The following is a 57671-nucleotide window of genomic DNA, read 5'->3' on the forward strand; positions in this document are numbered from 1 at the left end:
TCAAAGACAAATGATCCCGCAAAAAACCAGACAATAACGTCCGACCCTCAACTTCACCGCTCACAGACATGCCATTCACAGTCAGCGATATTTTCATCACATTTTCCTCCCTTAAATCTGTAGCTCAACCGCCTAAAACGCGCTTGAGCCAGCCTTTCTTTTCGGTTGCCTCTTCCGCTTGTTGTTCGGGTTCAGCTGCCGCTTCGTCGGCGGGGGCCTCAGGCTCGACCTCGACCGCACTTTGGAAATTCTGAAAGAACTGATCCGCCATTTTTTTGGCGAAACCGTCCACGACACGCCCGCCCAGTTGGGCCAGCTTGCCGCCCACGCGTGCATCAACATTGTAGGTCAGCAAGGTGCCTTCGGGGACATCGGACAGCGTGACATCTGCTGCGCCCTTGGCAAAACCGGCAGCGCCGCCCTTGCCTTCGCCCGACAATTTCAGGCTTTCGCCGGAAATCATGTCGGACAGGGTCACTTTCCCTTTGAACGTGGCTTTGACGGGGCCGACTTTCTGCACCACGGTGGCATCGAACCCGTCCTCGGCTGTGCCGGTCATCTCCTGGCAGCCAGGGACGCATTCGCGCAAAACATCTGCCGACAGCAGGGCATTCCAAACCTCGGACCGGGACGCGGCTATTGTGCGGCTGTCATGTAACTCCATGTCACTCCTCCAGAGTTTTTTCCAACCTAGGGCGTCGGGGCCACAAAGCATATGCGACCTTGGGCGTAGTCAGCGCAGTTCCGGAGGGGTATGCGTCAGCCCGTAATCCGCGAAGATTTTGGCGATGCGGCCATCCTGAAGCGCCGCATAGATCGCGTCATCGACCGCATAGCTGAGGCCGCGATAGGCAAAATGCACGGCCACGCCGCTGGTCCAGGTGCTGACGGCAAAGCCGGGCAGCGGAGGGGTGTGGATATCCAGTTCGGGGGTCAGGCCAGCCTCAAGCTGGGCGCGGGGGCCCATCGCGGCCATCGTTTCACCTGCGGCCAAAGCCTCCATTGCCTGACCTGCGGTTGGGAACCGGCTGACATTCTGCGACAATTGCCCGCCGGGAAAAGACGACAGGTAGAAATCGGCAATCGAATCGTTTTCGACCGCGACGGTGTCAAAACGGAAATAGGCCGGAACCGGAGGGTCTTCGGAATAGGCATCGCGGCGAAAGGCGATGGCGATTTCCTCGTCATGATACTGGCCGGTGAACACCACCTGTTCGACCCGGCAGGCAAACTCGCTGTCATAGGGAATGTGCAGCATGACATTGGCCACGCGCCCATTGATCAGCGGACCTTTCCAGACCCAGTTGCGCAGATCGGCCTCTAGGTTTTCACCGGCTGCGACCAGATTGAACCGGGGCTCGACCCCCAGATCCTGTGCGATCAGCTTGCCGATTTCGATGTCCACGCCCTGTATTTTGCCGTCCTTCTCAAAGGACCAGGGCGCGAAGTCTTCATAGGCCGCGAATTCGATATAGCCGCGTTCGACAATGGTATCGAGGTCCGCGCCGACGATATCGCGACTGGCATTCTGGGGTTTGGGTTGGGGCACATGGTCTTCACACCTGGCCAGAGCCGACCCGGCGTATAGGGCGGCGACCAACAGGGAGAAAATGAAATGGCGTCCGATCATGTGCCCCAGTCTGCCGTTCTATTGCGCGGCAGACAATCCGATAGTCAGCTGCTCCGCCGCTTGTGCGAAATCCGGGGCCTCGCCCGAGATCAGCACCGCAGCACGCAGGGCCACCGAGTCGGCCACAGGCGCGCCCGAGCCGGTTTCGATTGTGCCCGCGATCTCGGTCAGTTCGGTTTGCAAGGCGGCTGTGTCCCCTTCCGCACCTTCTGCCATAGCAGCCAGCTCGTCGCGGATTTCCTTCAACCGGTCCGAATGATCGTCCAACGCGCCGTCATCGGGGCGGGTTTCGATATAGGTGCGGATGGCCCAGGCGGCTTTTTGGCCCAACAGATCACCAAAGGCGGGCATCTTGGTGATACCGTTCTGGGTATAGCCCTCGCGGAAGCGTTCGATATACCATTCGTCGCCGTATTCTTCGGCCTCGAGGTAGCGCAGGTCGGGGGCCAGGCCCCCAGATACAACGCCCAGACCGTGGCAGCGTGCGCAGTTCTGGTTGTAGCCGGAATCGCCGATTTCGATTGCAGCCTGCCAGACCTCTTCGCCCTGATCGCGATAGGGGTTCTCGATCAGCCATTCCTCGCTCACGTCGGGAAGGGCATCCGTATTTACCGGCTGGGGCGCGACATCACCATGTGCCAGCGCCATCCCCGCTGTCACCGTTGCCGCAAGCGCCGCGCTGTAAAAACCAAGACGCATCTCATCCTCCTATTGAAGCTTTCCCCGGTCATAGCGCAGGCAAATACATCGCGACATTCGACCTTGGTTGCAGATGAGCAAAATCTGCGACTAAGGTCGAATGGCTTTCCCATTTTCGACCGGCTTTTACTTTTAGGCCCGGGGAGGAGGCGCAGAATGTTCAGATTTTCTTTTGTTCTTGCAGCCTTGGCGCTTGCATCTGGCGCTGCGCAGGCCGAGGTCGCGATTTCAGTGACCTACCTGCAGCAAGAGGTTGAGCGCCCTCCCGTGCTGTCCAACCTAGATCCAATTCCCGAAGATCTGGGCATGGCGGGGGCCGAACTGGGTCTGGCAGACAATCTGACAACGGCTAAGTTTCTGGGGCACAAATATGATTTGACGGTGACCATGGTGCCCGAAGGTGGTGACTGGGCGCAAGCCGCGCGGCAGGCCTTGGCCAATAGTCCCTTCGTCATTCTGGATGCGCCTGCGCAAGCGCAGCTTGAGGTCGCCGATCTGCCCGAGGCGGCGAGTGCGGTGCTGATTAACGCCTCGGCCCCCGATCTATCGCTGCGCGAGGCCGAGTGCCGCGTCAACCTGTTGCACACCTTGCCATCGGACGTGATGCGCACAGACGCTCTGGCGCAGTTCCTCGTCAAACGCCGGTGGGATGAGATCGTCCTGATCGCGGGTGAGCATCCGGGGGATCATGCCTTCGTCGAGGCGCTGAAATACTCGCTGCAAAAGTTCCGGCTGAAGCTACAAGCGGAAAAGACATGGGTTTTCGATGCCGATCTTCGGCGCAACGCAGCGCAAGAGGTGCCACTGTTTACGCAGGACTTCGGCGATTATGACGTGCTGCTAGTCGCTGATGAGCTGGACGATTTCGGCCGCTACATCCCCTTCAACACATGGGAGCCGCGCCCCGTTGCTGGGTCAGAGGGCTTGCAGCCCGTCACTTGGTCGCGCGTGGTCGAACAATGGGGCGCCGTGCAGATGCAGAACCGGTTTGCAGATCAGGCAGGGCGGGCGATGCGCCCCAAGGATTACGCCGCATGGGCGGCCTACCGGGCGTTGGGCGAGGCGGTGACGCGTACTCAATCAGATGATCCAGTGGTTCTGCGCGACTATATCCTGTCGGATGATTTCGAACTGGCGGGCTTCAAAGGCCGCGCGATGAATTTCCGTGCCTGGAACGGCCAGTTGCGGCAACCCATCCCTCTGGTCACGGATCGCGCCGTGGTGGCGATGGCTCCGCTCGAGGGGTTTTTGCATCAACGCACCGAACTGGACACGCTGGGCATTGATGAAGCCGAAAGCCAGTGTCAGGCATTTAAGGAGTAACAGCGATGAGACTAGCAGCACTTCTGGCAGCGACCGCGCTCTGCGCTCCGGCCATTGCGGATGAAATCTGGATCAGCAATGAAAAGGACGACACGCTCAGCGTGATCGACATCGAAACGCTTGAGGTGATCCGCACCATTGAGACCGGCGAGCGCCCACGCGGGATCACGTTTTCCAAGGACTACTCAGTTCTGTATATCTGCGCGTCCGACAGTGACTCGGTTCAGGTAATGGACCCCGAAACGGGCGAGATTCTCCATGACCTGCCCTCGGGCGAGGACCCCGAACAGTTTGTGCTGCACCCAAATGACAAGCATCTCTACATCGCCAACGAGGATGACGCGATCACCACGGTGGTGGATACGGAATCGCGCACGGTGATTGCGCAGATCGACGTGGGGATCGAACCCGAAGGGATGGCCGTGTCGCCCGATGGCAAGATTGCCATCACCACGTCCGAAACCACCAATATGGCCCATTGGATCGACACCGAGACACAAGAGCTGTTCGCCAATACTCTGGTCGATTCCCGCCCGCGCCATGCCGAGTTCCTGAAGGACGGGACCGAGCTGTGGGTCAGCTCAGAAATCGGCGGCACCATCACCGTGTTCGACGTGGAAACCCAGACCGAAAAGGCCAAGATCGAGTTCGAGGTCGAAGGCGTCCACCCCGACCGGGTGCAACCCGTGGGTTTTGAGCTGTCCAACGGCGATGAGACAGCCTTTGTCGCGCTGGGACCGTCGAACCATGTGGCGGCGGTGAATGCCGAAACCTATGAGGTTGAGGATTACATCCTCGTGGGTCGCCGCGTCTGGCACATGGATTTCAACGCCGACAAGTCGCTGCTGTTTACCACCAATGGCGTGTCTGGCGATGTGACCGTGATTGATGTGGCCAAGCGCGAACCGATCAAGACGATCAAGGTTGGGCGTTTCCCCTGGGGCGCGGCCTTCCGTCCGACCAACTGACACGATTGAGGAGACTTAAGAGATGAAGCGACTGATATGCGCGGCCGCGATGTTGGCTATGGCTTTGCCCGCTGCGGCTTTGGCCGACGATGATGATGACGACGGCTTTGGTCTGGCCGGTATCCTGTCGGCCAAGAACAAGGAAGACCTGCCTCCGATCATTCTCTCCGCCGGTGTCCCCTTGGCCGAGGCCCCGTGGGAGCTGAAATCCGGCACCTATTATGAGTTCGAAATTCAGGGCGACGGCAGTCAGGAACTGGCTCTGGTCGGGCCTGAGTTCTTCCGCGCGATCTGGGTGGATGAGATCGTTGTCGAAGGGTTGGAAATCAGACCTCTGGGTGTCGATTCCGTTGAGTTTGACGAGGCGGGCGAGATGGAAATAGGCTTTGTCGCGATCAAGCCGGGCAGCTACTATCTGAAAGTACCGGGCAGCACCGGCGAAACGCAGCGGCTGGAGATTACCATTAAGTGACAGGGCTTTCGGTCCGCAATGTCAGCTACGCCTATGGCGACAAACGCGCCCTTGATGACGTGAGCTTTCACGTCCCGCAGGGCGCGTTTTGCGCGTTGCTGGGGCCTAATGGCGCGGGGAAATCGACGCTGTTTTCCTTGTTGACCCGCCTGTTCACCACCGCGCAGGGGGTGATTGAGGTGGCGGGGTTCGATATCTCGAAACAGCCCCGTCAGGCCTTGGCGCAGATCGGGGTCGTGTTTCAGCAGCCGACGCTGGATCTGGACCTCACTGTTCATCGCAACCTCAGCTACTTCGCCGCTTTGCATGGCCTGTCAGGTCGCACAGCCGAGAGCCGCATCGCCGCCGCTTTGGAACGTCTGGATATGGCCGAGCGCGCAAGCGAACGCACCCGCGATCTGAATGGTGGCCATCGCAGACGGCTGGAGATCGCGCGTTGCCTGATCCATTCGCCCTCGGTCCTGTTGCTGGACGAACCGACAGTGGGGCTGGATGCCGCCGCCCGCAGTGCCATCACCAAACATGTGCATGATCTGTCGTCGCAAGATGGGCTGACCGTGTTATGGGCCACCCATCTGACCGATGAGATCACCCCGGACGATCAGCTTGCCATTCTGCATCGAGGCAAGATGCTGAAACAAGGCACCTGCCGCGACATCACGGGTGACCAACCCCTGCAACAGGTGTTTCTGTCGATGACCGGAGCCTCCGCATGACCGGTGCGCTGATCGCCCTGCGCGCGATCCTGATCCGCGAGGCGCTGCGATTTGTCCTACAGCGCAGCCGGTTCATCGCCGCTTTGGTGCGCCCACTGGTCTGGCTGATCGTCTTCGCCGCCGGGTTCCGCGCGGCCTTGGGCCTGTCAATCACGCCGCCCTATCAGACCTATATCACCTATGAGATATACATCTTGCCGGGCCTGTGCGGCATGATCATGCTGTTCAATGGAATGCAAAGCTCCCTCAGCCTTGTTTATGACCGTGAGATGGGATCGATGCGGTTGCTGCTGACCAGCCCTCTGCCGCGATGGTGGCTGTTGTTCTGCCGCCTGCTGGCCAGCACCACGATCTCGATTCTGCAGGTCTATACCTTTTTGGCGGTGGCCGCGATCTACGGCATTGATATGCCCTGGTACGGATATCTGTGTGTCCTTCCCGCACTGATCATTGCCGGGCTGATGCTGGGGGCGCTAGGTCTGGCTTTGTCCTCGGCCATCAAGCAGCTTGAGAATTTTGCGGGGGTGATGAACTTTGTCATCTTCCCGATGTTCTTCCTGTCCTCGGCGCTCTATCCGCTGTGGAAGATGGCCGAAAGCTCGGCCCTGTTGCGTGATATCTGCGCGCTCAACCCCTTTACCCACGCGGTCGAACTGATCCGCTTTGCGCTCTATGGTCAGTTCAACGGCCCGGCTCTTGGTTGGACCTTCCTTGCCGGTCTGGCCTTTCTGGGCCTCGCGCTGTGGGGCTATGACCCGGCCCGTGGGATCAAACGCCACGGTCGCTAAACCGTCTACGACCATGGCAGAGGTGAAATGCGCCGCCCGATGCGCTAGTATGCCTTTCAAACGGAGGGTTCTTTCATGATCCGTATCGCGATTGCATTGTTGTTTCTAAGCACAGCCGCTTCGGCCCAGACGGTCGAGGATGAGTACGGCACGCTCAACCCGCAGGACACGGGCTTTGGCCGCGTCATGAGCAATATTGACAATGGCGTCACCGATATGACGACCTGCGCGACCGGCTACTACATCACCAAGTCCGGCCGTCACGAGATGGCGCGCAAGCTGTTCGAAAGCTGCGCCAATGCCGGGTATACCGGCGCGATGACATGGATGGGGCAGCTGGACAATAACGGGCTGGGCGGAGACTATGACCCCGATGCCGCCGCCGCCTGGGACAAACGCGCCGCTGATCTGGGCGATCCGGTGGGCAAGTTCAACTACGGCCTCAACCTGCTGCGCGGCCACGGGGTGGCGCAAGACCCCGAGCTAGGCCGCGCCTATGTCGATGAAGCCGCCCGAGACGGCCTGAAAATCGCCAAACGTCTGCAAGATTCTGGCTATGATCCGAATGAGGTCACGCCGGACGCAGATGAGTGGAAATACGCGCCTTTGTTTTGAGCTGAGTGCGCTGACGTAGCCAGGCACTGGTAAAAGGCGCGGGTGCCAGATGGTGCGGCGTTTCGCAAGTCGAGGCCAAACCTCTGATCAGTCGATCACAACCTGCGGTAACCAGTGGCTGTCGGGATCGGCCTCGTGGATGTCTGCCTCGGATACGGGCCTCAGATCTCCGTCTTCGGGTGGGGCCGATAGGATGCCCATATCCATTTCGTGCAACTGTCCGATCAGGCGGTCGCCATCGCGCTGCAGGCGGTAGTAGACCCCGTTCCACATATCAATGCCGTATTCGGTGGCGCCCTTGTGGATAAACAACAAGTCGTATTCCAGATCGGTCAGATCGTCGTCGGAGACCTCGCGCCGCAGAGGATAAGGGTAGGGGACATGGCACCAGTGTTTGTCCGCCCCCTCAAGACAGCGAAACGGGCGCATGGACAGGAAATGGTCCGCGAAGGGGCCTGCTCTCAGGTTGATCTGATAGGCTGCGGTGTCTTCGCGTGGTTCGAAAGACACGTTTCCGATCAACAGCTTGTTGCCGTCTCCGTCGATCAGAGAAATGGCCTTCTGCCCCGACAGAGGATCGGCCAGCGCAGGCTGCGTGCAGATCAAAGCCGTAGGTATTAACCAAGTGAAAAGCCGCCGCATCATCGCCTCGCGCGTCAAAAAAGATGGCCCAACCTAGTTGAAATCGACCGTTTGCGCCCTACGACCAATGTGCAATTCCAACACCGGTGCCCGCCTGCGAATAATACTCTCGCCAACAATCCCGACGCGTCGGAGATTCGGCGTGGAGGAAAGACATAAGTCTAGGGAGGATACCGATGAACCGGTTTATCATGGCCGCCGCTGCGAGCATTGTCGCAACCGGCGCAGCCTATGCAGAAGTTACCGAAGACGATCTGGCCAACGACCAAACGATCACCACTCAGGTTGTGACCAATGGTATGGGACGGCATTTGCAGCGCTACAGCCCGCTGGACATGCTGAACAAGGACAACGTCAAGAACCTGCTTCCGGCCTGGGCCTTCAGTCTTGGCGGAGAGAAGCAGCGCGGGCAGGAAACCCAGCCGCTGATCTATGACGGGATGATGTATATCACCGGGTCGTATTCACGCCTTTACGCGATTGATCTGGAGACCGGCAAAGAGGTCTGGCAATACGATGCTCGCCTTCCCGAAGGCATTCTGCCCTGCTGTGACGTGGTCAACCGGGGTGCTGCCATCTATGGCGACAAGGTAATTTTCGGCACGCTGGACGCGCGGATCGTGGCGCTGAACAAGGACACGGGCGATGTGGTCTGGCGCGACAAGATTGCTGACTACAAGGCAGGATATTCCTATACGGCTGCCCCGCTGATCGTTGATGGCCTTGTCATTACCGGCAACTCGGGCGGTGAGTTCGGCATCGTTGGCGCGGTTCAGGCCCGGGACGTCAATACCGGCGATCTGGTTTGGGAACGCCCCGTGATCGAAGGCCACATGGGCACGCTGAATGGCGAAGAAAGTACCATGACAGGTGAGCTGAACGCAACCTGGCCCGGTGACATGTGGAAAACCGGCGGCGGCGCGACCTGGCTGGGCGGCTCTTACGATGCTGACACCGATACGCTGGTCTTCGGCGCAGGCAATCCGGCCCCGTGGAACAGCTGGCTGCGCAATGCGGGCACCCCCACCGAAGGCAACAAGGGCGACAACCTCTATGCCGCCAGCCGCATCGGGATCGACCCCAAGACCGGCGAGATCAAGTGGCATTTCCAGACCACCCCGCGTGAAGGCTGGGACTATGACGGTGTGAACGAAGTGGTCGCTTATACCGACCGCGAGGGCAACCAGCGCTACGCCACTGCCGACCGGAACGGGTACTTCTACGTTCTGAACCGTGAGGATGGTGGGTTCGTCTCGGCGACACCTTTCGTCAAGGACATCACATGGGCCGACGGAATTGATGAGACCGGACGTCCGATCTTTGTCGAAAACAATCGCCCCGGTGATCCGGCCGCTGCGGCTGATGGCAACAAGGGTGAGGTCATCTTTGCCTCGCCGTCCTTCCTGGGCGGCAAGAACTGGATGCCAATGTCGTTCTCGCAGAACACCGGCAATTTCTATGTGCCATCGAACGAATGGGGCATGGATATCTGGAACGAGCCGATCACCTACAAGAAAGGTGCCGCCTATCTTGGCGCTGGCTTTACCATCAAGCCGAACTACGAAGATCACATCGGCTCGCTCAAGGCCATCGACCCCGATACCGGCGAGTGGAAGTGGGAATATAAGAACGACGCTCCGCTGTGGTCGGGCGTGATGACCACAGCTGGTGGCCTGGTGTTCTTCGGTACCCCCGAAGGCGAGTTTATCGCGCTGGATGACGAAACCGGTGAGAAACTGTGGTCGTTCCAGACCGGTTCCGGCATCGTCGGTCAACCTGTGACCTGGGAACAGGATGGCGAGCAATATGTCTCGATTATCTCCGGCTGGGGCGGCGCGGTTCCGCTGTGGGGCGGTGAAGTGGCCAAGAAGGTCAACTATCTGAACCAGGGCGGTACCTTGTGGACATTCCGCCTACCGAAAGAGCTGGCCTCGGCGAACTGAGGCGGGTTCTGACCCCAAAGATCGCGCGCTCGGAATCCGGGCGCGCGTTTTCTTTGGTCTACGACCTTCCGCCAGTAGGCGTATGCTGACGGTGTTGCTAGACTCAGAGCAAAGAGAGTTTCAATGCAAAGGCGACCTTGATGCTTGCAGAACCCGCCAGACAGACCGACTTTGAGAATGTTCTGATTGTCGACGATCATCCGTTGTTCTGCGACGCCTTGTCGATGACCCTGCGCAGCGTGGCCGAGATCGGCGAAATTCACACCGCAGACCGTTTGGAAAACGCTATGGAACTGGTGGCCAAAGGGCTGAAACCGGATGCGGTGATGCTGGACCTGAACCTGCCGGATGTGGATGGCCTGGATGGTCTGGTGCGCTTGAAATCCGCGGCGGATGCGCCGGTGATTGTTGTGTCCTCGCTGACCGACAACCGTGTGATCAGCCAGGTGATCAAGGCAGGAGCATCGGGATATGTGCCCAAGCACAGCCAGCGCGATGTGTTCCGCACCGCGTTCGAGACGGTGCATGCGGGGGGAATCTTTGTCCCCGATGGCTGCGTTCTGATCGAAGATGAGGAAGAGGATGAACATAGCGATGCGGTCAATCGGCTTGCCGCGTTGACCAATCAACAGGGCCGCATCCTGCAACTGATCTGCGAGGGCAAGTTGAACAAGCAGATCGCTTATGACCTGTCGATTGCCGAAACCACGGTTAAGGCGCATGTCACTGCAATCATGCGGAAACTTGGCGTTCAAAGCCGCACTCAGGCGGTTCTGATTGCCAAGAAAGCATCCTTTGCCAGCGTATTGCAAGAATAGGGTCAGATACTCTAACCTCTCAGCAATCGTCGGGCTTTAGGGAGGAGTCGCGATGAACCAAGCATTCGGATGGGCCAGCGCCCAGTCCGTCAAGCCAGGCATCGTAAAGACGGCATTTGCGGAATGCAGCGCCGACAACGCAGTCAGGGAACTGTCCAAGTCGCTGGGGGATGACCCCATGGCGCTTGTTATTCTGTTTGTCAGCCCCAATGCCGATCCTAAGGCGGTGATCGCCGAGGCTGAACAGGAATTTGCGCCCACGATGGTGGTCGGATGCACCACCGCCGGAGAGCTTGCCGAAGGTGGCTATAACGAGGATCAAATCGTCGCGCTTGCCTTGCCGCGCTCACATTTTGAAACGCGCACCATTCTGGTACCGGATCTGGATGTTTTTAGCGCGCAAGACATCATTGCCGAAATGATCCACAACCGAACGGCAATGACGCGCAGCTTTCCCGCTTGGGAAAACGAATTCACATTCCTGATGATCGACGGGCTGTCCACGAAAGAAGACGAACTGACATCCGAGTTGGCGATGGGGTTGGGGCCGGTGCCTTTGTTCGGTGGGTCAGCCGGCGACGGGACCGAGTTCGGCCACACCTATGTTCTGCATGGATCACAGGCGTTGGAGAACGCGGCCATTTTGGTGCAAGTGCGAACCTCTTGCCCGATCAAGGTGTTCAAGACCGATCACCTTGTTCCGGCCGCGCATCGCATGGTCGTGACCAAAGCCGACCCGGTCAACCGCATCGTTCAGGAAATCAACGCGGAACCCGCAGCGCGGGAATATGCGCGCATCCTTGGCAAAGACCCCGAACAGCTGACCCCCTTTACCTTCGCGGCCCATCCGGTCGTCGTCCAGATCGGAGGTCAGCACCATGTGCGGGCCATTCAGCAGGTCGCGGGCAATGGCGATCTGGTGTTCTTTTCAGCCATTGATGAGGGGCTGGTTCTGACCCTGGCCGAACCGCGAGACATGGCGGTGCATCTGCGGGAAGAGATCGCAGCGCTGAACGAGAAGCAAAAACCCGATACGATCCTGGCCTGCGACTGTATCCTGCGGCGGCTCGAGGCGCAGGAGAAACAGAAGACGCACGAAATCTCGCGCATTCTGTCGGACAATCATGTGGTCGGGTTCTCGACCTATGGTGAGCAGTTCAACTCGATCCACGTCAATCAGACGATGACCGGGGTGGCGATCTATCCGCCCAAGGACGACTAGCGGATGATCGAGCATCTGACCGACCCGCTGGATCCGATCGAGCGCCAGAATGAAAAACTGCTGAGGATCGTCGAGGCGCTGATGCGCCGGGTCGAGGAATCTACCGATGCCTCGGGTGCTGCTTATGCGCAATTCCAGCGCGCCGCTGTGTTGGAACAAGAGATCCGCACCCGCACTGATGATCTGGAGCGCGCTCTGGACCTGCTGAACGCGTCCAACGCGCAATTGGCCAAGGCCAATGAGGAGACCGAAGCTGCTCGGGCCAATTTGGCGAACGCGATCGAGGCGGTGAAGGATGGCTTTGCCCTGTTTGGGCGCGATGAAAAACTGGTGCTGTGCAACAGTCGCTTCGGGTTGCACATGCCCGATATCCAGGGCCGGCTGAAACCAGGTCTGCGTTTTACCGAATATGTCGAGCTTGTCAGCCGATCGAGCTCTCTGTTGCTGCCGGAAGGGGTTACGCCTGTGGACTGGGCCGAACTTCGGCTGACGCGTCATGCGGATGACCATGTGGTGTTCAATGTGGGCCTGAGCGGTAATCGCTGGATGCAGGTCTCGGAGCATCGCACGAAAGATGCAGGCACTGTTATCCTGCAGACGGATGTGACCGATATCATGCGGGTCGAGCGGCTGGAGCGCGACCGCATCTTGGATGACAAATCGCGCCTGATCCGCGCCACGCTGGAACATATCGACCAGGGCGTTTGTATCTTCGACAACAAGCACCGATTGATTGGCTGGAACAACCGGGCCAGCGAGCTTCTGGCGATTCCGGTCGGGCAATTCCAGATGGGCACGCAGTTTGAAACGCTCTATGACCGGCTCGGTTCGAATATGAGTTTCCAACCGGGGATGAGCTGGGGTGATTTGTCCGACTGGACTAAGCGGCACACCTCCCGGCGTCCCTTGCGGTTTCTGTTGCATCGGGGGCGGTCGAAAATCCTGTCTGTCTTTGCGCAGGAAATGCCCGACAAGGGCTATGTGATTTCATTTACCGATGTGACGGCAGAACGAAAATCGGCGCAGGCGCTTCAGGACGCCAAGGAATTGCTGGAAAAGCGGGTTGAAGCGCGCACCGTTGAACTGGCCGACGCGCTGGGCGAGGCGGAACGGGCAAATGCGTCAAAATCCCGATTTGTTGCCGCCGCCAGTCATGATCTGCTGCAACCTCTGTCCGCCGCCAAGCTTTATGTGGCTTCGCTGAAAAACGGGTTGGATCAGGCGGAAACGCATGATGTGGCCACAAAGGCGGAAAGTGCGCTCAACAGCGTGGAGCATATCCTTGAGGCTCTACTGGATATTTCGAAATTGGATTCCGGCAGCGCGACAGTCCACCTCTCGACCGTATCGGTGGGTGACATGTTCAAACAGATGGAAGACGCTTTCCGCCCGGTTGCACAGGCCAAAGGATTGGAATTGCGGGTGGTGCCGACCAGCGCGCTTGTGGCCAGTGATGCCAGCTACTTGCGGCGCATCCTCCAGAACCTCCTGTCCAACGCAATCCGCTATACTGATACCGGCAGGGTTTTGGTCGGGGTGAAGCGTCGCAAAACCCGCGTGTCGATCGAGGTACTGGATACTGGAATAGGCATCGCCGCCGATCAGCGCGACATGGTTTTTCAGGAATTCAAGCGGGTGCAATCCGACGCAAGCGCCGCCGAAGGTATGGGTCTTGGTCTCGCCATCGTCGAGCGCGCCTGCGGGTTGCTCAACCACCCGATTCATCTGCGCTCCGAGTTGGGAAAAGGCACGGTGTTTTCCGTCGAAATCCCTGTGGTGCAGGACCAAGGGCAGTTCAGTGAAGGCCGTCCCGCTGCTGCCGACAGGAAAACGGGTCAACTGGCGGATATGATCGTTTTGCTGATTGAAAATGACGCAAATCTCAGAAATGCACTGATGCTAACGCTCGAGTCCTGGGGCGTTCATGTGCTGGAATGTAGCAGTGAGGATCAGGCCGTGGACCTGCTGCGCGAGATCGGTATCACACCCGATGCGATCGTCGCGGACTACCAGCTGGATAGCGGAAAAACCGGGACTGAGGCGGTGCGTCGGATCAGAGCGGAATTCAGCGATGTGCCCGCCTGCATCATCTCGGCCAACCGCTCTCCTGAAACAGCGGAAGAGTGCAAGGCGAACGGGTTGGAGTTAATACACAAACCCATCGACGCCAAAGAGCTTAGATACCAGTTGGTCAGCTTGATTTCGCTTTGATCCCTGCACGGGTCTGCTCGCGGACCGTGATAGCTGAATCTTGACGTTGATGGTGCTGAAGATCGACCCGCGCTGAATGAAGGACAGTTGGGTCGCCGAATGCGGTGCCGGTTCGATCATGGGGAGTGATGCATTGCGTGGTGTGAATTGGTGTTTGCCGAAATGGAGTATTCTGGCGCGATTCTCTTTTGGTAATTTTTGGTGAATAAAATCGCATTTAAGTTAAGAACCATTGAGTGTTTATGAGTATCTCACTAGGGTGCGCGCCATGACCCAGACAACGAAAACAATCGGTACGACCTGCTATCGCCATCTTGGCAATGAAGGGCTGGAAACCGCCAAGTTCGATGATGAAACTTTCCTGCGGGTGTCGTCCGAGGCTATCAGCAATTTGACCTCAACCGCCTTTGCGGATGTCTCGCATCTGTTGCGCCCCAGCCATCTTGCCCAGCTACGCGAGATTCTCGATGACACGGATGCTTCGGCCAACGATCACTACGTGGCGCTGGAACTGCTAAAGAACGCGGTGATCTCTGCCGAGCGAGAATTCCCGAGCTGTCAGGACACTGGAACGGCCGTTATTCACGGTAAGAAAGGCCAGAACGTTCTGGTCCAGGGCGATCTGCATGCGGCGGTCGAGCAGGGGGTCATGGACACCTGGGAAACGCGTAACCTGCGTTTTTCGCAAATGGCCCCGCTCAGCATGTACCGCGAACATAACACCGGTACCAACCTGCCCGCGCAGATCGACATCGAGGCCCTCAGCGGGGATGCTCTGGAGTTCCTGTTCATGGCCAAAGGAGGTGGCTCGGCCAACAAGACGTTTCTGTATCAGGAAACAAGGCGACTGCTGGAACCCGAGCGGATACTGGCATTCTTCGACGAAAAGATACGGACTTTGGGTACGACGGCTTGCCCGCCATACCATCTGGCGATTGTCATTGGGGGGCTTTCGGCTGAACACTGTCTGAAAACGGTCAAGAAGGCCTCGGCCAAGGAATTGGATGATCTACCCACGACCGGTAGCCCCGATGGGCGCGCCTTTCGCGATCAGGAGCTTGAGGCGCAGATATTGGAGCTGACCCGCAACATGTCGCTGGGTGCCCAGTTTGGCGGAAAATATTTCTGCCATGACGTGCGCGTCATTCGCCTGCCGCGCCACGGAGGAAGCCTGCCGGTTGGTATGGGTGTCAGCTGTTCGGCGGATCGCCAGATCAAGGGGCGAATCGACCGGGATGGGATCTGGGTTGAGCAGTTGGAACATGATCCGGCTCGGTTCCTGCCCGCGCAGGATGTCGCGGCGCAATCCGCAACCCGGATCAACCTGGACCAGCCGATGGATGGTATCTGTGCCGAATTGTCCAAGCTGTCCGTTTCAAGCCCGGTTCTGCTGTCGGGCACCATGATTGTCGCGCGCGATCTGGTGCATGCCGAACTGGCCCGGATGATCCGAGAGGGTCAGGAGTTGCCGGACTACATCCGCGATCACCCAGTCTACTACGCGGGCCCGGCCAAGACGCCCGAAGGGTATGCCTCAGGCTCGTTCGGGCCAACCACAGCCGCGCGGATGGACCCTTATGTGCCGGAACTGCAAGCGCTGGGCGCGTCCCGTGTGATGATCGCCAAGGGCAATCGTGCGCCCTCGGTCGTACAAAGCTGCAAGGAGCATGGCGGGTTCTTTCTGGGCTCGGTCGGCGGGGCGGCGGCAGTTCTGGGCAAGGACGTCATCAAAAACATCGAAACGCTGGATTTCCCCGACTTCGGGATGGAGGCCGTCTTTCGCATAAAAGTCGTGGATTTCCCGGCATTTGTGATTATTGACGACAAAGGAGGAGACTTCTTTACCCGCAAACCAGCCTTCTAGCGCACAGGAGCCGCAATGCCGCCAACTTCCGACAAGATCACCCTGCGCCAGTTGCAGATATTTCTGGTAGCGATCGAGACGCGCAGCTTTGTGCGTGCGGCTGAGCGCCTGTCACTGACCCCGCCTGCGGTGTCGATGCAGATGAGCCGGTTGAGCGAGGAATTCGGCGCGCCGCTGTTCGAGAAATCCGGCCGCTCAGTAATCCCGACCGAGGTTGCAACGGCCTTGGTGCCCTATGCCGAACGCATGACCGAAACGCTGGCCGAGGCGGTCGATGTTGTGCAGATCATGCAGGGCAAGCTGGACCACCGGGTTCGGGTGGCCATGGTGACCACTGCGCGCAATTTCGGCCCACATCTGCTGGCGCAGTTTCAGCAGGAACACCCGGAATGCGATCTACAGTTCAAAATCGCCAACCGGCGCAGCGTGATTGAGATGCTGGATACCGATCAGATCGACCTTGCGCTCATGGGTCGCCCGCCGCGCCGGATAGAGACAACGGCGCATCAATTCGCGAAACATCCCTATGTTTTGATCGGCCACCCGGATCATCCGCTGGTGCGCTCCAGACGAATCCGACGCTCGGACTTGCCGCACCATCAGTTCATCGTCCGCGAACGGGGGTCGGGCACGCGCATGGTGCATGAGTTCTTTTTCTCGGACTCGGGCCTGCCGCAGCCCAAGGCGCAGGAAATGGACAGTAATGCCAATATCAAACAGGCGGTCATGGCGAATATGGGGCTGGCCTTCATCTCGGCTCACACGATCGCGCTGGAGGCGATGGCCGGAAAGCTCAAGATCCTGAATGTCGAAGGCATGCCGGAATATCGCGACTGGTTCGTTCTGCATATGCGCAACAAACCCCTGCGTCCGGCGGCGCGGTCCTTTCGGGATTTCGTCGATCAGAAAGGCCCGGCCTTTATGGAGGATTTCTTCAAAGACGCCGGGATTGCAACATAGATTGCGCCCGCGCCACGATGGGCGGGTCGATCATTTTGCCATCTAGCATGACAGCGCCCAGCCCCTGCTGCGTGGCCTGATCAAACGCCTCGACCACGCGGGTTGCCTGTTCGATCTCGGACGCGCTGGGGTTGAAGACCGCGTTAACGATTTCGACCTGACGCGGATGGATGCACAGGACGGCGTCGAAGCCAATCGCGCGGCCAAGATCGACGCAGGCGCGGAAACTGTCCATATCGTGGATCTCGGCAATGCTGCCCGGTAGGCCGATGGCCTTTAGGCTACCCGCCTTGGCTGCATGGATCAAGGACTGCGCCGGGCCTTTCAGCGCCTCGATTGAAGGCGCATGGCCGCAATCGGTCGAGAAATCCTCAGTCCCGAATGCAAGCGCGGTCAGCCGAGGGGTTGCTTTTGCGATGCTCGCGGCGTTCATCAGCCCTTGGGCTGTTTCGATCAAGGCAATCAGTTTGATCTGACCCTCGGGCAGTTTGGCCTGTCGCTCCAGCATCGACAGATAGTCCGCCACCAGATGCAGATGGTCGGCCCCGATGACCTTGGGCAGCATGATCGCGTCGACGCCGGGCAGGATGGCAGCCTCAAGATCGCGGACGCATTCGCCCAGATCGGTATTGACCCGTATCATAACCGACACATCACGGGCGGTCAGCACAGAGACCGCCTCTGCCAACCCGTCCCGTGCGGCCTGTTTGCGGTCGCGCGGGACGCTGTCCTCAAGGTCCAGCAGGATCGCATCCGCGCCCCGTTCATGCGCGCGGGCGACTAGCTCAGGCCGGTGCGCCGGAGTGAACAGGTAGGACCGGATCATGCGGCTGCGGTCTCGGCGAATTCGGACCGAATGGTATCGGTATGTTCGCCAAGCGCGGGCACACGGCCAAAGCGCGGTTTTTCCGGATCAAAGCTGTGGCGCACGGGGGCCGCGACCAGATGCGCCTCGTCCCCGTTTTCCAGCGTGACCGGCGTACGGCGCAGCTGCGGGTGTTCGGCAAAGGTGCTGACCGAGTTCACGGCCCCATAGGCGATGGCTGCCGCGAACAGCTTGCCTTCCAGCTCAGACCGACTGTGACCGTCAAAGAACTCAGCGACGATGGCATCCAGTTCGGCGCGGTTGGCGACCCGTTGGGCGGCGTCGCAGAACCGGGGATCGGTTGCCAGATCGGGCTGTCCGATGACATCGGCGCAGAGGCGTTTCCACTCGCGTTCGTTCTGGATCGAGATCGCCAGAACCTCATCATCCTTGGTGGTAAACCCACCATAAGGCGCGATGGACGGGTGATGCAGGCCAACCGGCTGAGGCGCTTTGCCCGCATAAACCGTATGCATCAAAGGCACGGTCATCCAATCGGCGGCCGTGTCGAACAGGGACAGCTTCACCGCGCTGCCCTTGCCGCTGATGCTGCGCGCGATCAGAGCCTTCTGTATGCCGATGATCGCGTTCATGCTGGCACCGATATCGCAGACCGAAACACCAATCCGGCCGGGATGTCCGGGCGCGCCGTTGACCGAGACCAGCCCGCTTTCGCATTGCACCAGAAAGTCATAGGCCTTCATGTCGCTGTACCGTCCATCCTCACCATATCCGCTGATATCGCAGGTGATCAGGCGCGGGTTGCGTTTGCGCAAGACATCCTCACCAAACCCGGCGCGGGCAATGGCGCCGGGGGCGAGGTTCTGGATGAACACGTCCGCCTCGTCCAGAATACGGTGCAGCAGGGCGGCATCCTCGGGGTGTTTTATATCCAGACACAGGCTTTCCTTGCCGTGATTGGCCCAGACGAAATAGGACGCCGAGCCTTTCACCGCGCCATCGTATTTGCGGGCGAAATCGCCAGTATCGCGCTCGATCTTGATGACGCGCGCGCCGCCCTGGGCAAAGTGGCACGACGCGAGGGGGGCAGCGACGGCCTGTTCCAAAGATACGACCAGCAGGCCTTCATAAGGTTTGAGTTGGGTATCGGTCATGCGGCAGCTCGTGTGTTCAAAAGCGCAAGGGTGCGGTGCATTTCGTTGGCGACGATGGTCATGCCTTCGTCAAAGCCCATGCCGGGTTTGACCAGCACGCGGTCGGGCCGGGTGGCCATGGCGGCATGCAGGCAGGCGCGGGCCGAGATATCGGTCTCGTTACAGGTGCCGCCCTGATACGCCGCGACACCATTGGCTTTGCAGTAGAGCACCGCGTCGACCGTATTGTGCAGCGATCCCAGATCAGGGGTCTTGATCTGAACCATGTCACAGCAATCGGCATCGACGAAATCGACAACGTCCTGATAAGTGTTGCACCATTCGTCAGCCACGATTTTCACGTTGCTGCCAAGCGCCTGCAGAGACGCCCGGATGTCGCGCAGCAGGGTGATCTGCCCATCTTTTGAACCCGCATCGGCAGGCCCTTCGATATACAGATCAAAAGGGGCGGCGCGCTGTTCCAGCGTTGCCAGATAGTTGGCAATCTTCACCGCGTCATTGTCAAAGATCATGCCCACCGTACCGTAGACGTCGATATGCAGTACCGGATGATAGCTCTCATCCGTGCGCAGAGCTTGAATGCGGCGCGACAGCCATGTGACGTATTCGGCCAGTTTCCCGCCAGTCTGGCCCAGTTTCTGGGGGATGTTGTTGATCAGGCCATGAGGTAGGGCGTCGACCTGTTTCAGCACCATCTTGTCCACGGCCTCATAGCGGTTGTCGCCGCTCTGCCCAAACAGGCGCAGAGGGGCCGCGATGGCCTCAAGCCCCCATTCGTCGCAGATGACTTCGAATTTCATCTTGCCTTTGGCAATCGACGCCGCCGACAACAAAGCCTGCGACAGGCCATAGCGCACGGCGGTGTGCAGAGGCTGGCCGTCGACGACAAGCTTGTCGAAGAATTCCGCGCTTTCGCGGAAGTTTCGCACATCATGCCCAATCAGCTGTGGCGTCAGATGTTCCTGCAGGAACGGAATGACAGAGGAAGCCAGAAACAACGGATCGCGTCCGGCGGCTCCGGAATATTGCACGGCCGCGCAGTCGCCCTCGGCGATCTGGCCGTTTTCCAGCTCCAAAAGGATCGAGACACTTTCCCCATATTGCCGGACGCGGGCGAAGCCGTCGGTCAGGGCCTGCCCGCAATAGACGAACCCGTCCTGCTTGGCCCCCTGTTTGATCGCCGCCTGGTCGTCGAAATAATACGAGGCCAGCCCCGGCGCGAAAACAACGTTCTTGATCTTCATGACTATCTCTGTGCGTTAGGCGGCGACCGAAGGCCGGCCGATGAGTTTGCTGGCCGAGATGGCGCGGACGTCGTCGACCACCATGTCAAAGGACACCTCGCGCCCCTCGGACCGGGCGCGTTCCGCGATGCGGTCCCGGTGGAAGGCCATGACGTCCTTGGGTAGCGGTACATTTCCGGTCTCAAAAATCCGCAGCGCGCCGTGGTTGTCTCGGACCGGTGTCAGTTTGCCCGCGTTCCCGATGGCGGGGGCGAAGGGGATATCCATGACGCCGCTCTCAAAGGCCAGAACGGCGCCGCGTGCGATGTCGCCCTTGCCCAGTTTTAGGACGGCGCGCATGACGGCGTGAACCTCGGCCTCTATCACCTCGACCTCGGTCAGGATTTCGTTGCCGTCATTGCGGTTCTGATCCGCGATCATGTTGACCATCTGGCGGGTTGCCTTGAGCCCAGCCTGGTTCGCCTCAAGCGAGGGGATGCCGCTGGCCTCATGCGGTGTTTTCACGATGATCTTGGTGGCCCGCGCCTGTTTCGCGGCCAATGCGCCCAAACAGATCACGGCGGTCGCCTTGGCCTCATCCTCGGGGAAGCCGCCCATCCACTGGTGAAACACGGTGGTCAGTTGGTAGTCGTCATAGCCGGCGTTCTGGAAATAGTGATGCCCAAGCCGCCGTAGCGACCGCAGTGCAGCGACGTCCTGCACCAGATTGCCCGCCTGACCATAACCCAGCGTGATACAACGCACACCTTGTTCCAGCGCCAGCAAGCCTTCGATGATCGCGACCACATGCGATACGAAAGGCGGTACCAGGGTCCCGGTCAAAGGGCCGAAGGGTTCGCGGTTGATGCGGATACCGTGTTCTTCGAACCGGCCCACCAGGCGGTCGCAATATTGCCAATGGCGGATCGACTGCTCTAGCGGAATGTTCTTTGCGTAAGGGACGTTATAAGAAATTCCGCCGCCCTCGTAGGACGAAAAACCCGAGCTGAGCGTGACCTCAGCCAGCAGGCGTGCATCCGGTGTGCCGTGCCGCACCTGAATGGGTCTTGAAACGGCGTCGACCAGTCTTGTACAGCCTTCCACACCATGGTTGACCGCTGGGAACCCGTTCAGCAGCGAAGTGCCTGCCGCGCGGGACCGGTCGATGCCATTCTGCGCTTCTTCATAGCGGTTGTGACGGGAATAGGCGTCGATGGTGGTGGGCAGCACATCGCAATAGGGGGCCAGCCCCTCCATCAGCGCGGTGTGTTCGCGCTGCAGCGCAACGCCCGCACGGGGTTGCAGCAGAGTCTTGCCGGTTTCATCCGCATCCGCCAAGGCTGCCGAGAACCGCTTTTCCGAGGGCAGCGCATGCTGACGGGCAAGGCCCGCGTCAAAATCCACCCCGGCACCAGTGTGCCAGGATTGCAGAACGCCCTCACGCTCGGCGTCGAAAACGGAATCGGGCAGCTTGGAATTCGTGATTTCTGGCGTGCCGGTCATGTCACCATCTGCCTTTGCTAGATTGCGGCCCAATCGGCGAACTCTGGTGCGAAAGCGCCCGAGTTGTGCCCGATATTCGGAAGACGGTTCATGTCGATGTCGTTTTTCAGCAGTGCCACGACCTCGTCGATATTGGCTGAGGCTGGGAAGACGCGGTCATAGCCCATCTCTTTGAAACGGGTGACTACGGTCGCGAAATCCTGTTTGCCGATTACGAGGTTGCCACCGACGTAGAGCAGGATGTTCCCGATCCCAGCAGCCTCGCACCGGTCGCGCAGGCCCTGGCAGTCGATCTCACCGTGCCCGTAGATGGATGAGACAAGGATCGCACCGGCTTTTTCAGCAAGGGCCGCGGCGACGAATTCAGCTTGGCTGACCATGACCCCAAGGTTCACGACCTCGATCCCGGCCCGGGTCAGCAGGCTGTCGAGGATCTTGTTGCCTACGGCGTGGCAATCTGCGCCGATCACTCCCAAAACAACTTTATGCGTGGTGTTGGCGTCGAACATGTCTCGCTCCTCCTGTGTCGCGCTTTGGGGTGTCGTAGCCGTGATTCTAAAAACGGTAAACAATAATGATGAACAATAAAAAATAGATAAATAAAAATTACCTAATGTGCATCAGGCCGCTGTTAGAGCTTGAAACGCCAAAACGGCGACACTCTGATGGCATCTGTCGCATCTGAGATAGCTTCTGTCCGAAATCGACACTGAAAACGGGGGCGACCTGGGTGCATAAAGTAAGCTGCAACGAATAGGAGCCTACATGCGATTCTCGGCGCTGCGACTTTTCAAAGAGGCCGTGACCGGCCACAAGGGCTGGGGTCCGCAATGGCGCGACCCAGAGCCTGCTGATGCTTATGACTATGTGATCGTGGGTGGTGGCGGCCACGGACTGGCCACAGCTTACTATCTGGCCAAGGAATTTGGTGCCGCGCGCGTCGCGGTGCTGGAAAAAGGCTGGATCGGCGGCGGTAATGTGGGTCGGAACACGACGATCATCCGCTCGAACTACCTACTGGACGGGAATGAGCCGTTCTACGAGTTCTCGCTGAAGCTGTGGGAAAACCTCGAACAGGACTTCAACTATAACGCCATGGTCAGCCAGCGCGGTATTCTGAACCTGGTCCACACCGACGCACAGCGGGATGCGGCGCGGCGGCGGGGCAATGCGATGATCCTGAATGGATCCGACGCCGAGCTGCTGGATACCGCAGGCGTCCGGGCCATGTATCCGTTCCTGAATTTCGCTGACGCCAGGTTCCCGATCAAAGGCGGCCTGCTGCACCGTCGCGGCGGCACCGTGCGCCACGACGCGGTGGCGTGGGGATACGCGCGCGGCGCGGACATGCGCGGCGTGGATATCATTCAGAACTGCGAGGTGACGGGTTTCCGCATTGAAAATGGCAAGGTTCTGGGGGTCGATACCACCCGCGGCTTCATTGGGGCCAAAAAGGTCGGTGTCTCTGTTGCGGGCAGTTCCAGCCGCGTGATGGAGAAGGCGGGGATGCGCCTGCCGATCGAAAGCCACGTGTTGCAGGCCTTCGTCTCAGAGGGTCTGAAGCCGTTCATTGACGGCGTCATCACCTATGGGGCGGGGCACTTCTACTGCAGCCAGTCCGACAAAGGTGGTCTGGTCTTTGGTGGCGACATCGACATGTACAACACTTACGCCCAACGCGGGAACTTGCCCGTGGTCGAGGATGTGATCGAAAGCGGTATGGCGCTGATCCCGGCACTTGGGCGTGCGCGTCTCCTACGCAGTTGGGGCGGGATCATGGATATGTCGATGGACGGCTCTCCGTTTATCGACAAGACGCATATCGACGGGCTCTATTTCAATGGCGGATGGTGTTACGGCGGGTTCAAGGCCACGCCCGCCTCTGGTTATTGCTTTGCGCATCTTCTGAAAACCGACCGTCCGCATGAAACCGCCACGGCCTACCGGCTGGACCGGTTCATGACCGGTCACATGATCGACGAAAAAGGGCAGGGCGCCCAACCAAACCTGCACTGAGAGGGCGTATCAGATGATTATCAATCACCCCTTGCTTGGCCCGCGCGACGCGCAGGAGTTCACCTATCTGGGCGATGCTTCGCTGATCAATCGTCCCGATTGGCAGGCCGAGGACGCGGCGCAAGCGTTTCACGACTATCTTTACCTGCGCGACAACCCGGCGGGCGAGCATCGTGAGCTTTGGTATCACGAACAAGGCGACCGGTCGTGGCTGGTGGTCACGCGCAACACGCTGACCCATGAAATCCTGAAAGTCGAACTGGCCCGTGACGTGGCCAAAGCGGCAGGGAAGGCTGCACAATGACTCAAAGCAATCGACTGAATGGCGGGCTGATCAACCGCGACGCCAGCCTCAGCTTCACCTTCGATGGCAAGTCCTATCAGGGCTATGAGGGCGATACGCTGGCTTCGGCCTTGTTGGCCAATGGCGTGCGCCTGATGGGCCGGTCGTTCAAATACCATCGCCCGCGCGGCCCCCTAACCGCGGGCAGCGAAGAGCCGAACGCCCTCGTCGAGCTTCGCTCAGGTGGGCGGCAGGAGCCGAACACCCGCGCCACCGTGGCCGAGCTGTACGACGGCCTGAACGCCAATTCCCAGAACCGCTGGCCGTCGTTGGAACGCGATTTCATGGCGATCAATGACCGGTTCTCGAACTTCCTGACGGCAGGGTTTTACTACAAGACCTTCATGTGGCCCAAGGCGTTCTGGGAAAAGCTGTATGAGCCGATCATCCGCAAGGCCGCCGGTCTGGGTAGCCTGACGGGTGAGGATGATCCCGATCTCTATGACAAGGGCTTCCTGCATTGCGATCTGATGATCGTCGGCGCGGGCCCGACCGGTCTGGCGGCGGCGCTGACCGCAGGACGTGCGGGCGCTCAGGTTATTCTGGTGGATGAAGATTTCCGCATGGGTGGGCGTCTGATTGCCGAGACCGGCGCTTTGGCCGATATCTCCGGCGCGGCCTGGGTCGACCAGGCTCTGGCCGAGCTGGCATCGATGAACAATGTGCGGGTCATGCCGCGTACAACCGTATTCGGAGCCTATGACCATGGGATCTATGGCGCGGTTGAACGCAATGCGGATCACCTGATCGCGCCCGCGGCTGACAAACCCCGCCAAACCCTGTGGCGCATCTACTCCAAGCGCGCGCTGATCGCGACCGGGGCCATCGAACGCCCCACCGCGTTCGAAAACAACGACCGGCCTGGTATCCTGCTGGCCGGAGCGGTTCGGTCCTACGCCAACCGCTGGGCCGCAACGCCGGCGCAATCGGTTGTAGTTTTTGCCAACAATGACGACGCGCACCAGACGGCACGCGATCTAATTGCGCAGGGTATTAAGGTCCCGGCCATTGTCGACACGCGCCCAGATGCTGCGGATGTCGAGGGAACCGAAGTTCTCAAAGGGGCCGAGATCATCAACACCTCGGGCCGTCTGGGTCTGACTTCGGTGCAAGTGCGCACTGAGAAAGGGTATACAACGGATCTCTATTGTGAGGCGCTGGCGATGTCCGGCGGCTGGAACCCGAACTTGGGCCTAACCTGCCATCAGCGCGGTCGCCCTGTCTGGAACGCGGATATCCACGCCTTTGTTCCGGGTAAGGGCCTACCCGTCGGTCAGATCGTGGCAGGCGCGGCCAAGGGTGAGATGACCACCGAAGCGGCGCTGCAAGGTGGTGCGGCGGCGGCGGTATCAGCTCTGGGCGATCTCGGCATCACGGCATCACCCGTTGATCTGCCCGCTGCTGCCGATGCGCCGGTCTCGATTAGCCCCTTCTGGCACGTCAAAGGCGCAAAACGCGCGTGGCTGGATTATCAGAACGACGTAACCGTCAAAGACGTCAAGCTGGCACACCAAGAGAACTTCACCTCGGTCGAGCATCTCAAACGCTATACCACGCTGGGCATGGCGACCGATCAGGGTAAGACCTCGAACCTGGGTGCCCTGGCCGTGATGGCCGAGCTGACAGGCAAGTCCATTCAGGACACTGGCACAACCATCTTCCGCCCGCCTTATACGCCGGTGGCGATGGGTGCGTTCGGTGGCCGTGCAGTGGGCAAGGATTTCCACCCGACTCGCCTGACGCCCAGCCACAAATGGGCCGAGGAACAGGGCGCCGTGTTTGTCGAGGCCGGCAATTGGCTACGTGCCCAATGGTTCCCGCGCAAGGGCGAAACCCATTGGCGCCAATCGGTGGACCGCGAGGTGCTGAAGACAAGAAACTCGGTCGGTGTGTGCGATGTGACGACGCTAGGCAAGATCGACGTGCAGGGCGCGGATGCTGCGGCTTTCCTGAACATGGTCTACTCTAACGCGTTCGCCAAACTGCCCGTGGGCAAGGTGCGCTATGGCCTGATGCTGCGCGAGGATGGCATTGCCTATGACGACGGTACCGCCGCGCGGTTTGCCGAGGACCATTTCGTCGTGACCACCACCACCGCCAACGCGGTTCTGGTCTATCGCAATATGGAATTCGTCCGCCAATGCCTGTGCCCGGATATGGACGTGCAGCTGATCTCGACTACCGAGGCCTGGGCGCAATATGCCGTGGCCGGTCCCAACAGCCGCAAACTGCTGCAAAAGATCGTGGACCCTGACTTTGACATCTCGAACGAGGCGTTCCCCTTCATGGGTTGCGCTGAGATCACAGTCTGCGGCGGCCTGCGCGCGCGACTGTTCCGGATCTCGTTCTCGGGCGAGCTGGCCTATGAAATCGCGGTGCCCACACGCTATGGCGACGGGCTGATGCGCGCGCTGATGGAGGCGGGTGAAGAGTTCGACGTGGTGCCCTACGGTACTGAGGCTTTGGGCGTCATGCGGATCGAAAAGGGTCATGCTACCGGCAATGAGCTGAACGGTACGACCACGGCTCTGAACCTTGGCATGGCGCGTATGGTCAGCACCAAGAAGGACTGTATTGGCAACACGCTCAGCCGTCGGGAAGGGCTGAATGCCCCGGACGCGCTGGCTCTGGTCGGTCTCAAGCCGGTGGATGCTAAGGACAGCGTGCCTGCGGGCGGGCATCTGATGAATGCCACCGGGCCGGTCGATGCGGCGCATGATCAGGGCTATGTCACCTCGGCCGCCTATTCGCCGATCCTGGAAAGCTCGATCGGGTTGGCATTTGTCAAAGGTGGCTCTGACCGGATAGGTGAAAAACTGCGTCTGGTGAACCCGCTGGAAGGCCAAGAGGTCATGGTAGAAATCGTCAGCGCTCATTTCGTGGACCCGGAAGGGGAGAAGCTTCGTGCATAAACTGAAACCTATCACCCCGCTGGGCGGCGACACGCCGCGTGTCGATACGGTCGGTTCGATCACGATCACCGAGGTCGTGGATCAGGCGCTGGCGTCGGTCGCGGCCCGCAACGATCAGGCCGGTGCCGTGCAAAAGGCGCTGGCCGACAAGATCGGTCTGAGCGTGCCCGAGGTGGGCCAATCCGCTCAGGCCGCACCCTATGCTGCGCTCTGGATGGGGCCGGAGCAATGGATGGTCATGGCCCCGCATGACAGTCACGAATTGCTGGCCGCCGAGTTGAAGCAGATCGTCGGTGACACCGCATCGGTTTCCGAGCAAACGGATGGCTGGTGCCGGTTCGACGTGCAGGGCGCGGCTCTGTGCGATCTGTTCGAACGGCTCAGCAACGCGCCGGTCCGCATGATGGGGTCGGGCGCGGCGATCCGAACCACGGCGGAGCATCTGGGCGTCTTCCTATGGCGTCTGGCCGAGGACCACATGGCCGTTCTTGGCCCGCGCTCTTCGGCGGAGTCGCTGCATCACGGCCTGTTGGCCGCCGCGAAATCCATCGCCTGAAGCTTAGCCCGAGGGCAGCACATCGTCGCTGCCCACCCGCATCGAGTTCTTGGCACGCCGGTCGCTGATCGGCGTGACCCCAAACGTCTCACGATAGTGCCGCATGAAGGCGCTGGGTGTGGCGTAGCCGACCATATAGGCGACCTCGGCGATCGGGTCGTTCGTATACAGCACCAATTGCCGCGCCTGGTTCATCCGCATCCGCCGATAATATGTCAAAGGGCTGTGCCCTGTGGCCTTTTTGAAGCTCCGCTCCAGTGACCGCGCCGAAAGGCCCACGGCATCGGCGACTTCGCTGATCTGGATGGGGTTTTCGATATGTTCGGCAAAGTGCTGAATAGCCTTTGCGACTTGCTTGGGCAAAAGATCCTGACTTTGCGCGGTTGAGATTGCGGGCACCTTTTGCGTGACGGTCCCGCTGCGAATGAAGGGATGCTGGAACCAACAGGCGACCTCGGCCATGACATCACCGCCTAGGCGTTTTTCGATCAAGGCCAGCATGTGATCGAAAACGGCAGAGGCGCCCGAGATCGTGCTAAAGGCCCCTTCTTCGCAGATCACTGTCCCATGGATCGGGATTTCGGGAAATTCAGCCTGAAAAGCGGCCTCGTAGCACCAATGCACCGACAAAGGGTTGTCGCGGGTCAGCCGGGTGCGGGCAAGGGGAAAGACACCGCCGCTGATTGCGCCGATACGGGTCTTGTTCCGCATCAGACGCTGAAGCGCTGCATTCGCCTTTGAGGGCTTGTCGAACACGCTGTTCGGGCTTGAGGCAAATAGCAGATGCGTCAGGGATTGAGCCTCGGCCAAGGTGCTGTCGGGGAAAAAGGTGACCCCGGCCGAGGACTGGATCGGTTGGTCTTGCTCAGCAATGACATGCCAGCTGAACGCCTCATGCCCCGAGATCTCATTCGCCGCGCGCAGCGGTTCGATACAGGATGTCAGGCATGCCATTGGGAACCCCGGAAAGATCAGGATGCCCAGCGAAATTTTCTCGACCTGATCTGTCATGAGCGTTGTTCTTTCACTAGGTCCTCGACAGTTTCGAGGATGTCATTTTCCAGTCTCCGGGCAGCGGGCGACAGCGCAGAATCAGCCTTGCGTATGAGGTGAATTTGCCGCTTGGCCGTCGTATCCGCCAGAGGGCGGAACACCAGATCGGATTGCCCGGCCGAAATTGCTGCCATCTCGGGCAGGAGTGTGACCCCGATCCCGGCTCGGACCATGCCCAGAATAGAGGTGATGTTATGTGCCGAAAACCGAGAGCCCGCGTGCAGTTTTTCCGCCTCGGGCCCGGGGATGCTTTCGGACAGGCTGTTGGCGATCAACTGCTCATTCTCAAGCGCGTCCCATTCGATTGCGCCAGTGTCACTGGCCAGCGGGTGGTCCGGTGTCAGCAGTACGCCGAACCAGTCGGTCAGCAGAAGCTGACTGTGTAGACCCGAGCCGTTCCCGCGCAGTGTCGCGATGCCGATATCAATGCGCCCCCGCGACAGCTCGTGCAGGACGGACTTGGAATCCATGTCGCGCAGTTCCACCCTCACTTTCTCGTAAGCCTTGGTATTTCTGGAAAAAACGCGTGGTATGATCGTGCCTGCCACCGATGGAACTGTCGCAATTCTGACATGTCCCAAACTGGCATCGGCAAAGTTTTCGATGGCCCGAACCGTATTGTCGAAATGCTGTAATTCCAGTTGCGATTGCTCGAACACGAACTCACCCAATGCGGTCAGCTTGTTCTTGCGGTCCGTCTCAAACAGCGGTTCGCCCAGATGCGTCTCAAACTGCTTGAGCATCATCGACACCGCCGAAGGGGTGCGTTTCAGGACAACGGCCGCGTCCGTCAGGTTGCCGGTGCGGGCCACCGCGACAAAGCCGCGAAGCATTTCGATCTTGAGTGTCATGTTGGAAGCTTCAATCTTGCTGAAGTAAACTTCAATAATTTTAGTTTGATTGATTGTCGCAAAAGAGTCCATACCCGCTCAGCAAATTCTCTATGGGGCAAACGGCTATGGCTGACATTCAAAAGAACCTGATCGCTGGTGAGTGGGTCACCGGTGAAGGTGAGATCGAAAACCGCAACCCATCGGACCTGAGCGATCTGGTCGGCATGTTTGCACAGGCCAGCGCGGATCAGCTTGAGGCAACATTGGATCAGGCGCGTGCCGCTCAGCGTGAGTGGGCCGCCTATGGGCTGGAGCGCAAGCAGGCTGTTCTGAACGCGATCGGCAATGAGCTGATGGCCCGCGCCGAGGAACTGGGCACGCTGTTGAGCCGCGAAGAAGGTAAGCCGCTGGCCGAAGGCAAAGGCGAAGTGTTCCGCGCCGGTCAGTTCTTCACCTACTACGCCGCCGAATGCCTGCGTCAGATCGGTGAGAACGCGGATTCCGTGCGCCCCGATATCGAGGTCGATGTTCGCCGTGAGGCCGTTGGCGTTGTTGCCATCATCAGTCCTTGGAACTTCCCCACTGCGACCGCGTCGTGGAAGATCGCTCCGGCGCTGTGCTATGGAAACGCGGTTGTCTGGAAGCCTGCCAACATCACCCCGGCCTCGGCAGTTGCGCTGACCGAGATCATCAACCGTCAGGACATCCCCAAGGGTCTGTTCAGCCTGGTCATGGGTTCGGGCCGGTCCATCGGTCAACGACTGGTGGAAAGCCCCAAGGTCAACGCGATTTCCTTCACCGGCTCGGTTCCGGTGGGTAAGGGTATCGCCGCTGCCGCCATCCAGAACCTGACCAAAGTCCAGATGGAAATGGGATCAAAGAACGCTCTGGCCGTTATGGACGATGCCGATCTGGATCTGGCGGTGACGCTGGCTCTCGGCGGTGCGTTCGGTGGCACCGGTCAGAAATGCACGGCGTCATCGCGGCTCGTGGTCCACTCTGCCATTCATGACGTGTTTGTCGAAAAGCTCATTGCGGGTGCGCAGGCGATGAAAGTGGGCCACGCGCTGGAAAAGGGCGTTCAGATGGGCCCCGTCGTCAGCCAGCAGCAGTTGAGCGAAAACCTGGCCTATGTCGATCTGGGCAAGTCCGAGGGCGCGGAACTGGCCTGTGGCGGTGCGCGTCTCGAGATGCCGCATGACGGGTACTACATGTCGCCCGGCGTGTTCCTGAACACCACCAACGACATGGCGATAAACCGCGAGGAAATGTTTGCACCGCTCACCAGCGTCATCAAGGTTGGCAGCTATGACGAAGCGCTGAGCGTCGTGAACGACACCAACTTTGGCCTGACCTCGGGCATCGTCACCAAGTCGCTGGCCCGCGCCACGCATTTCCGCCGCAATGCGCGCACCGGTGTTGTCACCGTGAACCTGCCCACCGCAGGCACCGACTATCACGTGCCCTTCGGTGGTCGTGGCGACAGCTCTTACGGTCCGCGTGAGCAGGGCAAGGCGGCGGCCGAGTTCTACACCACGGTCAAAACTGCCTATATCAGCGCAGGCCCCGTCTGATGCTGATCGACTGCCTACAATATGTGAACTGGTCGGAGAAGGTCTTCCGCCAGTTGCGGGAGGGAGGCGTGGATGCGATCCACGTCACCATCGCCTATCATGAGAACTTTCGTGAAACGGTGTTGAATTTCGAACAGTGGAATCGCTGGTTCGAGCAATACCCGGACCTGATCATGAAAGGGCAGTGGGCCAGCGACATCGACACGGCGCGGGAAACCGGTCGGACAGCGGTGTTCTTCGGGTTCCAGAACCCAAGCCCGATGGAAGACGATATCGGCCTGATCGAGATCCTGCACACGCTGGGTGCGCGGTTCATGCAGCTGACTTATAACAACCAGTCGCTGCTGGCGACCGGCTGCTATGAGGCCGAGGATTCCGGCATCACCCGCATGGGCAAGCAGGTCATCAAAGAGATGAACCGCGTGGGCCTTGTGATTGACATGAGCCACTCGGCCGATCGCTCGACCATCGAAGCGGCTGAAATCTCGGAACGTCCCATCGCCATCACCCATGCGAACCCCTATGACTGGTCGCCCGCCCTGCGCAACAAGCGTGACGCGGTGATCCGGGCGGTGACGGAAAACGGCGGCATGCTGGGTTTCTCGGTGTACCCGCACCATCTGAAGGACAAATCCGACTGCACGTTGGAAAGCTTCTGCGAGATGATCGCGCGCACGGCGGAGAAATACGGTGCGCAGCATCTGGGGATCGGCACCGACCTGTGTCAGGACCAGCCCGACAATATCGTGGAATGGATGCGCGTGGGTCGTTGGACGAAGGAAATCGACTATGGCGAAGGCTCAGCCTCGGCCCCCGGTTTCCCGCCCATGCCGGGCTGGTTCAACGACAACCGTGACTTCGGCAACATCCGGGCAGGCCTACGCGCCACCGGCATGAACGAAGACGAAGTGGCCGGGATCATGGGTCGCAACTGGTACCGTTTCTTTGACGAGAACTTCAAACCGCTCGCCTGATACAGGTCAGCTAAACGACGAAGCTATGGCCGCATTCAAGATAGGAACGGCCTGACTACTATTAACGGAGGAGAGATGTCTGAGGCATCTTTGAACACTGCCCCAGTACAGGAAAGCCGGGTGAACAAACCGCTGTTCCTGATCTCTGGCGGTTTTATCGCGCTGTTCTGCATCGCGGCTCTGGTCGATCTGGACGCGCTTTCTGGCGCTGTGGATTGGGGTTTCAATGTCGCGGCCACTTATTTTGGCCTCTACTGGCAGGTGCTGCTGCTGGCCACCTTCCTGATCGGCCTGCTGCTGTGCATACTGCCCGGCGGGCGTGCCATCATGGGCGGCCTGGCCGCGCCCGAGTTCACCACCTTCCAGTGGGGCTCGATGGTCATGTGTACACTGCTGGCCGGTGGCGGCGTGTTCTGGGCGGCAGGTGAGCCGATTGCCCATTTTCTGTACCCCGCGCCGCTTTACGGTGGCGAAGGGGCAACGGCCGAGGCCGTGAACCCGGCCATCGCCCAGAGCTTCATGCATTGGGGGTTCCTCGCATGGGCCATTTTGGGGTCGCTGACCACGGTCATGCTCATGCATTACCACTATGAAAAGGGCATGCCGCTGGCGCCGCGCACGCTGCTGTACCCGGTGTTCGGCGACAAGGCGATCAACGGGCCGATTGGCCTCATTGCGGATGCGTCCTCGATCATCGCTGTGGTTGCGGGCACGGTTGGCCCCATTGGCTTCCTGGGTCTGCAGGTGAGCTATGGTCTGGCCGATCTGTTCGGCTTTTCGGATACGTTTGCCCTGCAGGCGACCGTTATTGCCGGGCTTGCTGCGATCTACACGATCTCGGCCATGACGGGTCTGTCGCGTGGTATTCAGGTTATGTCCAAGGTCAACGTGATCCTAGCGGCTTTCCTGCTGCTGTTCGTTCTGATCGCAGGGCCGACCGGGTTCATCTTTGGCTCGTTCTTCTCGGGCTTTGGCACTTACGTTGGCAACTTCTTCCAGATGGCGCTGTACCGTGGTGAGGCCGGTCTGTTCGGTGAACCCGGCTGGCTGGGCTGGTGGACCGTGTTCTTCTGGGGTTGGTTCATGGGCTATGGCCCGCTGATGGCAATGTTCATTGCGCGGGTGTCGCGCGGTCGTTCGATCCGGTCGATCATCATCATGCTGTCGATCATCGCGCCGATCGTGACCAACTTCTGGTTCACCATCATCGGTGGCACCGGCATCGCCATGGAGCTTGAGAACCCCGGCACAATCGCAACTGCGTTCGAAGGCTTCAACCTGCCCGCCGCCCTGTTGGCGATCACCAACAACCTGCCGATGGGCTTCGTTGTCTCGATCTTGTTCCTGATCCTGACGACCATCTTTGTGGCTACCACTGGCGACTCGATGAGCTATGTCATTTCTGCGACCATGAGCAACGAGAACAACCCGCCGGCAGCGCTGCGCGTGTTTTGGGGCATCGCGATGGGCCTTATGGCCATCATCCTGATCTCGGTTGGATCGGGCGGTGTGTCCAAGCTGCAGAGCTTTATCGTGGTGACCGCTGTTCCGGTGTCTCTGATCTTGCTACCGTCGCTGTGGGATGCGCTGCGCATCACGCTGGCGAAGGGCAAAGAGAGCTAAGCGATCCATGGCTGGGCCGGACCTTCCGGCCCGCCAACACGCCTGAAGATTTCAGGAGAAGACCAGATTAGTACCACCTGAGGAGGCACAACCGAATGACAGACGTTTCCCGTCGTGATCCGAACATGGTGATGCGCCTTGCCCGTCTTGGCTCCATGCATCAGTCGCGCCTTTCGTTCATGCGTATCCTGACGCGACGACTGGCGCAGGAAAACTGGCGGTTTGAAAAAACTGCGTTCGAAATCGACGGCACCGGCGTTGGCCATGCCGTCTATACCGCGCATGGGCCTGAGCGATCATATTCCCTGATCGCCTATGCCCATGATCTGCCGCCCGAGAAACGCTCGGACCGAGTGATCGCCGAGGCCTGGGATGCCACCTTCACCCTCTTTGACGGCGTGCCCAACGACGCCGATATCGAGCGTCTTTCGCACAATATCCCCGTTCAGGAAGCTGGGCGCGTGACAGGGTCTGAGCTTTCGGTGTCCCGCGCCAACCGCTCGGTGCGTTTGTGGGAGCATGTGGTGAGCGAACTGGCCGAGGGTCGCCAGCCCTCGACCGAGAAGATTGACGCCGTGGGTTACCTGATGCGGACCACTGCGGTTTACGGGTCCGGCAAACTGGGCGCTGCGGATCGCGAAATGATCGCAGACCGTCCGGAATTTCGCGCGCCGTTCCAGGTTGAGATGCTGTCGGTCTACCTGACCCGCTGGTTCGTGACCGATCTGGTGCAATATATGGCTGATACCCGCGCCGCGGCTAACGGAGCGCAGGCCGCAAAGCTGGATGCGGGGATTGCTCGGTCGATGGGGATTGGAAACTCAACCGGTCTGGGGATGGCGCCGTTCTTGCTGAACCATCCGGTGCTGTTCAACAACTGGATGGCCGCGCGCGAAGGCGCAATTCAGGTCGTGCGCGGGGTCGAAAAGGCCAACGATGCGGAAATCGCGGTGTTCCGTGATGTTCTGTTGCGCAACATGCAGATCGTTGAGACCTGGCAGTCTGAACACCCGATCCAGATCGAGAAACTCGCCGCGCTGCGGGCCGATATCGCCAAGGTTCAGGCGTATCTGTCGGACGCGGATCTTGGCGCGGATCGCCCATGGGATGCGCTTTATTCCTGGGCCGAGCAGTCACTGACCCTTGAGGGTCAAGAATGGATCGCCTCGCTGATGCTGGAACCCTACGGCGAATTGGTCGATGCCTTTGCCGAAGGCATGGCGGCAGACAACACCGCCACGTTCCGCATCGCCGGGGCCATGAAGATCGGTGATCTGCGGGCGCTTCTCAAGGATATCTATGGCTGGGCCATTGAGACCGATTGGGCCACCCCCGCCAGCAAGGCGCGCGCCTGGTATGTCTCGGAAGAAAAGCTGGAGCCGCGTCTGGGCGAACGTTTTGAGGAACCGATCGAGGAATACGAGCAGCCCTTGGCCCCCGGTCGGGATGCCGCGCAGCTGTTTCAGGCGCTGGCCCATTGGTCGGATGATGCTCAAGTCGCCGATTTCCTATTGCGCCACCCCGAACACCGTCACGTGCTGCGCCGCGTTCAGATCGTAGGGCGCGCTCCTTATGCTGAGATCCGTGACAACACGATTTCGGACCGGGTGCTGCCTATCGACATGCTGCGCTGCAAGCTGTCCTTCTTCGGGGCGACCAAGTTCGATCCCCGCTCGGACCGTTGGGTGCGGATCTGCATGTATGGAAATGCGCCCCTGCCGCATGAGTTGACATCTGAAAACGCCGATTTCTGGGTCTTCCCGGAACGTGAAGGGGCCGCTGCATGAGCCACTCTCTGAACGAAATTGAGGCTATGAGCAAACGCGCTGCGCGCGGCGCAGGCCTGTCCTGGGGTCTGGCGGAAGAGGCCGCCAAGGGAACACGCTGGCTGGCTGCGTTTGGGTTTTCGGGCGCCGAATTGCTGGCGGACCTATTGGAGATGAACGATCGTATCCCGTCGATCGACGTCTCGCCCGTCTCGCTGAGCGCTGAGATCTGGCATGCTCCTACCCGTCGGATGAGCCCACTGATCGCCGGGGCTTCGCTCAGCGACTGCGCGGTGCGTCTGATGGATCGCGGCTCGATCACCATGGAGAATGTCAGCCTGCCCTTGCTGGCCGTGCCCTTCATGGGAGGGGCTGCATTGCGTTTGGGCGTGCCTGTTGCGGCTGAATGGCAGGGCGCGCGTCTGGCAACGGATGGGCGGCAGATCTGCGTACAGGCCACGCCCGAGGCGCTTGAGGCCCGCCACGCGGACAAGATGGTCTTCAGCGCACCTGCCGAGATGACAGGCCGCCGCGAGCCAGTCCTGCGCGCCGAGGTGTCCGACGCTGACTGGAACAGGCTTGGCGCCTTTGCCCACCGCACATTTGCTCCTGCGACCGAAGAAAGCCGCCTGCGCGGTGCTGGCGCGGGCCTCAGCGACAACGACTGAAACTTCGCCCCTTGCGATGAGGGGCACATACTTACGAACGGAAAAGAAGAATGACCGCCACCGAAACCCTGACCCTGGCCGAGATCGAAGATCTGGCTTTCCGCGCCCTTGTCAAAGCCGGAACATCCGAGGAAAACGCCCGCCCTCTGGCCGTTGCGACCGCAATGACTGAAGCGGATGGCGTGGCCTCGCACGGGTTGGCCTATATCCCGATCTATGCGCAGCATGTGGAATGCGGCAAGGTTAACGGGGCCGCCAAGCCCGTAGTTGCCCAGCCGCGCCCGGCAGTTGTCACCGTGGATGCGGCCACAGGGTTCGCCCACAGCGCGATTGATCTGGGGTTCGAAAAGCTGATCCCGCTGGCGCGCGAGCAGGGCGTTGCGGTTCTGGCCATCAACAACTCGTATAACTGCGGTGTTCTGGGTGTGCATACGCAGCGGTTGGCGCAGGCGGGCCTGATGGGGATCGGGTTCACCAACGCGCCGGCCTCGATCGCGCCGTCGGGTGGGGCAAAGCCGGTTATCGGCACCAACCCGTTCTCGATCTCGGCTCCGGACGCAGATGGAAACGCGGCGCTTCTGATCGACCAGTCCGCCAGCACCATCGCCAAAAGCGAAGTCATGAAACATGCCCGCGAAGGTAAGCCCGTGCCTGAAGGCTGGGTTTTGGACGCGGACGGCCAGCCCACCACGGATCCCGAGGCGGGCCTCAAGGGATCCATGGTGCCGTCCGGCGGCTACAAAGGCGTAGGTATCGCCTTGATGGTCGAGCTTATGGCCGCAGCGATGACCGACGCGACGCTGGGTTCGGTTGCCAGCCCGTTTTCGGGCACGGCGGGTGGCCCGCCGAAAACCGGTCAGTTCTTCATCGCGATTGATCCGCAGGCGACCTCGGGCGGGGCATTCTATGAGAAGCTGGGCGAACTGATTGCCTCGTTCCGCGACCAAGATGGCGCGCGCTTACCGGGCGACGGCCGCCGCACCTGCCGCGAGCGGGCGGCAACCGAAGGTGTTGCCGTAAACGCGGCACTGCTGGAAAAAGTACGCGCGCTTCTCTGACGCGCACAGCATCACAAGATTGAAAGGGCGCATGGTCTGATTGGGGCATGCGCCCTTTTTCGCATGCGTGTTGGAAACCTCAGGCCTGCGGCTCTTGCAGCCACTGAAACCCGCCATCCCAATAGGCCAGAGGGGGGGTGTCGCTGGCCTCCACACGCTCGACCTTGCCGATGAGAATGCGGTGAGAGCCGAAGGGAACCGTCTGGATGTGCAGGCAGGTGAAAATGGCCGAGTCGCCCTTCAGGACCGGCAGGTGGGTGTGTTCATCCATGTCCCAGACATCTTCGGAAAACTTGCGAAGCTCCGCATGCGCGGGGTCACCGGCAAAAGCCAGCGCCATGTCGCTGTGGTTTTGCGCGGCGAAGTTGACGCAATAGACGCCATGCTCTTCGATCATGCCCAGAATGCGACTGTTTTTGTTCAGACAGATCAACACAGCAGGCGGAGTCGCGGTAAGCGAGCAGACAGCGCTGACGGTCGCGCCCTGGGGTCCATGCTCGCCCGGCGTAGTGACAATAGACACCGGTGTCGGCGCTTTGCGCATGGCCGAGATGAATTCAGTCGAGGTCAGCATCTTACGCTCCGGGATTGGGGTGCTCAGAGCTTGCATTAGGCAGGTTTTATCACAAGAATGAATTTCTTGCCGTCAGGCCAAGCCCTCCTTATGCAGGATCACCATGCGACGCGCTTTGAGAACACGATTGAACCAATTGGGTCCGGGTGCCTTGTCCCGGATGGAACCTGTCGGTTTTGATAGCAACCGAATGCGCCGGGGATTACCACCCCTGCAGACGCTGATCGCGTTCGAAGCGGCGGCGCGGTTGCAAAGTTTCACCCTGGCAGCGTCGGAATTGAACCTGACGCAACCCGCCGTTAGCCAGCAGGTAAAACTGCTGGAGGATCGCATTGGCATCCGGTTGTTTCGCAGGTCGAACAACCAGATCAGTCTGACCGAGCAGGGGGAACAGTTTGCCGATTCCGTCGGGGCGATGTTAGACAGCCTGAGCGAAAGCGTTCAGGATCTCGCGCCAGATGCAGGGCGCACCATGCTGACGGTCAGCCTGCTGCCCTCCTTTAGCTCGACCTGGTTTGCGACTCGTGCGACCCGACTTCTTGAGGCGCATCCGCAGATCGACCTGATCACCTTGTCCACCGTGGCCTGCACCGGTTTTGGGCAGGAAGACGCGGATGTCGCCATTCGCTGGGGGCCGGGCGGCACGCCGAATGTCTATCAGGAGCGCCTGTTCGGTGAACGCCATATCCTTGTGGCCTCAGCCGCGCTACAGGATCAGCTGGTCGATGTGAAACGGGTGGATAACCTGGCCGGGCTCCCGTTTTTCAAAGACACCAACCACAGTGAATGGCGTGCGGTGATTGAGCGCAATGGCGGCAACCCGGATTTGTTCGAAAATGGTGCCTATTTCGGCGATGCCAGCGCCACGCTCAACGCCATCGCTTTTGGCGGCGGGATCGGGGTCGCCCGGGATGTCATCGCGCAGCATTTTCTGGACAACGGCACTCTGATCGCGTTGCCGTTCGAGGCGGTGGAAGGCCCGTTTGCCTATCATTTTCTTTGCCCCCACAGCCGCTTGAACCAGCCTCGCGTTCAGGCGTTTCTACACTGGTTGCGACAGGAGGCGTCAGGTGCATAAGAATTTCTTTGGCAATGGCCTAGGAATCGCCATTTGGAAGTTTGGCAGGATTGAGGAAATCTGGGGGAAACACATTCACCCGAATAGACTCGGAGCCTGCGGCCATGGAATTTTCGCTTTTCAACCTGATGACAAAACCCGTTGACGGGTCCACCCATGCCGACGTGTTCAACCAGATGCGCAACATGACGCAGATGGTCGACGAGGCGGGGTTCGATGTGGCCTGGTTTGCCGAGCATCACCTGTCGAACTACTGCATCTCACCGTCTCCGCTGATGACGGCTGCGAATATGGCCGCCCATACCAAACGCATCAACGTGGGCCCCGCCGTTGTTGTGATGCCCTTCTATGAACCTCTGCGTCTGGTCGAAGATATCTGCCTGACCGACCAGCTGACCGAGGGTCGCCTCGTGCTGGGTCTGGGCACCGGCTATCAGCCGCGCGAGTTCAAGAAATTCGGGTTCGAGATCAATGACCGCCTGATGCGCGGCCTTGAGATTTGGGATTGTATCGAACAGGGCGTCTATTCCGGCGTGATCGACTATCAGGGTGAACATATCCAGATCAACGATGCCGCGCTGTCGATCGCACCGGTACAGAATCGCATCCGCACCTTGGCGGTGGGCAACGCGCCCGAAATGCGTCAGAAGATGATCGACTATGGGGCCGAGCCGCTGACCACTCCGGCCATCGGGCCGAACTCGATCGTGTCGACGGCGCGGCGGCTTTACACCGAAACCCGCACGGAAAACGGGCTGAGCGGCAACGACTTCCCCTTTGCCGTGCAGCGCTATGTCTACATCGCCGAGGACAAAGACGACGCCCGCGCCGCGACCGAGCAGGTTCTGATCCATGCCCGCATGGCGAACAACATGCGCCGCCCCGAGCCGTTGATGCAGGGCGCGGATCTGAACATCGTGCCTTTCGACAACGAACCCACCCTCGACGAGGTGATGCAGCGGGCCATCATCGGTGACGTCGAAGAGGTCACCCGCCGGATCGTCGCCGAGACGCGCGAGTTTGGGATCACACATCTGAGCGTCTTCATGCAGATCGCCTCAATCCCGTTTGCCAACACATTGCGCTCGCTCGAGCAGTTTTGCGATCAGGTAATGCCCGCAGTAAAAGCGGCGCTTGAGGAAGACAAGAAAGCGCTTGCCTCCTGATGGCGGGGCTGTTCTCGCTGGCCGGAAAGCCGATCCTGATCACTGGTGCGGCGCGCGGGTTGGGGGCGGCTATGGCCATGGCCTGTGCGGATCAGGGCGCGCAGGTCTGGCTGCAGGATCTGAACGCCGAGGCCGTTGAGGGCACGGCGGAAGCGCTCAGAGGGCAGGGCGCCGATGCGCAGGCCACCGCCTTCGACCTGACGGATTTCGACGCCTGTCGGCAATGGGTGCAAGAGGTTGCAACCCAAGCCGGCAGCATCTGGGGGCTTATCAACAATGCGGGGATCACCAATCACGGGCTTGTCCTTGACCAGACCGTCGAGGATTATCGCAGCATCTATGAGCTGCACGTTATGGCCCCATTTGTGCTGTCTCAGGCAGCGGGCAAGGCGATGCTGGCCAATCCCGGCCCGCACCGGGGGCGGATCGTGTCGGTTTCGTCAATCGCTGCGACCCACCCGAGGCCAGGGGTTGGGAACTATGCGTCCTCCAAGGCGGCCATCGCGGGGCTGACGCGGTCTCTGGCCGCGGATTTCGGTGCCGATGGGATCTGCGCCAATGCCATTGCGCCGGGCTATGTGCTGACCGAGATGAACAAGAAAATCCTCAGTGACACGGGCTTTGTCCGCCGCATCGAAAACCGCACCCCGGCCGCGCGTTGGGCGGACCCTGCGGAAATCGCAGCGCCAGTGGCCTTTCTGATGTCCAAGGGCGCCTCTTACATCAATGGTCAGCTTCTGGCGGTTGATGGCGGCATGAACGCATTTTTACAATCGAACGAGGAATAACCCATGGCACGTCTGTCTGGAAAGGTCGCGCTGGTCACCGGTGCGGGCGCGATGAATGGGGGTATGGGCAATGGCAAGGCCACGGCCATTCGGCTGGCGCAGGAAGGGGCTACGATCTGCGCTTTGGACCTGCATCTGCCCGCCGCCGAGGACACCTGCGAGATCATCCGCGCCGACGGCGGTAAAGCCATCGCCCTGTCTGCGGATGTCACGCAAGAGGATCAGGTCAAGCAGGCCGTCACCGACTGCCTGAGCGCGTTGGGGCAGATCGACATTCTGAAAAACAACGTCGGCATCCTGAAGACCGGCGGGGCCATGGACAGCACGGTCGAGGATTGGGATGCGCTGGTTCATGTGAACATGAAGGCTGTTTTCCTGCCGACCAAACATGTTCTGCCCCACTTCGTGGATCGCGGGGCCGGGGTGGTGACCAATATCTCTTCGATTGCAGGGCTGCGCTATCTGGGCACGCCCTATATCGGCTATAACGCCACCAAGGGCTCGATCATTTCCTATACGCGCAACCTTGCGGCCGAGATGGCCCCGCATGGCATTCGCGCCAACGCGATCCTGCCGGGGTTCATAGACACGCCCATGGCGCGGGATATCACCGTTCAGAACTCGGACGACCCAGACGCCATTGACTGGGACGCGCTAGATCGTCAGCGAGCGGCGCGGATTCCGCTGGGCCGTGTGGGCACACCCTGGGATGTGGCCAATGCGGCTGTGTTCCTGGCCAGCGATGAGGCGTCATACATCACCGGTACCGAAATCACTGTGGATGGTGGTGTGTCATGTCGCGTGTAAAAAGCCGCGCCGGGCGTGCTGCCCGTCTACAGGCTCAGAAATCGGTTCTGACCCGCCTGGCACCGGTGATGCGCAAGCTGCAGCCGCTTGAGGTTCTGAACGAGGCAGCATTGGAGCGCATCCACGATGCCTCAACGGCGATCCTGGAAGAGGTCGGCATCGATTTCCGCGATGCCAAAGCGCTGAGCGATTGGGCAAGACCGGTACAAAGGTTGGTGGCGACCGGATGAGGATCGACCGCGTCCTGGTGATGGAGCTTGTCGCCAAAGCACCTGCACGTTTCGTGGTTCAAGGGCGCGGGCTCCAGACCGGGTTCACGATGGGCGGCGACTCCAGCGTGTTCTGCACCATGAAGGGCGCTCCGTTCACCCGTGATCTGGAGGGCCTCCGCCCGTTAACCACCGAGGCGGATGTGATCAATTTTGCGCGCCTGAATCAGGCCTGCCCAAGCCCTCACATGGCAGGCGGGGACACCTGCGAGCCAATGGATATCCCCGTTCCGCACCGCCATCTGACGATGATGCCCTGCGTTAGAGGTCTTTCAACAGGCGCAGGGCATCGTAAATCGCCGCGTGCGTGTTGCGCGCGGCGACCGCGTCTCCGATGCGGAACAGCTGGAACCGGCCCTTTGGGTTCGAAACAATGCTTTGCGGCTGGCCGGTGATCAGTGCCTCGTGGTCGACCTGTCCCAGATTTGAAGACAGGGGCTTGAGGTCGAAATACAGATCGGCATTCGGCAATGTGCCATAGTTCAGAATGATCTGGTCATAGGGCCGGTCCTGCACTTTCGCGCTGTAGTCCGATCCGATCTCGGCGATCAGGCGGTTTCCATCCCGCCGCACGCCTTTAAGGCGGCGCGCCACGGTTACGGTCACGTCCTTGTCTTGCAGGTTGGTCAGATACGGCGTGAGGTTCAGCCCCATCACATCGGGGGCAAAGCTGCGGTCAGGGGTCATGATTTCGACCTGCGCGGTGTCTGCCGCAATATCGGCGGCCTGCAGCCCAGCGTGATCGCCAGCCTCGTCAAAGATCAACACATCGCCCGAGGCTTTCACGTCACCCGACAGAATGTCCCATGAGGTGATGACATGGGGCAGATCCTCCATCTGCTCATACAGCCGCATCTGAGGCAGCCCGCCGGTCGCCACGATGACCAGATCCGGGTTCAGCGCCGTGATGTCCTCGGCCTCGACCCAAGTGTTGAAATGAAAACTCACGTCCCGTGCGGCACATTGGGCCATGCGCCAGTCGATGATCCCGATCATCTCGCGCCGCCTTTGGGATTGCGCGGTCAGGCGTATCTGCCCGCCGGGGTCCGGGGCAGCCTCGAGCACCGTCACGTCATGACCGCGGGCGGAAGCAACCCGCGCGGCCTCCAGCCCGCCGGGGCCGGTGCCGATGACCACAACCTTGCGCGGGGTCTCGGCCACGGGGATCAGATGCGGCATCGTCAGCTCGCGCCCGGTTGCGGCGTTGTGGATGCACAGTGCCTCGCCACCTTCGTAAATACGATCAAGGCAGTAGGTGGCACCGACGCAGGGCCGGATATCATCCTCACGCCCCTCGATGATCTTCTGCACCAAATGCGGGTCGGCCATATGGGCGCGAGTCATGCCCACCATGTCCAGACGTCCTTCGGCCACGGCGTGGCGGGCGGTGGCGACATCCGGAATGCGGGCGGCGTGGAACGTAGGCAGGCCGATCTCGGCTCGCATCCGTCCCGCGAAATCCAGATGCGGCGCCGAGGGCGACCCCTGCAGCGGGATCACTTTTGACAGCGCGGCATCGCTATCGATCCGCCCGCGCGTCACGTTGAGGAAATCGACCAGCCCCTCATCCCTGAGAAGACGCGCGATGCGGAACCCCTCTTCCTCGCTCACGCCGCCTGGTTTGGTTTCATCCATCGAGAACCGGACACCCAGAAGGAAGTCTTCACCAACCTTGTCGCGCATGCGGGCCAGAACCTCACGTGCGAAACGGGTGCGGCTTTCCAGCGTTTGTGGGCCATACGGCCCCTCAAGTTCGTTCGTCAGCGGGGACCAGAACTGGTCGGGCAGGTGGCCGTAGCACTCGATTTCCAGCCCGTCCATGCCGCCTGCCTTCATGCGTTCGGCCGCATCGGCATAGTCCTGAATGACCCGCGCTATGTCCCAATCCTCCATGAGTTTGGGATTGTAGCGATGCGCGGTTTCGTGATGATGCGTCGGCGCGACCGAGGGCAGCCAGTCGCCCTTGCTCCACCCGGTACGGCGGCCCAGATGGGTCAGCTGGATCATCACCGCGCAGCCATGTTCGTGCAGCTCATCCGTAAGGTTTTTGATCCAAGGCACCACCTCGTCACGATAGGCCAGTACGTTGTTGAACGCCGGAGGGCTGTCTTTGGACACACAGGCCGATCCGGCCGTCATCGCCAGCGCAACACCGGCCTTGGCGCGTTCCGCATGATAGGCGCGGTAGCGATCCTTGGGCATACCGTCTTCGGGATAGGCGGGTTCATGACTTGTGGTCATGATCCGGTTGCGCAGGGTGAGGTGCTTCAACTGGTATGGCTGCAGAAGTGGATCGTTGCTCATTGCGATGCTCTCACGGAAAAGCTGGCGTATGCAGAGAGAAAGGCCCGCGTGGCGGCGAAGACGGGCTGACGCTTACTCCTTCGCCGTATCGTCTGCGTTCAGGTTCAGAGCCGCCATACCGCTGCTGCCCAGATCAACGGCTGCAAAAGGGCCGCCGTGATGGATATTGGCGGGATCAAGGGGGTCAAGCGGGCCGTCCTTGGCAAAGATCTCATCGGCGAATTGCTCGGCATTGTCCTTGGGCTGGAAACCCAGATGCCGCGCCTTGGAGTTGTCGACGGGCGCGCGGTCATTGTCGGACACACCATAGACGATGCTGAATCCGGTGACCGGGGTTTTGATCGCCTGTTCGACCATGTGCACCAAGTCATCATAGCTGAGCCACGTTCCAACCGCGCGACTGTTCGTGACCTGCGCGCAAGACAGGATGCGCAGGCAGACGGCCTCGAGCCCGCGCTTGTCCCAGTATAGCGAGGCGAGGTCTTCGGCGAAGCACTTGGCAAGCCCATAGAACGTGTCTGGTCTGTGTGGAGCGTCGATGCCGATGAAATCGGTCTTTTTGTGCATGCCGACCGCGTGGATCGACGAGGCATAGATCACCCGCCGCAGATTGTTGCGATGGGCGGCCTCCCACACGGTATAGGCGCCGTAGAAGTTCGGGCCCCAAAGCACATCCATCGGGGCCTCATCCGCGATGGCACCGAAATGAACCACCATATCCACGCCTTCCATAAGCTTTGTCATAGCTTCAAGATCGGCAAGATCGGCCTTCACGTAGCTTTCGTTCGGCGCAAGGTTGGGTACGCCGTCGGCAATGTCCGAGGAGACCAGCTCGTCGCACAGTTTCGATAGCGGCCCGCGCAAATATGATCCAAGCCGCCCCGCTGCGCCGGTGAGGACAAGTTTCTTCATGGGCGAACTCCTTTCAGATTGGCAACGGCATCGGAGATGCGGTTCAGGGCCGTGTTCAGAACGTCTTCGGACGCGGCGGTCGAAATGCGGAAAAAGGGTGACAGCTCATAGGCGCTGCCGGGAACAGCCGCCACACCGGCCGCGCTGAGAAGATAGGCGGTTACGTCTGCGTCTGAGGTCAGGGTTGCACCGTCGGGCGCCGTGGCCCCGATCAGGCCCTCACAGCCGATCAGCCCGTAGAACGCCCCGCCCGGCGGGTCGAGCGTCAGGCCGGGAATGTCGCGGATGCGTTCGACCACGAGGTCGCGTCGGGCCTTGAACGCGGCACAGAAGCGGCGTACCTCATCCTGCGGACCGTTCAAAGCAGCCGCCGCTGCGGCCTGCGCGATCGAACAAGCGCCCGAAGAAATCTGGCTCTGTACCTTGGTCATCGCGGCGATCAGCTCTTTCGGGCCAGCGCCATAGCCGATGCGCCACCCTGTCATCGCATAGGCCTTGGAAACCCCGTTAACCGTCAGCGTCCGATCTTTCAGCGTCGGGCACAGGGCTGCGAAAGACCGGAAGACGCGATTGTCGAACAGGATGTGTTCGTAGATCTCATCAGACAGGATCAGGATGCGGTCGTGTTGTTCCAGAACCGCGCCAAGGGCCGCAATCTCAGCATCCGAATAGACCGTGCCTGAGGGGTTCGAGGGTTGGTTCAGCAGCAGCCAGCGTGTCTTGGGTGTGATCGCGGCGGCCAGCTTGTCGGGGGTCAGGCGGAAACCGTCTTCAGCCGGGCACTCGATGGTGACGGGCGTACCGCCAAGGATGAGCACGATGTCCTTGTACTGCCCAAAATAGGGCGCGCAGAGCAGAACTTCGTCGCCCGGCTCCAGCGTGGCCATGAAGGCGTTGAAAAGCACCTGCTTGGCCCCGTTCGACACGATGACTTCATCCGGTGCGTAGGTCAGATCGTTCTCGCGCTGCAGTTTGTCGGCAACTGTCTGCCGCATGGTCAGGGTGCCGTTGGTGGGCGGGTATTTGGTCTCACCCGCCAGAGCGGCCTGATGCGCGGCGTCTTTGATGTGGTCGGGCATGTCGAAATCGGGCTCTCCGAGGCCCAGATCAATGACATCCTCACCCCGCGTGCGGGCCTCTTTCGCGGCCTGGCTAACCCAAGCCGAGGCCGAGGGTTTCACGGATGTAAGGCGCGAGGCGGCAAAGCTCATTTCAGGTGATCTTTCGTCTGGGCCAGAGTCGCGTCTGCCGCGCGCGCCAGAAGGCCGGTATCAATGGCATTGGCAACAAAGGTGAACCCTTCGTTCAAAAGCTCGGCCGCAAAGGCCGGGTCGGTGACCAAGGTGCCAACAGGCACTCCCCGCGCGATCAGTTTCTGCGCGGCTTTTCTGATTTCGGACCAGACCTCGGGATGCATGGTATTGCCGACATGCCCAAGATCGGCGGCAATATCCGCCGGGCCGAAGAAGATGCCGCTGACACCATCGACCGTGCCGATGGCCTCGGCCTGTTCCAAGGCGGCGCGGGATTCCACTTGTAACAGAACCGTCAGCTCGTCTTCACAGCGCGTCACATAGTCCTTGATCCGGCCAAAACCTGTTGCGCGGCTTGCGCCGGCCATCCCACGAACGCCACGCGGGGGGTAGCGCGTGGCCGCGACGGCGCGTTCTGCTTCTTCCACGGATTGGATCATCGGAAACAGAAGCCCCGGCGCGCCGAGATCAAGCAGACGTTTGACCGCAACCGCATCATTCCATTCGACGCGGACAAGTGCGGTGGTCTGATACGCCTCAAAAGCCTGCAGCTGCGATAACACGCTGTGATAGTCGTTCGCGCTGTGCTCCATGTCGATCAGCGCCCAGTCATAACCTGCGGTGGCTATGACTTCGGCTGCAGTGTTACTGCACAGGCTGACCCAAACACCAACTTGTTTGTCGCCATTTGCGATCGCACGGGTGAAACGGTTGGGTGTGAGCTCCATCAGATCACTGCCTTTTCGATGATGGGTTGCCCGGCCGGGATACGTTCGTAGTTGAAGGGCGTCATGTCGAGCGCGCGGTATTCGCCATAGGTCAGCCACTCGGCCGTGCCACGCCCCATCGCAGGAGACTGCTGCAGACCGTGGCCCGAGAACCCGTTTAGGAAGATGAAGTTCGACAGCTCGGTATGCGGACCCATGATTGCATTGTGATCGAAGGTGTTCATCGCATAATGCCCGGCCCATTCGCTTTGCAGCTTGATCGCTTCGAATTGCGGGATACGGGTGGCGAGGACGGGCCAGACGTGGTTTTCCCAGAAGGCGTGGTCCATGTTGAAATCATCGAAATCCACCGCCGGGTCGATGTCGGAATGCCCGCCGCACTGATACGTGCCGCCCCCGACCTCGCGCACATGAACGCCAGATGGATCAATGGTCAGCGGTAGGTCGCGGTCCAACGGCTGTTCGGCCTTAAAAATCCAAGAATAGCGTTTCCGCGGTTCAACCGGCACGTCAATCCCCGCCATTTGCGCGGTTCTGGCCGCCCGAGGGCCGGATGCGTTAACAACCTGTCCGCACGCAATGACTTCGCCCGAGGCGAGCGTGACGCTTTCGACCTTAGTTCCCGCGGCGTTTCGGGTGATCTCGACGACTTCGTTCTGGATCCATTCGACGCCACGCTCGCGGCTTTGCCGCCGCCACCAGTGATCGAGGGCCGCGCCGTCGAAATAGCCTTCGTCAACCAGATTGATCGAGCCCAGAACGATGTCATCGACACTGTAGAACGGATAGGCCGCCTTGATCTCATCCGCGTTCATCAGCTGTGTTGCCGCACCTGCCGCCAACTGCACCTTCTGGTTCTCGCGCAGCACGTTGGCAAAGCCTTCGTTGTCGGCCAGATACATGTAGCCAAAGGAATGGATCGAAAGCTCGGGCACCCGGTCGTCTCCACCCATATAGCCGCGTAGGTTCTTGACGAAGTCGGCGGCAAACTGGCTGATCCGCACGTTCAGCTCGGCCGAGAATTGCTGCCGGATACAAGAATTTGTATGCCCGGTCGAACATGAGGCGAAACTCATGTCGCGTTCGATCACCAGAACCGAGCCATTGAAATCGGCATTGTCCGACAGGAACCAAGCGGTCGAGGCCCCCATGATCGCGCCGCCTATGATCACCACGTCATAGCTTTGCCGGGCCGGGCTTTGGTTGCTCATTCGTATTCTCCTTTTGCAACGGCACGGTGGATCTCGGAGATCTCGGATGCCGTCAAGCCATAGTCGCGTGATGCTGTTTCGTCTGAAATATAGCCGAGCGCCAGATCACGCTTCACCATCTGTTTTGACCGTTCCGACGGGTCACCGTAGCCAGCACCGCCGGGGAACGCCATCACGACTTTGCGCCCGTGTGGTACAAACTGTTTACCTTTGACCCGCATGTCAGACCCGTCGTCCTGGGCAATGGTGGTGGGCGCGCCATTTCCCCCGCCACGGCGACCGCGCGCGGGGTGCTGGCTGCGGTCGAACATGGCCTGAATGTCGAACTCGTACCCCTCTTGCGCGCCGACCTCCATATACTGGCCCAACCCGCCGCGCGTTTTCCCAGCACCGCCGCTGTCGGGGCGCAGTTCCTTGCGCCAGATGATGACGGGGCCCGCGTGTTCAGTGGCTTCGATCGGCATGGTCATTACGCCCGATGGGAAGGCGGTGGCGTTCATCCCGTCGTGTTCCGGCCGCGCGCCGGACCCGCCCGAGTTGAAAGTCAGCACCTCGGACCGGCGGCCACCTTCAGGGGCTGGAGCATCGGTGCGGGGGCGCAGGCTGACCTGAAAGTTGCACAAACATCCCGCGCCTTCGGCAGGGACGAGGCCGGGGACGATCTTGTCGAACGCGTCATAGACCGCATCGGGTACGAAATGGCCCACGATATGGCGCAGTGCGACCGGAGCCGGATGAAGCGCATTCACAATGGTGTTCTCAGGTGCGGTGACCTCAAACGGGGCCAATGATGCCGCGTTATTAGGTATCTCGGGCGCAATCGCGACCTTGAGCGCGTAGCAGGCATAGGCTTTGGTATAGACCAGCGGGCAATTGATCCCCTTCTTGTCTACCCCTGAGGTGCCGGTGAAATCGGTCACGATCCTTTCGCCTTCAACGCTGATTCTGACCTTCAACGTGATCGGAGTATCAAATCCGTCCATCGTCATTTCACCTTCAGCGGTTTTCTGAGGCAGGGCGGCGATACGCTCCAGCGTCGCTCGGCGGGAGTTGTCGAGGATGAACGCGGCAATCCCATCGAGGGTTTCGAGGTCGAACTCCTCCATCATGTCGATCAGGCGGCGGTGGCCGATTTCGTTACAGGTGGTCAGAGCATAGATGTCTCCGATCAGCTGATCGGGCTCGCGCACATTGCCGCGAATGAGGCGCACCAGTGTTTCATCCACATCGCCACGGTCGACAAACTTCATGATCGGGATGTATAGCCCCTCTTCATAGACGCTTTGCGCATCGGCCCCAAAGCCGCGCCCGCCGATATCCACGATATGCGCGGTACAGGCGAAGAACCCTACCAGCGCGCCCTTGTGAAAGGATGGGGTGACCATAGTGATGTCATGCAGGTGGCCTGTGCCCTCCCACGGGTCATTGGTGATGTAGACGTCGCCTTCATGCATGTTCTGCCGGCCAATTCGGCGAATGAAATGCGCGACCGCATCTGCCATCGCGTTTACGTGACCCGGCGTACCGGTCACAGCCTGCGCCAGCATGTTCCCGTGCGTGTCATAGATCCCCGCCGACAGGTCCCCGGCCTCACGGACCGAGGTTGAAAACGCTGTCCGAACCAACGCCTGCGCCTGTTCCTCAACAACCGAGATCAGACGGTTCCACATGACCTGATAGGTGACTTTGGAATGCTCATTGCTCATCACGCGACTCCTTTGGTCACAACGTCGATACAGCCATCGGGCTGGCGGATGGCGTCCCGGCTGGCGGGGACAACGATGGTTGTTTCATCTTCGGTCACGATTGCGGGCCCTTGGGCGCGCTGCCCGCTCTGCATGCTAGCGCGGTCGACAGTATCTGCGTCCAGATATCGACCGGATGCCGCGTCAAAGACCTGTCGCGTGCCGTCGGACATAGCCGGGCCTGTTGCGTCCGTTACGGCAATCGGCGTGACCTCTTCGGGCGGGGTGCTGGCGTTGACAGACCAGACCGTGATCTCGATATCCATGCCCGCGACCGGGCGGCCAAAGAGCTTGGTATAGCCTTCCTCGAACCGGGCCTGATAGGTGGCGGCGTCGGGATTCTTCGCCTGTTCTTCGGTCAGTTCGATCGGGATTTCCCAGCCCTGACCGGAATAGCGCATATAGGCTTTGAAATCGGTCCGGATCGGGCTGGTCGCATCGCAGGTTCGCACAAAGCCAGTTGTTTCGTCCCTCAGGTCGGACAAAAGCTGACTGATCCGGTTCGCGTCGAAATCGCTGAGCTTCATATAGACCGAGCGGTTGGCCTCGAAACTGAAGGGCGCGCGCAGGAACCCGATGGCCGAGCCGACCCCGGCCCCCGGCGGAACCAGCAGGCGTTCGACCCCAAGCTTTTCACACAGACGCCCGGCGTGCAGAGGGGCCGCGCCCCCAAAAGCGATCATAGTGTACTCGCTCAGGTCTTCGCCATTCTCGACGGCGTGAACGCGTGCGGCGTTGGCCATGTTTTCGTCCACCACCTCGGCCACGCCAAAGGCGGCCTCAATCGGGTCCATGTCCAGCGTACTGCCAATGTGGTTGGCCAGCGCAGATTTGGAGTTATCCGGGTGCAAAACGATCGAGCCACCGGCGAAATTGTTCGGGTCCAGCTTGCCTAGAACGAGATCAGCGTCCGTCACACCGGGGCGTGTGCCGCCGCGTCCGTAGCAGGCCGGGCCGGGCTCGGACCCCGCGCTTTCCGGACCCACGCGGATCTGGCGCATCCCGTCCACATGGGCCAGACTGCCGCCGCCCGCGCCGATTTCGACCATGTCGATCACCGGGATCGAAATCGGCATGCCCGAGCCCTTCTTGAACCGATAGGTCCGCGCGACCTCAAACACGCGGCTGGTTTTGGGCGTCTGGTTCTTGATCAGGCAGATCTTGGCAGTGGTGCCGCCCATGTCAAAGCTCAGCACTTTGTCCAAACCGTAGCGTGCCGCAATATGCGCCGCAAAAACCGCACCTCCAGCGGGGCCGCTTTCGACCAGCCGCACCGGGAACTCCGCCGCATTCTGGATTGAGATGATGCCGCCACCCGAATGCATCAGGAAGATCCGGCATTTTACGCCTTGGGCGCGCAATTGATCCTCGAGCCGACCCAGGTATGAGGCCATCAGTGGCTTGATATAGGCGTTGGCGACGACCGTGTTGAACCGCTCATATTCGCGCATCTGAGGCGAAACCTCGGACGAGATCGAGACCGAAACGTCCGGCAGTTTCTCGGCCAGAACCTCGCGCACCAGATGCTCATGCGCTGGGTTGAGGTAGGAGTGGATCAGACCCACCGCCACCGATTCAAAACCGGCTTGTGCAATCTTGTCCACCACGGCTTCGACATCGGTGCGGGTCAGATCAACCAGAACTTGGCCTCGTGCATCGACGCGGCCGGGAACGGTAAAGCGCATGTGGCGTGGCAGCAGCGGGTCAGGCAGTTTGAGGTTCAGGTCGTACTGCTCGAACCGGCTTTCGGTGCGCATTTCGATCACATCGCGGAACCCTTCCGTTGTGATCAGCGCCGTTTTCGCCCCCCGGCGTTCGATCAGCGCGTTGGTCGCCAGCGTGGTGCCGTGAATGATCTGGTCAATCTGACCCGGAGTGATCCCGGCCTTGGCACAGACCTGCTGCATCCCGTCGATGATCGCGTCTTCCGGCGCGGCATAGGTTGTAAGCACTTTTGTTGAAAATGTCTGTCCATCCTTTTCCAGAACCACATCGGTAAAGGTGCCGCCGATATCAACGCCCAGTCGGATAGAATGTGAAGCCATGCCCGTGCCCGCTTGAAAGAGTACCTGTCAAACGCGACTAAAACCCAGCTCGGGACGAAAAATCAAATTGCTTTAATTTCTACTCCTGATCAAATTTTTTTATCGTGTGTGGCCTGAGCTGAGCGGCGATTTCCGCCGCGTGTTCCACAAAACGTGCGGCCCGCTTTGGATCGTAGCGGGCGAAAAACCGCAGCGGCTCGGCTGTCCAGTCGGATTGAAGTTCCAGCAGGGCGCCCGCGTCGATCTCGCGCTGGACCAGCGGGCGCGGCAGCAACGCGATCCCAAGGCCTTCCGATACCATCGGAACGCAGGCGGACAAAGCGTTCGAATGCACGATTTTCTGCGCGTCTAGCCCGCGTTCCTGCGCCATGGCGTGCAGGCTGTGCCCTGCAATTGTGTGGCGAGCATGGGTCAGAACGGAGAATGCGAAAAACCGGTCAACGCTGCGCCCTTCGGGCAAGGCCGTGGCGAGTGTCGTATTGGCCACCCACACATAGTCTTCGCCGGTCAGCTCCCGCGTTCCGTCCAGGTCTGTTTTGAACGGCCCGTTCTGCACGGCAAGATCAAGCTGCCCCTCCAGCAGCTTTTCATCAATCGTGCCGGACAGGTCCACCACAAGCTCGACGCTCAGATTGGGATAGTGCTGTTTTAGGCAACGCAGAAAGTCCTGCAGCCATGTGCAGGCGACCAATTCGGTGACGCCAAGACGCAGCCGCTCCTGAATCAGATCTTGTCGATCGGCCTCTTCCAGCAGGGCTTCGGTTGCGCGGAGAACCGTTCTGGTTTTCTCCAACAGCGCCTCTCCCTTCGCTGTCAGACGCACGGACCCTGCATCGCGATGCAGCAGCTTTGTGCCTAATGCCTCTTCCAGCGTGGCGATGCGTGACGAGATATTGGGCTGCGTCGTCGCAAGCGCGTTGGCCGCGGCGCGGAAGGTTCCCATATCGACCACGAAGGTAAAGGCTTCGAGCTGTTTGAGTGTGACTTGGTTCTTTATCATTCAAACTTTTGAGCATCAGAGAAACTGATCGTCAATCGTTCAGGGCAAGAGCCCGTCCGTTTGATGTCTGGTCGGTAGAGAATTGGTTTGCCTGCGGCGGCGAATAGGGCGATCAACGGGGCGACTCGACCACTTGTCGGAAAACAGGAGGCAAACATGAGGCTTGGCTATCTGGGGTTTGGAACAATTGCGCGGGCCTGCGCCGAAGGTTTGGTCAGCGATGGGCATGACATTGTTATCAGCGAAAGAAGCCGGGCCAACTCATCCGAGCTGTCGGCCCGCTTCGACAATGTGACTGTGGCTGACAATCAGGGTGTTTTGGATGCCAGTGACGTGGTCTTTGTCGGATCGACCGCCGAGCAAGCCGAGGCGATGCTGTCCGCGCTGCGGTTTCGCGAAGGCCAGCGGGTTGTCTCGTTCATGGTTGGTATCTCGCCGGAACAGGTTCAGGCCCTCGTTGCACCGGCCACGTTCGAGACGTTGATGATCCCGTTCCCGTCCATTGCCTCGGGCGGGTCTCCGGTTCTGGTCTTTCCCGCGTCGCCAACGGTTGAGGCCCTCTATGGCGGTTCAAACACTGTGATCACCATGAAGTCCGAGAGTGATTTCAACGAGTTTCTGGCCGCTCAAGCCCTGCTATCGGTTGTAGCGAAATCGCTGGCCGTTGGGATTGACTGGCTGGGCCATAAGACCGGCAGCGCCCATGAGGCCGAGAAATTCCTGCGTCTGTTGATCGGAGGGTCGATCATGGCCGCGCCGATGGAGACCGAGAACGCGATGACCGATCTGGTCGAGTCCCTAAACACGCCGGGCGGGCTGAACCAGCAATTGCGAGAGTACATGGCCGATCGCAACACCTATGACGATCTGGTCCAAGGGATCGAGGTTCTGTCGGCCCGCCTGTCCGAGGGCTGATTGTCCAGACTGTAAGTGCGCGCGATGACATCATATCGCTGATGGGGGATGAGTTTACCCGTTGGGATCGCCGCGACGACCGCTATGTTTAGCCTTCGCGGTTTGACATTGGCCCTTTGGTCTGGTGATACCCCTCATCGGATCAGACGCTTTTGTCGACCGAAACTGAAAAGGGTAACCAGGTGCGCGCCAAATCTACGTTCGTGACCCCGCTTCCAACCCAATGGGTCGGGCCGATTCTGTTCAGGGGGGATCTGGTGTCCGGTGAGGTCAGCGTCCCTCTGGCGACGTTCGAGACACCCTTATGGCCCTCCACCGCGCGCGGTGCGGGTGTTTCACGGCACGCAGGCGGCATTCAGGTCACCCTGGTTGATGAGCGGATGACACGTTCCATCGCCGTACGTGCGCAGGATGCCGCCTCTGCGCATCAAGCCTGGAAACGGATCGAGGCGCAGACCGACAAGGTGGCCGAGATCATCTCCTCGACCAGCCGCTTTGCCCGCCTGATCAAGCTGAATCGCCAGATCGCTGGGAACTTGCTGTTTATTCGGATTGAGTGTTCCACCGGGGATGCCTCGGGTCACAATATGGTGACCAAGGCGGCCGAGGCGGTGCTGAATTGGGTCTTGGATGACCAGCCGCATTTGGCCTACGCGTCGATCTCGGGCAACCTGTGTACCGACAAAAAGGCATCCGCTGCGAACGGGCTTTTGGGGCGGGGCAAATACGTCATTGCCGAAGTGGAAATCCCGGGCCGGCTTCTGCGGCGCATGCTGCGCACCACACCCGAGCAGATGGTTGCGCTCAATCTCGAAAAGAACCTGATTGGCGGAAACCTTGCGGGATCTCTGCGCAGCGCCAATGCGCATTTCGCAAACATTCTGCTGGCCTTCTATTTGGCCACCGGTCAGGACGCCGCGAATATCATTGAGGGTAGCCAAGGTATCGTTCATTGCGAAGCGCGGGGTGAAGACCTGTATTTCTCATGTACCTTGCCGAACCTGATCGTCGGTTCGGTTGGGGCGGGAAAAGGCAATGATCAGGTCGAAGAAAGCCTGCGCCTGATGGGCTGCAAAGAGGAACGCGAGGCGGGTGAAAACGCCCGTCGCTTGGCTGGCATCTGTGCCGGGGCTGTGCTGTGCGGTGAGCTGTCCTTGATGGCCGCACAAACCAATCCCGGAGAGCTGGTGCGCACCCATATGGAACTGGAACGATGACCAAGCCCAAACCTGCCGACCGCAGCGTGGCCGGGCGCAAACTGGACCATCTGCGCGCCGTTCTGGAAGACCCCAGTGTCGAACGCGGGCGCAGCGGGTTTGACGCGATATCTCTGACCCATCGCGCCTTGCCTGAGCTGGATCTGGATGCGGTCGACACCAGCACCCAGTTTCTGGACAAACCGCTCAGCTTTCCGCTGCTGATTTCGTCGATGACGGGTGGAACCGGTGATGAGATCGCAAGGATCAATCGCAACCTTGCTGAGGCGGCCGAGGCAACCGGGGTGGCGATGTCCGTTGGCTCACAACGTGTGTTATTCGCCGATCCTGCCTCGAGGGGCAGTTTTCAACTGCGTGACGCCGCGCCAAGCATACCGTTGATCGGCAATATCGGCGCGGTGCAGTTGAACGCGGGGCTAGATGCAGACCACTGCCTTCAGGCGGTTCAAGCGCTTGAGGCTGACGGGCTTTATTTGCACCTCAACCCGCTGCAAGAGGCTGTGCAGGTCGAGGGGGATCGCGACTTTTCCAACCTGTCTGGCAAGATCTCTGATCTCGTTTCGAACATGCCGCTGCCCGTGCTGATCAAAGAGGTCGGTGCCGGGCTGTCCGGCCCCGATGTCGAGCTGGCATATGCCGCTGGCATTCGCCATTTCGATGTGGCCGGTCGCGGTGGCACGTCCTGGAGCCGGATCGAATATCACCGCCGCGCGGACGAGCAGGACGATCTGGGGCTGGTTTTTCAGGATTGGGGCCTGACGACGGTCGAAAGTCTGCTTGAAACTCGGGACGTCTTGGTCAAAAAGACCGATCCAACAACACTCATCGCCAGCGGCGGTTTACGAGACGGTGTGGACATGGCCAAATCTATCATTCTGGGCGCAGATCTGTGCGGAATGGCCGCGCCGTTTTTGGCCGCAGCGCAGGAATCGAGCGCACGGGTCATCCGGCAAATCGAAAAGTTACGTCGCGAATTTACTACGGCGATGTTTCTTTTGGGCTGCGCCGATGTATCTCAGCTGAAGGCAAATGTCTCACTGATCCGATCAAGGTCAAAGTTTTGGTAATCTCTACTGGTATCAGCGCGATGAGCTTTTATACGCCTCATCGCTATATTTCGCTGGACACTCTGGCCCAGCATCACGGCATCGACCCGGCCAAGTTCTCACGCGGGATCGGGCAGGAAAAGATTGCCATGCCGGGGCATGATGAAGACGTTGTGACCATGGCCGCCGAGGCCGCGAAGCCGATCATTGATCAACACGGTGCCGACGGGATCGACACCATCTTGTTTGCAACGGAAACAGGGATCGACCAATCGAAATCGGCGGGTATCTATGTGCAGCGGCTTCTCGGGTTGCCGTCGAACCTGCGCAATGTGGAACTGAAGCAGGCCTGCTATTCTGCCACCGCTGCCCTGCAAATGGCCTGCGCTCATGTGGCACGCAAGCCGGATCGTAAGGTGCTTGTGATCGCCTCGGATATCGCGCGCTATGATCTGGACAGCTCGGGCGAGGCGACGCAGGGGGCCTCAGCCGTTGCGATGCTGGTCACGGCCAATCCGACACTGTTGGAGATCGGCACTGTCTCGGGCCTTTTTACCGAAGACATCATGGATTTTTGGCGCCCCAACCACCGGCGCACACCCTTGGTTGACGGTAAGTACTCGGCGCTGCGTTATCTCGGGGCGCTGGTGGAGTCCTGGCGCGATTATCAGGCAAATGGCGGCTTGCCCTACGATGGGTTTGCGCAGTTCTGCTATCACCTGCCATTCTCGCGTATGGGCGAAAAGGCGCATCTGCGTCTGGCGAAAGAGGCAAAAGCCGAGGCTGATATGCAGGCCGCTTTGCCGGGGATGATCTACAATCGCCAGGTCGGGAACAGCTATACCGCGTCGATGTACCTTGCGATCCTGTCCACGCTGGAGAACATCGATAGCGATCTGGCTGGCAAGTCCTTGGGACTGTTTTCCTACGGGTCCGGCGCGACCGGTGAGTTCTTTGATGCCAAGGTGGTCGAAGGCTACCGCGATCATCTGTTTGCTCCCCGCCACCGGGAAATCCTAGAGGACCGGACCGCCGTCTCATATAATGAATATGTTGCCCTTTGGCACCCGATGAATGGCGAGGACGGGACAGATACGCCCATGCCCGATGAGGCAAAAGGGCGCTACAGACTGGCAAGCATTGACGACAACAAGCGCATCTACGTTGACCGCACCGCATGATAAAGTCTGGGCCCACGCGCCCGGTAAGCTGATCCTGTCCGGAGAGCATTCGGTTCTGTACGGCATGCCCGCGCTGGCAATGGCTGTGGCCCGCTATACCGAAGTGTCGTTTCAGCCGCTGGGCTTGGGTGAAGGCCTGAAGACCGCGTTCGAGAACCTGTCGTCAGGCGAATACTACCCCTTGAAACTGTTGTCTCAGTTCAAGTCGTCACTGGATCAGCGCTTTGATCAATTCACGCGCGGCGAGTTGGATGTCCACAAGATCCTCACGCGTCCGGATGATCTGGCGGTCTATACTCTGGCCTCTTTGTTGCATGACAGCCTCGCAGCGCCCGGATCCGTGATCCCCGGCATTGGTGCGATGAACAGCAAACTGGCCCCGGGACAGCTGGCCAGTCGATCAGAGCTACCGATCGGCGCGGGTATGGGGTCGTCTGCCGCCATCGTCGCGGCAACAACGGTGTTGTTCGAAAACCTGT

Annotated in this window: 51 protein-coding genes and 2 pseudogenes (1 of these 53 running past the window's edge); 32 read left to right on the forward strand and 21 right to left on the reverse strand. The window is 60.0% G+C overall.

The window, feature by feature from the left end; all coding sequences use genetic code 11:
* From ACRZ95_RS10620 to pedF, 4 genes and pseudogenes are all read right to left on the reverse strand, one after another.
* Positions 1–97 (reverse strand): annotated as a pseudogene (locus tag ACRZ95_RS10620) ((2Fe-2S)-binding protein); the annotation flags it as partial.
* 27 nt (positions 98–124) lie between these two features.
* Positions 125–664, reverse strand: coding sequence for an SRPBCC family protein (locus ACRZ95_RS10625; protein ID WP_170378677.1), 540 nt, complete (start codon positions 662–664; stop codon positions 125–127).
* A 69-nt stretch (positions 665–733) separates the two neighbouring features.
* Positions 734–1630, reverse strand: a complete 897-nt coding sequence (locus ACRZ95_RS10630; protein ID WP_170675950.1) for a transporter substrate-binding domain-containing protein — start codon at positions 1628–1630, stop codon at positions 734–736.
* A gap of 18 nt (positions 1631–1648) precedes the next feature.
* On the reverse strand, positions 1649–2329 hold the full coding sequence (gene pedF / locus ACRZ95_RS10635; protein WP_170675949.1) for a cytochrome c-550 PedF: 681 nt from the start codon (positions 2327–2329) through the stop codon (positions 1649–1651).
* 156 nt (positions 2330–2485) lie between these two features.
* Between pedF and ACRZ95_RS10640 the strand changes: the two genes are divergently transcribed.
* The 6 genes from ACRZ95_RS10640 to ACRZ95_RS10665 all read left to right on the forward strand — a co-directional run bounded on the left by ACRZ95_RS10640 (position 2486) and on the right by ACRZ95_RS10665 (position 7211).
* A complete protein-coding gene (locus tag ACRZ95_RS10640; RefSeq protein ID WP_170675948.1) occupies positions 2486–3652 on the forward strand; it encodes an ABC transporter substrate-binding protein in 1167 nt (388 codons plus the stop codon).
* A gap of 5 nt (positions 3653–3657) precedes the next feature.
* Complete coding sequence (locus ACRZ95_RS10645) at positions 3658–4620, forward strand: YVTN family beta-propeller repeat protein (protein WP_170675947.1); 963 nt, start codon at positions 3658–3660, stop codon at positions 4618–4620.
* A gap of 22 nt (positions 4621–4642) precedes the next feature.
* A complete protein-coding gene (locus ACRZ95_RS10650; protein WP_170675946.1) occupies positions 4643–5092 on the forward strand; it encodes a cupredoxin domain-containing protein in 450 nt (149 codons plus the stop codon).
* Positions 5089–5808 carry an ABC transporter ATP-binding protein gene (locus tag ACRZ95_RS10655; RefSeq protein ID WP_170675945.1) on the forward strand — a complete coding sequence of 240 codons (720 nt, stop codon included), beginning with the start codon at positions 5089–5091 and terminating at the stop codon, positions 5806–5808. Before ACRZ95_RS10650 ends, ACRZ95_RS10655 begins: the two co-directional genes overlap by 4 nt.
* Positions 5805–6596, forward strand: coding sequence for an ABC transporter permease (locus ACRZ95_RS10660; protein WP_170675944.1), 792 nt, complete (start codon positions 5805–5807; stop codon positions 6594–6596). The genes ACRZ95_RS10655 and ACRZ95_RS10660 overlap by 4 nt, the downstream gene beginning before the upstream one ends.
* A 75-nt stretch (positions 6597–6671) precedes the next feature.
* Positions 6672–7211 (forward strand): sel1 repeat family protein, encoded by a 540-nt coding sequence (locus ACRZ95_RS10665; protein ID WP_170675943.1) that lies wholly within the window; start codon positions 6672–6674, stop codon positions 7209–7211.
* Between the two features lie 87 nt (positions 7212–7298).
* On the opposite strand, the gene ACRZ95_RS10670 is transcribed toward ACRZ95_RS10665, so the two are convergent.
* Positions 7299–7853 carry a hypothetical protein gene (locus ACRZ95_RS10670; RefSeq protein ID WP_170675942.1) on the reverse strand — a complete coding sequence of 185 codons (555 nt, stop codon included), beginning with the start codon at positions 7851–7853 and terminating at the stop codon, positions 7299–7301.
* 176 nt (positions 7854–8029) lie between these two features.
* Here ACRZ95_RS10670 and ACRZ95_RS10675 point away from each other — a divergent pair, with 176 nt between their 5' ends.
* From ACRZ95_RS10675 to ACRZ95_RS10700, 6 genes are all read left to right on the forward strand, one after another.
* Entirely contained in the window at positions 8030–9796 is a 1767-nt protein-coding gene (locus ACRZ95_RS10675) for a PQQ-dependent methanol/ethanol family dehydrogenase (RefSeq protein WP_170658879.1), read from the forward strand.
* A 140-nt stretch (positions 9797–9936) separates the two neighbouring features.
* Positions 9937–10614, forward strand: coding sequence for a response regulator (locus ACRZ95_RS10680; RefSeq protein ID WP_170378656.1), 678 nt, complete (start codon positions 9937–9939; stop codon positions 10612–10614).
* Positions 10615–10666: 52 nt separating this feature from the next.
* Positions 10667–11836 (forward strand): FIST N-terminal domain-containing protein, encoded by a 1170-nt coding sequence (locus tag ACRZ95_RS10685; protein WP_170675941.1) that lies wholly within the window; start codon positions 10667–10669, stop codon positions 11834–11836.
* A 3-nt stretch (positions 11837–11839) separates the two neighbouring features.
* On the forward strand, positions 11840–14047 hold the full coding sequence (locus ACRZ95_RS10690; RefSeq protein ID WP_170675940.1) for a hybrid sensor histidine kinase/response regulator: 2208 nt from the start codon (positions 11840–11842) through the stop codon (positions 14045–14047).
* A 268-nt stretch (positions 14048–14315) separates the two neighbouring features.
* A complete protein-coding gene (locus tag ACRZ95_RS10695; RefSeq protein ID WP_170675939.1) occupies positions 14316–15911 on the forward strand; it encodes a FumA C-terminus/TtdB family hydratase beta subunit in 1596 nt (531 codons plus the stop codon).
* Between the two features lie 15 nt (positions 15912–15926).
* Complete coding sequence (locus ACRZ95_RS10700) at positions 15927–16871, forward strand: LysR family transcriptional regulator (RefSeq protein ID WP_170675938.1); 945 nt, start codon at positions 15927–15929, stop codon at positions 16869–16871.
* Here ACRZ95_RS10700 and ACRZ95_RS10705 read toward each other — a convergent pair.
* Genes ACRZ95_RS10705 through glmS form a run of 5 tightly spaced genes read right to left on the reverse strand, consistent with a single transcriptional unit; the run spans position 16846 to position 22086 of the window.
* The gene (locus tag ACRZ95_RS10705) at positions 16846–17697 is read right to left on the reverse strand and encodes an HpcH/HpaI aldolase/citrate lyase family protein (RefSeq protein WP_170675937.1); all 852 of its coding nucleotides are present in this window, start codon (positions 17695–17697) and stop codon (positions 16846–16848) included. The genes ACRZ95_RS10700 and ACRZ95_RS10705 overlap by 26 nt on opposite strands.
* Entirely contained in the window at positions 17694–18851 is a 1158-nt protein-coding gene (locus tag ACRZ95_RS10710; protein WP_170675936.1) for a CaiB/BaiF CoA transferase family protein, read from the reverse strand. The genes ACRZ95_RS10705 and ACRZ95_RS10710 overlap by 4 nt, the downstream gene beginning before the upstream one ends.
* Positions 18848–20095 (reverse strand): methylaspartate ammonia-lyase, encoded by a 1248-nt coding sequence (locus tag ACRZ95_RS10715; protein WP_170675935.1) that lies wholly within the window; start codon positions 20093–20095, stop codon positions 18848–18850. Before ACRZ95_RS10715 ends, ACRZ95_RS10710 begins: the two co-directional genes overlap by 4 nt.
* A gap of 15 nt (positions 20096–20110) precedes the next feature.
* Entirely contained in the window at positions 20111–21577 is a 1467-nt protein-coding gene (locus ACRZ95_RS10720) for a methylaspartate mutase subunit E (protein ID WP_170675934.1), read from the reverse strand.
* A gap of 17 nt (positions 21578–21594) precedes the next feature.
* Positions 21595–22086 (reverse strand): methylaspartate mutase subunit S, encoded by a 492-nt coding sequence (gene glmS / locus ACRZ95_RS10725; RefSeq protein ID WP_170675933.1) that lies wholly within the window; start codon positions 22084–22086, stop codon positions 21595–21597.
* A gap of 256 nt (positions 22087–22342) precedes the next feature.
* Here glmS and ACRZ95_RS10730 point away from each other — a divergent pair, with 256 nt between their 5' ends.
* The 4 genes from ACRZ95_RS10730 to ACRZ95_RS10745 are packed head-to-tail and all read left to right on the forward strand — an operon-like array spanning position 22343 to position 27404.
* Positions 22343–23593: a sarcosine oxidase subunit beta family protein gene (locus ACRZ95_RS10730; RefSeq protein ID WP_170675932.1), complete on the forward strand. Its 1251-nt coding sequence runs from the start codon at positions 22343–22345 to the stop codon at positions 23591–23593.
* A 13-nt stretch (positions 23594–23606) separates the two neighbouring features.
* Complete coding sequence (locus ACRZ95_RS10735; protein ID WP_170549138.1) at positions 23607–23897, forward strand: sarcosine oxidase subunit delta; 291 nt, start codon at positions 23607–23609, stop codon at positions 23895–23897.
* Positions 23894–26848 (forward strand): sarcosine oxidase subunit alpha family protein, encoded by a 2955-nt coding sequence (locus ACRZ95_RS10740; RefSeq protein ID WP_480554925.1) that lies wholly within the window; start codon positions 23894–23896, stop codon positions 26846–26848. Before ACRZ95_RS10735 ends, ACRZ95_RS10740 begins: the two co-directional genes overlap by 4 nt.
* Positions 26841–27404, forward strand: a complete 564-nt coding sequence (locus ACRZ95_RS10745) for an aminomethyltransferase family protein (RefSeq protein ID WP_170675930.1) — start codon at positions 26841–26843, stop codon at positions 27402–27404. The genes ACRZ95_RS10740 and ACRZ95_RS10745 overlap by 8 nt, the downstream gene beginning before the upstream one ends.
* Positions 27405–27407: 3 nt before the next feature.
* Here the strand turns inward: ACRZ95_RS10745 and ACRZ95_RS10750 are convergent, their stop codons facing one another.
* Both ACRZ95_RS10750 and ACRZ95_RS10755 read right to left on the reverse strand, forming a co-directional pair.
* A complete protein-coding gene (locus ACRZ95_RS10750; protein WP_170675929.1) occupies positions 27408–28415 on the reverse strand; it encodes a helix-turn-helix domain-containing protein in 1008 nt (335 codons plus the stop codon).
* On the reverse strand, positions 28412–29308 hold the full coding sequence (locus tag ACRZ95_RS10755) for a LysR substrate-binding domain-containing protein (protein ID WP_170675928.1): 897 nt from the start codon (positions 29306–29308) through the stop codon (positions 28412–28414). The genes ACRZ95_RS10750 and ACRZ95_RS10755 overlap by 4 nt, the downstream gene beginning before the upstream one ends.
* A 107-nt stretch (positions 29309–29415) precedes the next feature.
* Here ACRZ95_RS10755 and ACRZ95_RS10760 point away from each other — a divergent pair, with 107 nt between their 5' ends.
* The 6 genes from ACRZ95_RS10760 (at position 29416) to ACRZ95_RS10785 (ending at position 36953) form a co-directional block, all read left to right on the forward strand.
* A complete protein-coding gene (locus tag ACRZ95_RS10760; protein WP_170675927.1) occupies positions 29416–30864 on the forward strand; it encodes an aldehyde dehydrogenase family protein in 1449 nt (482 codons plus the stop codon).
* Entirely contained in the window at positions 30864–31838 is a 975-nt protein-coding gene (locus ACRZ95_RS10765) for a membrane dipeptidase (protein ID WP_170675926.1), read from the forward strand. The genes ACRZ95_RS10760 and ACRZ95_RS10765 overlap by 1 nt, the downstream gene beginning before the upstream one ends.
* Positions 31839–31913: 75 nt before the next feature.
* Positions 31914–33461: a BCCT family transporter gene (locus ACRZ95_RS10770; protein WP_170675925.1), complete on the forward strand. Its 1548-nt coding sequence runs from the start codon at positions 31914–31916 to the stop codon at positions 33459–33461.
* A 95-nt stretch (positions 33462–33556) separates the two neighbouring features.
* Positions 33557–35248 (forward strand): hypothetical protein, encoded by a 1692-nt coding sequence (locus tag ACRZ95_RS10775; RefSeq protein ID WP_170675924.1) that lies wholly within the window; start codon positions 33557–33559, stop codon positions 35246–35248.
* The gene (locus ACRZ95_RS10780) at positions 35245–35895 is read left to right on the forward strand and encodes a DUF3726 domain-containing protein (RefSeq protein ID WP_170639799.1); all 651 of its coding nucleotides are present in this window, start codon (positions 35245–35247) and stop codon (positions 35893–35895) included. The genes ACRZ95_RS10775 and ACRZ95_RS10780 overlap by 4 nt, the downstream gene beginning before the upstream one ends.
* A 50-nt stretch (positions 35896–35945) precedes the next feature.
* Positions 35946–36953: an Ldh family oxidoreductase gene (locus tag ACRZ95_RS10785; RefSeq protein ID WP_170675923.1), complete on the forward strand. Its 1008-nt coding sequence runs from the start codon at positions 35946–35948 to the stop codon at positions 36951–36953.
* A 79-nt stretch (positions 36954–37032) separates the two neighbouring features.
* On the opposite strand, the gene ACRZ95_RS10790 is transcribed toward ACRZ95_RS10785, so the two are convergent.
* The gene (locus ACRZ95_RS10790; protein WP_170675922.1) at positions 37033–37527 is read right to left on the reverse strand and encodes a flavin reductase family protein; all 495 of its coding nucleotides are present in this window, start codon (positions 37525–37527) and stop codon (positions 37033–37035) included.
* A 103-nt stretch (positions 37528–37630) separates the two neighbouring features.
* On the opposite strand from ACRZ95_RS10790, the gene ACRZ95_RS10795 reads away from it, so the two are divergent.
* From ACRZ95_RS10795 to ACRZ95_RS10815, 5 genes and pseudogenes are all read left to right on the forward strand, one after another.
* On the forward strand, positions 37631–38605 hold the full coding sequence (locus ACRZ95_RS10795) for a LysR substrate-binding domain-containing protein (protein ID WP_170675921.1): 975 nt from the start codon (positions 37631–37633) through the stop codon (positions 38603–38605).
* A gap of 104 nt (positions 38606–38709) precedes the next feature.
* Entirely contained in the window at positions 38710–39771 is a 1062-nt protein-coding gene (locus ACRZ95_RS10800) for an LLM class flavin-dependent oxidoreductase (RefSeq protein ID WP_170549175.1), read from the forward strand.
* Entirely contained in the window at positions 39771–40559 is a 789-nt protein-coding gene (locus ACRZ95_RS10805) for an SDR family oxidoreductase (protein ID WP_170675920.1), read from the forward strand. Before ACRZ95_RS10800 ends, ACRZ95_RS10805 begins: the two co-directional genes overlap by 1 nt.
* 3 nt (positions 40560–40562) lie before the next feature.
* Positions 40563–41366: an SDR family oxidoreductase gene (locus tag ACRZ95_RS10810; protein WP_170675919.1), complete on the forward strand. Its 804-nt coding sequence runs from the start codon at positions 40563–40565 to the stop codon at positions 41364–41366.
* A pseudogene (locus ACRZ95_RS10815) lies at positions 41354–41829 on the forward strand (trimethylamine methyltransferase family protein); the annotation flags it as partial. The gene ACRZ95_RS10810 and the pseudogene ACRZ95_RS10815, both read left to right, overlap by 13 nt.
* Positions 41830–41896: 67 nt before the next feature.
* Here ACRZ95_RS10815 and ACRZ95_RS10820 read toward each other — a convergent pair.
* The 8 genes from ACRZ95_RS10820 to ACRZ95_RS10855 all read right to left on the reverse strand — a co-directional run bounded on the left by ACRZ95_RS10820 (position 41897) and on the right by ACRZ95_RS10855 (position 52833).
* Complete coding sequence (locus tag ACRZ95_RS10820; protein ID WP_170675917.1) at positions 41897–43939, reverse strand: NADH:flavin oxidoreductase; 2043 nt, start codon at positions 43937–43939, stop codon at positions 41897–41899.
* 72 nt (positions 43940–44011) lie between these two features.
* A complete protein-coding gene (locus ACRZ95_RS10825; protein WP_170675916.1) occupies positions 44012–44851 on the reverse strand; it encodes an NAD-dependent epimerase/dehydratase family protein in 840 nt (279 codons plus the stop codon).
* Entirely contained in the window at positions 44848–46062 is a 1215-nt protein-coding gene (locus tag ACRZ95_RS10830) for a pyridoxal phosphate-dependent aminotransferase (protein WP_170675915.1), read from the reverse strand. Before ACRZ95_RS10830 ends, ACRZ95_RS10825 begins: the two co-directional genes overlap by 4 nt.
* On the reverse strand, positions 46059–46832 hold the full coding sequence (locus ACRZ95_RS10835; protein WP_170675914.1) for an HpcH/HpaI aldolase family protein: 774 nt from the start codon (positions 46830–46832) through the stop codon (positions 46059–46061). Before ACRZ95_RS10835 ends, ACRZ95_RS10830 begins: the two co-directional genes overlap by 4 nt.
* A complete protein-coding gene (locus ACRZ95_RS10840) occupies positions 46832–48043 on the reverse strand; it encodes an NAD(P)/FAD-dependent oxidoreductase (protein ID WP_170675913.1) in 1212 nt (403 codons plus the stop codon). The genes ACRZ95_RS10835 and ACRZ95_RS10840 overlap by 1 nt, the downstream gene beginning before the upstream one ends.
* Positions 48040–49749, reverse strand: a complete 1710-nt coding sequence (locus ACRZ95_RS10845) for a hydantoinase B/oxoprolinase family protein (protein WP_170675912.1) — start codon at positions 49747–49749, stop codon at positions 48040–48042. Before ACRZ95_RS10845 ends, ACRZ95_RS10840 begins: the two co-directional genes overlap by 4 nt.
* A complete protein-coding gene (locus tag ACRZ95_RS10850) occupies positions 49749–51833 on the reverse strand; it encodes a hydantoinase/oxoprolinase family protein (RefSeq protein ID WP_170675911.1) in 2085 nt (694 codons plus the stop codon). Before ACRZ95_RS10850 ends, ACRZ95_RS10845 begins: the two co-directional genes overlap by 1 nt.
* A gap of 79 nt (positions 51834–51912) precedes the next feature.
* A complete protein-coding gene (locus ACRZ95_RS10855; protein WP_170675910.1) occupies positions 51913–52833 on the reverse strand; it encodes a LysR family transcriptional regulator in 921 nt (306 codons plus the stop codon).
* 156 nt (positions 52834–52989) lie between these two features.
* On the opposite strand from ACRZ95_RS10855, the gene ACRZ95_RS10860 reads away from it, so the two are divergent.
* The 5 genes from ACRZ95_RS10860 to ACRZ95_RS10880 all read left to right on the forward strand — a co-directional run.
* Positions 52990–53748: an NAD(P)-binding domain-containing protein gene (locus ACRZ95_RS10860; protein ID WP_170675909.1), complete on the forward strand. Its 759-nt coding sequence runs from the start codon at positions 52990–52992 to the stop codon at positions 53746–53748.
* A 182-nt stretch (positions 53749–53930) separates the two neighbouring features.
* A complete protein-coding gene (locus ACRZ95_RS10865) occupies positions 53931–54965 on the forward strand; it encodes a hydroxymethylglutaryl-CoA reductase (RefSeq protein WP_170675908.1) in 1035 nt (344 codons plus the stop codon).
* The gene (fni, locus tag ACRZ95_RS10870) at positions 54962–56032 is read left to right on the forward strand and encodes a type 2 isopentenyl-diphosphate Delta-isomerase (protein WP_170675907.1); all 1071 of its coding nucleotides are present in this window, start codon (positions 54962–54964) and stop codon (positions 56030–56032) included. Before ACRZ95_RS10865 ends, fni begins: the two co-directional genes overlap by 4 nt.
* Positions 56026–57192: a hydroxymethylglutaryl-CoA synthase gene (locus tag ACRZ95_RS10875; protein WP_480554929.1), complete on the forward strand. Its 1167-nt coding sequence runs from the start codon at positions 56026–56028 to the stop codon at positions 57190–57192. The genes fni and ACRZ95_RS10875 overlap by 7 nt, the downstream gene beginning before the upstream one ends.
* Positions 57176–57671, forward strand: the 5' portion of a protein-coding gene (locus ACRZ95_RS10880; protein WP_170675906.1) for a GHMP family kinase ATP-binding protein. Its footprint extends 635 nt past the window's final position; 496 of the gene's 1131 nt are visible here — the first part of the coding sequence; it begins with the start codon at positions 57176–57178; the stop codon falls past the right edge of the window. Before ACRZ95_RS10875 ends, ACRZ95_RS10880 begins: the two co-directional genes overlap by 17 nt.

Source organism: Ruegeria sp. AI3 (assembly GCF_056541245.1).

Excerpts from the sequence above, each read along its gene's own strand:
- ACRZ95_RS10710 (WP_170675936.1), bottom strand. The coding sequence starts at position 18,851 with ATGACCGATACCCAACTCAAACCTTATGAAGGCCTGCTGGTCGTATCT.
- ACRZ95_RS10665 (WP_170675943.1), top strand. The coding sequence starts at position 6,672 with ATGATCCGTATCGCGATTGCATTGTTGTTTCTAAGCACAGCCGCTTCG.
- ACRZ95_RS10680 (WP_170378656.1), top strand. The coding sequence starts at position 9,937 with ATGCTTGCAGAACCCGCCAGACAGACCGACTTTGAGAATGTTCTGATT.
- ACRZ95_RS10850 (WP_170675911.1), bottom strand. The coding sequence starts at position 51,833 with ATGGCTTCACATTCTATCCGACTGGGCGTTGATATCGGCGGCACCTTT.
- ACRZ95_RS10760 (WP_170675927.1), top strand. The coding sequence starts at position 29,416 with ATGGCTGACATTCAAAAGAACCTGATCGCTGGTGAGTGGGTCACCGGT.
- ACRZ95_RS10690 (WP_170675940.1), top strand. The coding sequence starts at position 11,840 with ATGATCGAGCATCTGACCGACCCGCTGGATCCGATCGAGCGCCAGAAT.
- pedF (WP_170675949.1), bottom strand. The coding sequence starts at position 2,329 with ATGCGTCTTGGTTTTTACAGCGCGGCGCTTGCGGCAACGGTGACAGCG.
- ACRZ95_RS10735 (WP_170549138.1), top strand. The coding sequence starts at position 23,607 with ATGATTATCAATCACCCCTTGCTTGGCCCGCGCGACGCGCAGGAGTTC.
- ACRZ95_RS10805 (WP_170675920.1), top strand. The coding sequence starts at position 39,771 with ATGGCGGGGCTGTTCTCGCTGGCCGGAAAGCCGATCCTGATCACTGGT.
- ACRZ95_RS10715 (WP_170675935.1), bottom strand. The coding sequence starts at position 20,095 with ATGAAGATCAAGAACGTTGTTTTCGCGCCGGGGCTGGCCTCGTATTAT.
- ACRZ95_RS10785 (WP_170675923.1), top strand. The coding sequence starts at position 35,946 with ATGACCGCCACCGAAACCCTGACCCTGGCCGAGATCGAAGATCTGGCT.
- ACRZ95_RS10645 (WP_170675947.1), top strand. The coding sequence starts at position 3,658 with ATGAGACTAGCAGCACTTCTGGCAGCGACCGCGCTCTGCGCTCCGGCC.
- ACRZ95_RS10755 (WP_170675928.1), bottom strand. The coding sequence starts at position 29,308 with ATGACACTCAAGATCGAAATGCTTCGCGGCTTTGTCGCGGTGGCCCGC.
- ACRZ95_RS10640 (WP_170675948.1), top strand. The coding sequence starts at position 2,486 with ATGTTCAGATTTTCTTTTGTTCTTGCAGCCTTGGCGCTTGCATCTGGC.
- ACRZ95_RS10750 (WP_170675929.1), bottom strand. The coding sequence starts at position 28,415 with ATGACAGATCAGGTCGAGAAAATTTCGCTGGGCATCCTGATCTTTCCG.
- ACRZ95_RS10845 (WP_170675912.1), bottom strand. The coding sequence starts at position 49,749 with ATGAGCAATGAGCATTCCAAAGTCACCTATCAGGTCATGTGGAACCGT.
- ACRZ95_RS10855 (WP_170675910.1), bottom strand. The coding sequence starts at position 52,833 with ATGATAAAGAACCAAGTCACACTCAAACAGCTCGAAGCCTTTACCTTC.
- ACRZ95_RS10775 (WP_170675924.1), top strand. The coding sequence starts at position 33,557 with ATGACAGACGTTTCCCGTCGTGATCCGAACATGGTGATGCGCCTTGCC.
- fni (WP_170675907.1), top strand. The coding sequence starts at position 54,962 with ATGACCAAGCCCAAACCTGCCGACCGCAGCGTGGCCGGGCGCAAACTG.
- ACRZ95_RS10820 (WP_170675917.1), bottom strand. The coding sequence starts at position 43,939 with ATGAGCAACGATCCACTTCTGCAGCCATACCAGTTGAAGCACCTCACC.
- ACRZ95_RS10810 (WP_170675919.1), top strand. The coding sequence starts at position 40,563 with ATGGCACGTCTGTCTGGAAAGGTCGCGCTGGTCACCGGTGCGGGCGCG.
- ACRZ95_RS10625 (WP_170378677.1), bottom strand. The coding sequence starts at position 664 with ATGGAGTTACATGACAGCCGCACAATAGCCGCGTCCCGGTCCGAGGTT.
- ACRZ95_RS10695 (WP_170675939.1), top strand. The coding sequence starts at position 14,316 with ATGACCCAGACAACGAAAACAATCGGTACGACCTGCTATCGCCATCTT.
- ACRZ95_RS10835 (WP_170675914.1), bottom strand. The coding sequence starts at position 46,832 with ATGGAGCTCACACCCAACCGTTTCACCCGTGCGATCGCAAATGGCGAC.
- ACRZ95_RS10780 (WP_170639799.1), top strand. The coding sequence starts at position 35,245 with ATGAGCCACTCTCTGAACGAAATTGAGGCTATGAGCAAACGCGCTGCG.
- ACRZ95_RS10795 (WP_170675921.1), top strand. The coding sequence starts at position 37,631 with ATGCGACGCGCTTTGAGAACACGATTGAACCAATTGGGTCCGGGTGCC.
- ACRZ95_RS10840 (WP_170675913.1), bottom strand. The coding sequence starts at position 48,043 with ATGAGCAACCAAAGCCCGGCCCGGCAAAGCTATGACGTGGTGATCATA.
- ACRZ95_RS10740 (WP_480554925.1), top strand. The coding sequence starts at position 23,894 with ATGACTCAAAGCAATCGACTGAATGGCGGGCTGATCAACCGCGACGCC.
- ACRZ95_RS10660 (WP_170675944.1), top strand. The coding sequence starts at position 5,805 with ATGACCGGTGCGCTGATCGCCCTGCGCGCGATCCTGATCCGCGAGGCG.
- ACRZ95_RS10650 (WP_170675946.1), top strand. The coding sequence starts at position 4,643 with ATGAAGCGACTGATATGCGCGGCCGCGATGTTGGCTATGGCTTTGCCC.
- ACRZ95_RS10765 (WP_170675926.1), top strand. The coding sequence starts at position 30,864 with ATGCTGATCGACTGCCTACAATATGTGAACTGGTCGGAGAAGGTCTTC.
- ACRZ95_RS10630 (WP_170675950.1), bottom strand. The coding sequence starts at position 1,630 with ATGATCGGACGCCATTTCATTTTCTCCCTGTTGGTCGCCGCCCTATAC.
- glmS (WP_170675933.1), bottom strand. The coding sequence starts at position 22,086 with ATGTTCGACGCCAACACCACGCATAAAGTTGTTTTGGGAGTGATCGGC.
- ACRZ95_RS10705 (WP_170675937.1), bottom strand. The coding sequence starts at position 17,697 with ATGATCCGGTCCTACCTGTTCACTCCGGCGCACCGGCCTGAGCTAGTC.
- ACRZ95_RS10700 (WP_170675938.1), top strand. The coding sequence starts at position 15,927 with ATGCCGCCAACTTCCGACAAGATCACCCTGCGCCAGTTGCAGATATTT.
- ACRZ95_RS10825 (WP_170675916.1), bottom strand. The coding sequence starts at position 44,851 with ATGAAGAAACTTGTCCTCACCGGCGCAGCGGGGCGGCTTGGATCATAT.
- ACRZ95_RS10685 (WP_170675941.1), top strand. The coding sequence starts at position 10,667 with ATGAACCAAGCATTCGGATGGGCCAGCGCCCAGTCCGTCAAGCCAGGC.
- ACRZ95_RS10830 (WP_170675915.1), bottom strand. The coding sequence starts at position 46,062 with ATGAGCTTTGCCGCCTCGCGCCTTACATCCGTGAAACCCTCGGCCTCG.
- ACRZ95_RS10800 (WP_170549175.1), top strand. The coding sequence starts at position 38,710 with ATGGAATTTTCGCTTTTCAACCTGATGACAAAACCCGTTGACGGGTCC.
- ACRZ95_RS10675 (WP_170658879.1), top strand. The coding sequence starts at position 8,030 with ATGAACCGGTTTATCATGGCCGCCGCTGCGAGCATTGTCGCAACCGGC.
- ACRZ95_RS10730 (WP_170675932.1), top strand. The coding sequence starts at position 22,343 with ATGCGATTCTCGGCGCTGCGACTTTTCAAAGAGGCCGTGACCGGCCAC.
- ACRZ95_RS10770 (WP_170675925.1), top strand. The coding sequence starts at position 31,914 with ATGTCTGAGGCATCTTTGAACACTGCCCCAGTACAGGAAAGCCGGGTG.
- ACRZ95_RS10860 (WP_170675909.1), top strand. The coding sequence starts at position 52,990 with ATGAGGCTTGGCTATCTGGGGTTTGGAACAATTGCGCGGGCCTGCGCC.
- ACRZ95_RS10790 (WP_170675922.1), bottom strand. The coding sequence starts at position 37,527 with ATGCTGACCTCGACTGAATTCATCTCGGCCATGCGCAAAGCGCCGACA.
- ACRZ95_RS10720 (WP_170675934.1), bottom strand. The coding sequence starts at position 21,577 with ATGACCGGCACGCCAGAAATCACGAATTCCAAGCTGCCCGATTCCGTT.
- ACRZ95_RS10670 (WP_170675942.1), bottom strand. The coding sequence starts at position 7,853 with ATGCGGCGGCTTTTCACTTGGTTAATACCTACGGCTTTGATCTGCACG.